This is a genomic window from Parabacteroides distasonis, assembly GCF_004793765.1.
GTDB classification, from domain to species: domain Bacteria; phylum Bacteroidota; class Bacteroidia; order Bacteroidales; family Tannerellaceae; genus Parabacteroides; species Parabacteroides distasonis_A.
On the sequence record NZ_SRYM01000002.1, the window covers coordinates 57,672 to 115,342 of the forward strand.

At 45.2% G+C, this 57,671-nt stretch carries 50 protein-coding genes and 1 pseudogene (2 of these 51 cut by a window edge); 27 read left to right on the plus strand and 24 right to left on the minus strand.

Going from position 1 to position 57,671, the window contains the following annotated elements; translation table 11 throughout:
- The 8 genes from E5342_RS01150 to bioD form a co-directional block, all read left to right on the plus strand.
- Positions 1–360, plus strand: the 3' end of a protein-coding gene (locus E5342_RS01150; protein WP_135958628.1) for a peptide MFS transporter. 1,296 nt of this gene lie to the left of the window's left edge; 360 of the gene's 1,656 nt are visible here — the last part of the coding sequence; its start codon lies off the left edge, out of view; it ends in the stop codon at positions 358–360.
- A gap of 17 nt (positions 361–377) precedes the next feature.
- The gene (locus E5342_RS01155) at positions 378–722 is read left to right on the plus strand and encodes a hypothetical protein (protein ID WP_236651404.1); all 345 of its coding nucleotides are present in this window, start codon (positions 378–380) and stop codon (positions 720–722) included.
- A gap of 104 nt (positions 723–826) precedes the next feature.
- Complete coding sequence (gene bioB / locus E5342_RS01160; protein ID WP_121735539.1) at positions 827–1,810, plus strand: biotin synthase BioB; 984 nt, start codon at positions 827–829, stop codon at positions 1,808–1,810.
- Complete coding sequence (gene bioA, locus E5342_RS01165) at positions 1,807–3,087, plus strand: adenosylmethionine--8-amino-7-oxononanoate transaminase (protein WP_121735538.1); 1,281 nt, start codon at positions 1,807–1,809, stop codon at positions 3,085–3,087. The genes bioB and bioA overlap by 4 nt, the downstream gene beginning before the upstream one ends.
- 30 nt (positions 3,088–3,117) lie before the next feature.
- Positions 3,118–4,272 (plus strand): 8-amino-7-oxononanoate synthase, encoded by a 1,155-nt coding sequence (locus tag E5342_RS01170; protein ID WP_121735537.1) that lies wholly within the window; start codon positions 3,118–3,120, stop codon positions 4,270–4,272.
- A gap of 38 nt (positions 4,273–4,310) precedes the next feature.
- The gene (locus E5342_RS01175) at positions 4,311–4,976 is read left to right on the plus strand and encodes a DUF452 family protein (protein ID WP_121735536.1); all 666 of its coding nucleotides are present in this window, start codon (positions 4,311–4,313) and stop codon (positions 4,974–4,976) included.
- Complete coding sequence (gene bioC, locus E5342_RS01180; RefSeq protein ID WP_121735535.1) at positions 4,967–5,734, plus strand: malonyl-ACP O-methyltransferase BioC; 768 nt, start codon at positions 4,967–4,969, stop codon at positions 5,732–5,734. Before E5342_RS01175 ends, bioC begins: the two co-directional genes overlap by 10 nt.
- A 213-nt stretch (positions 5,735–5,947) precedes the next feature.
- Positions 5,948–6,628: a dethiobiotin synthase gene (bioD, locus tag E5342_RS01185; RefSeq protein ID WP_121735534.1), complete on the plus strand. Its 681-nt coding sequence runs from the start codon at positions 5,948–5,950 to the stop codon at positions 6,626–6,628.
- A gap of 7 nt (positions 6,629–6,635) precedes the next feature.
- Here the strand turns inward: bioD and E5342_RS01190 are convergent, their stop codons facing one another.
- The 9 genes from E5342_RS01190 to E5342_RS01230 form a co-directional block, all read right to left on the minus strand.
- Entirely contained in the window at positions 6,636–7,028 is a 393-nt protein-coding gene (locus E5342_RS01190) for a YkvA family protein (RefSeq protein ID WP_121735533.1), read from the minus strand.
- Between the two features lie 218 nt (positions 7,029–7,246).
- Positions 7,247–8,197 carry a transporter gene (locus E5342_RS01195; protein WP_135958629.1) on the minus strand — a complete coding sequence of 317 codons (951 nt, stop codon included), beginning with the start codon at positions 8,195–8,197 and terminating at the stop codon, positions 7,247–7,249.
- Between the two features lie 185 nt (positions 8,198–8,382).
- Complete coding sequence (locus E5342_RS01200; RefSeq protein ID WP_121735531.1) at positions 8,383–10,368, minus strand: glucosamine-6-phosphate deaminase; 1,986 nt, start codon at positions 10,366–10,368, stop codon at positions 8,383–8,385.
- Between the two features lie 177 nt (positions 10,369–10,545).
- Positions 10,546–11,712 (minus strand): N-acetylglucosamine-6-phosphate deacetylase, encoded by a 1,167-nt coding sequence (gene nagA, locus E5342_RS01205; protein ID WP_135958630.1) that lies wholly within the window; start codon positions 11,710–11,712, stop codon positions 10,546–10,548.
- A 12-nt stretch (positions 11,713–11,724) separates the two neighbouring features.
- Positions 11,725–12,891, minus strand: coding sequence for an N-acetylglucosamine-6-phosphate deacetylase (nagA, locus tag E5342_RS01210; RefSeq protein ID WP_121735529.1), 1,167 nt, complete (start codon positions 12,889–12,891; stop codon positions 11,725–11,727).
- A gap of 518 nt (positions 12,892–13,409) precedes the next feature.
- On the minus strand, positions 13,410–15,356 hold the full coding sequence (locus tag E5342_RS01215; RefSeq protein ID WP_121735528.1) for an ABC-F family ATP-binding cassette domain-containing protein: 1,947 nt from the start codon (positions 15,354–15,356) through the stop codon (positions 13,410–13,412).
- A gap of 37 nt (positions 15,357–15,393) precedes the next feature.
- Positions 15,394–16,359: an alpha/beta hydrolase family protein gene (locus tag E5342_RS01220; protein ID WP_121735527.1), complete on the minus strand. Its 966-nt coding sequence runs from the start codon at positions 16,357–16,359 to the stop codon at positions 15,394–15,396.
- A 122-nt stretch (positions 16,360–16,481) separates the two neighbouring features.
- Positions 16,482–18,089 (minus strand): RagB/SusD family nutrient uptake outer membrane protein, encoded by a 1,608-nt coding sequence (locus tag E5342_RS01225; RefSeq protein WP_135958631.1) that lies wholly within the window; start codon positions 18,087–18,089, stop codon positions 16,482–16,484.
- Between the two features lie 29 nt (positions 18,090–18,118).
- On the minus strand, positions 18,119–21,214 hold the full coding sequence (locus E5342_RS01230) for a SusC/RagA family TonB-linked outer membrane protein (RefSeq protein WP_135958632.1): 3,096 nt from the start codon (positions 21,212–21,214) through the stop codon (positions 18,119–18,121).
- Positions 21,215–21,735: 521 nt separating this feature from the next.
- Here E5342_RS01230 and E5342_RS01235 point away from each other — a divergent pair.
- Positions 21,736–22,290, plus strand: coding sequence for a DUF3332 domain-containing protein (locus tag E5342_RS01235; RefSeq protein ID WP_135958633.1), 555 nt, complete (start codon positions 21,736–21,738; stop codon positions 22,288–22,290).
- Between the two features lie 114 nt (positions 22,291–22,404).
- Positions 22,405–25,743: a glycoside hydrolase family 2 TIM barrel-domain containing protein gene (locus E5342_RS01240; RefSeq protein ID WP_135958673.1), complete on the plus strand. Its 3,339-nt coding sequence runs from the start codon at positions 22,405–22,407 to the stop codon at positions 25,741–25,743.
- 169 nt (positions 25,744–25,912) lie between these two features.
- On the opposite strand, the gene E5342_RS01245 is transcribed toward E5342_RS01240, so the two are convergent.
- Entirely contained in the window at positions 25,913–26,896 is a 984-nt protein-coding gene (locus E5342_RS01245) for a TlpA disulfide reductase family protein (protein WP_121735523.1), read from the minus strand.
- 21 nt (positions 26,897–26,917) lie between these two features.
- Positions 26,918–27,694: an EFR1 family ferrodoxin gene (locus E5342_RS01250; protein ID WP_121735590.1), complete on the minus strand. Its 777-nt coding sequence runs from the start codon at positions 27,692–27,694 to the stop codon at positions 26,918–26,920.
- Positions 27,695–28,174: 480 nt separating this feature from the next.
- On the opposite strand from E5342_RS01250, the gene E5342_RS01255 reads away from it, so the two are divergent.
- From E5342_RS01255 to E5342_RS01265, 3 genes are read left to right on the plus strand one after another with little or no spacing between them, the layout of a single operon-like run.
- Complete coding sequence (locus E5342_RS01255; RefSeq protein WP_121735522.1) at positions 28,175–30,910, plus strand: DNA gyrase/topoisomerase IV subunit A; 2,736 nt, start codon at positions 28,175–28,177, stop codon at positions 30,908–30,910.
- Between the two features lie 3 nt (positions 30,911–30,913).
- On the plus strand, positions 30,914–31,783 hold the full coding sequence (locus E5342_RS01260; RefSeq protein WP_135958634.1) for a DUF3316 domain-containing protein: 870 nt from the start codon (positions 30,914–30,916) through the stop codon (positions 31,781–31,783).
- A gap of 11 nt (positions 31,784–31,794) precedes the next feature.
- Complete coding sequence (locus E5342_RS01265) at positions 31,795–32,853, plus strand: S41 family peptidase (RefSeq protein WP_121735520.1); 1,059 nt, start codon at positions 31,795–31,797, stop codon at positions 32,851–32,853.
- Here E5342_RS01265 and E5342_RS20075 read toward each other — a convergent pair.
- From E5342_RS20075 to E5342_RS01290, 6 genes are all read right to left on the minus strand, one after another.
- Positions 32,850–32,903 (minus strand): hypothetical protein, encoded by a 54-nt coding sequence (locus E5342_RS20075; RefSeq protein ID WP_349237372.1) that lies wholly within the window; start codon positions 32,901–32,903, stop codon positions 32,850–32,852. The genes E5342_RS01265 and E5342_RS20075 overlap by 4 nt on opposite strands.
- The gene (locus tag E5342_RS01270; protein ID WP_236651401.1) at positions 32,881–33,141 is read right to left on the minus strand and encodes a hypothetical protein; all 261 of its coding nucleotides are present in this window, start codon (positions 33,139–33,141) and stop codon (positions 32,881–32,883) included. Before E5342_RS01270 ends, E5342_RS20075 begins: the two co-directional genes overlap by 23 nt.
- Before the next feature lie 136 nt (positions 33,142–33,277).
- Entirely contained in the window at positions 33,278–34,183 is a 906-nt protein-coding gene (locus tag E5342_RS01275; protein ID WP_135958635.1) for an outer membrane beta-barrel protein, read from the minus strand.
- Between the two features lie 21 nt (positions 34,184–34,204).
- Entirely contained in the window at positions 34,205–34,669 is a 465-nt protein-coding gene (locus tag E5342_RS01280; protein WP_121735518.1) for an SDH family Clp fold serine proteinase, read from the minus strand.
- Positions 34,670–34,682: 13 nt separating this feature from the next.
- Positions 34,683–35,228 carry a hypothetical protein gene (locus E5342_RS01285; RefSeq protein WP_135958636.1) on the minus strand — a complete coding sequence of 182 codons (546 nt, stop codon included), beginning with the start codon at positions 35,226–35,228 and terminating at the stop codon, positions 34,683–34,685.
- Positions 35,219–35,770 carry an RNA polymerase sigma factor gene (locus E5342_RS01290; RefSeq protein ID WP_135958637.1) on the minus strand — a complete coding sequence of 184 codons (552 nt, stop codon included), beginning with the start codon at positions 35,768–35,770 and terminating at the stop codon, positions 35,219–35,221. The genes E5342_RS01285 and E5342_RS01290 overlap by 10 nt, the downstream gene beginning before the upstream one ends.
- Positions 35,771–35,839: 69 nt before the next feature.
- Here E5342_RS01290 and E5342_RS01295 point away from each other — a divergent pair, with 69 nt between their 5' ends.
- The 5 genes from E5342_RS01295 to E5342_RS01315 all read left to right on the plus strand — a co-directional run bounded on the left by E5342_RS01295 (position 35,840) and on the right by E5342_RS01315 (position 39,727).
- A complete protein-coding gene (locus E5342_RS01295; RefSeq protein ID WP_135958638.1) occupies positions 35,840–36,292 on the plus strand; it encodes a PepSY-like domain-containing protein in 453 nt (150 codons plus the stop codon).
- 77 nt (positions 36,293–36,369) lie between these two features.
- Entirely contained in the window at positions 36,370–37,050 is a 681-nt protein-coding gene (locus E5342_RS01300; RefSeq protein ID WP_005854737.1) for a response regulator transcription factor, read from the plus strand.
- 2 nt (positions 37,051–37,052) lie between these two features.
- Positions 37,053–38,324, plus strand: coding sequence for a sensor histidine kinase (locus E5342_RS01305; protein ID WP_008780170.1), 1,272 nt, complete (start codon positions 37,053–37,055; stop codon positions 38,322–38,324).
- 67 nt (positions 38,325–38,391) lie between these two features.
- Entirely contained in the window at positions 38,392–38,835 is a 444-nt protein-coding gene (locus E5342_RS01310; RefSeq protein WP_135958639.1) for a PepSY-like domain-containing protein, read from the plus strand.
- Between the two features lie 49 nt (positions 38,836–38,884).
- A complete protein-coding gene (locus E5342_RS01315) occupies positions 38,885–39,727 on the plus strand; it encodes a PepSY-like domain-containing protein (protein ID WP_135958640.1) in 843 nt (280 codons plus the stop codon).
- Positions 39,728–39,846: 119 nt separating this feature from the next.
- Here the strand turns inward: E5342_RS01315 and E5342_RS01320 are convergent, their stop codons facing one another.
- From E5342_RS01320 to truA, 3 genes are read right to left on the minus strand one after another with little or no spacing between them, the layout of a single operon-like run.
- Entirely contained in the window at positions 39,847–40,476 is a 630-nt protein-coding gene (locus E5342_RS01320; RefSeq protein WP_135958641.1) for a DUF3256 family protein, read from the minus strand.
- A gap of 11 nt (positions 40,477–40,487) precedes the next feature.
- Complete coding sequence (locus tag E5342_RS01325; protein WP_121735512.1) at positions 40,488–41,384, minus strand: DMT family transporter; 897 nt, start codon at positions 41,382–41,384, stop codon at positions 40,488–40,490.
- 3 nt (positions 41,385–41,387) lie between these two features.
- Complete coding sequence (gene truA / locus E5342_RS01330; RefSeq protein WP_121735589.1) at positions 41,388–42,146, minus strand: tRNA pseudouridine(38-40) synthase TruA; 759 nt, start codon at positions 42,144–42,146, stop codon at positions 41,388–41,390.
- Positions 42,147–42,276: 130 nt separating this feature from the next.
- Here truA and E5342_RS01335 point away from each other — a divergent pair, with 130 nt between their 5' ends.
- From E5342_RS01335 to E5342_RS01350, 4 genes and pseudogenes are all read left to right on the plus strand, one after another.
- Positions 42,277–43,875, plus strand: a complete 1,599-nt coding sequence (locus tag E5342_RS01335) for an aspartate:alanine exchanger family transporter (protein WP_135958642.1) — start codon at positions 42,277–42,279, stop codon at positions 43,873–43,875.
- Positions 43,876–43,902: 27 nt separating this feature from the next.
- On the plus strand, positions 43,903–45,870 hold the full coding sequence (locus tag E5342_RS01340) for an alpha-L-arabinofuranosidase C-terminal domain-containing protein (protein WP_135958643.1): 1,968 nt from the start codon (positions 43,903–43,905) through the stop codon (positions 45,868–45,870).
- A 21-nt stretch (positions 45,871–45,891) separates the two neighbouring features.
- Positions 45,892–46,038 (plus strand): annotated as a pseudogene (locus tag E5342_RS19555) (MmcQ/YjbR family DNA-binding protein); the annotation flags it as partial.
- Between the two features lie 81 nt (positions 46,039–46,119).
- Positions 46,120–48,255, plus strand: coding sequence for an HRDC domain-containing protein (locus tag E5342_RS01350; protein WP_121735508.1), 2,136 nt, complete (start codon positions 46,120–46,122; stop codon positions 48,253–48,255).
- An 89-nt stretch (positions 48,256–48,344) separates the two neighbouring features.
- On the opposite strand, the gene E5342_RS01355 is transcribed toward E5342_RS01350, so the two are convergent.
- On the minus strand, positions 48,345–48,968 hold the full coding sequence (locus tag E5342_RS01355) for a DUF4923 family protein (protein ID WP_121735507.1): 624 nt from the start codon (positions 48,966–48,968) through the stop codon (positions 48,345–48,347).
- A gap of 88 nt (positions 48,969–49,056) precedes the next feature.
- On the opposite strand from E5342_RS01355, the gene E5342_RS01360 reads away from it, so the two are divergent.
- Positions 49,057–51,063, plus strand: coding sequence for a hypothetical protein (locus E5342_RS01360; RefSeq protein ID WP_135958644.1), 2,007 nt, complete (start codon positions 49,057–49,059; stop codon positions 51,061–51,063).
- Positions 51,064–51,225: 162 nt separating this feature from the next.
- Here E5342_RS01360 and lepB read toward each other — a convergent pair whose 3' ends face one another.
- The 3 genes from lepB to E5342_RS01375 are packed head-to-tail and all read right to left on the minus strand — an operon-like array spanning position 51,226 to position 52,962.
- A complete protein-coding gene (lepB, locus tag E5342_RS01365; RefSeq protein WP_121735505.1) occupies positions 51,226–52,089 on the minus strand; it encodes a signal peptidase I in 864 nt (287 codons plus the stop codon).
- A 4-nt stretch (positions 52,090–52,093) separates the two neighbouring features.
- Complete coding sequence (locus E5342_RS01370) at positions 52,094–52,540, minus strand: cysteine peptidase family C39 domain-containing protein (protein WP_135958645.1); 447 nt, start codon at positions 52,538–52,540, stop codon at positions 52,094–52,096.
- Entirely contained in the window at positions 52,537–52,962 is a 426-nt protein-coding gene (locus E5342_RS01375; RefSeq protein ID WP_135958646.1) for a glycosyltransferase, read from the minus strand. The genes E5342_RS01370 and E5342_RS01375 overlap by 4 nt, the downstream gene beginning before the upstream one ends.
- A 403-nt stretch (positions 52,963–53,365) precedes the next feature.
- Between E5342_RS01375 and E5342_RS01385 the strand changes: the two genes are divergently transcribed.
- The 4 genes in view from E5342_RS01385 to E5342_RS01400 are tightly spaced (at most 26 nt apart) and all read left to right on the plus strand, a layout consistent with a single transcriptional unit that may run on beyond the window.
- On the plus strand, positions 53,366–54,754 hold the full coding sequence (locus E5342_RS01385) for an ATP-binding protein (RefSeq protein ID WP_135958647.1): 1,389 nt from the start codon (positions 53,366–53,368) through the stop codon (positions 54,752–54,754).
- A 26-nt stretch (positions 54,755–54,780) separates the two neighbouring features.
- Entirely contained in the window at positions 54,781–55,980 is a 1,200-nt protein-coding gene (locus E5342_RS01390; RefSeq protein ID WP_084081112.1) for a hypothetical protein, read from the plus strand.
- The gene (locus tag E5342_RS01395) at positions 55,970–56,527 is read left to right on the plus strand and encodes a condensin complex protein MksE (protein WP_007665836.1); all 558 of its coding nucleotides are present in this window, start codon (positions 55,970–55,972) and stop codon (positions 56,525–56,527) included. Before E5342_RS01390 ends, E5342_RS01395 begins: the two co-directional genes overlap by 11 nt.
- Positions 56,511–57,671, plus strand: partial view of an ATP-binding protein gene (locus E5342_RS01400; RefSeq protein WP_135958648.1) — the start only. 2,490 nt of this gene lie beyond the right edge of the window; only the first 1,161 of its 3,651 coding nucleotides appear in the window; it begins with the start codon at positions 56,511–56,513; its stop codon lies off the right edge, out of view. Before E5342_RS01395 ends, E5342_RS01400 begins: the two co-directional genes overlap by 17 nt.

The window sequence follows — 57,671 nt, forward strand, 5'->3', positions numbered from 1 at the left end:
TTGGCGATCGGTTCTATGGGTTTGCCTACACCGGACGCTTTAGCGGCAGATAGCAAATTGCAGGTATTGGTTTCTCCGAACTGGTTGATCTCGACTTATCTGGTATTGACCTTCGCTGAATTATTGCTTTCTCCGATGGGTATCTCTTTCGTATCCAAAGTGGCTCCTCCTAAATACAAAGGTATGATGATGGGTGGATGGTTCGTGGCTACGGCTATCGGTAACTACCTGGTCGCTATCATCGGCTATTTGTGGGGAGGCATGCAGTTATGGATGGTATGGAGCGTATTGATCGTTCTTTGTTTACTGTCTGCATTGTTCATGTTCTCTATCATGAAGAAACTGGATAAAGTGGCTTGAGAATTGAAAATTAGAGGATGAGGAAGTTGTATACATATCGCTCGCAGGCACTCCGTTTCAGAAGATGGAGCCGGAAGGCGTATGCGGCTTTCATTAGTATACAGAGGGCTGTTACGATCGGACAATTGTCCTTTTCCGTAGCCGATCGCTTCGAGAAAAAGAATCAGTCTTTACATTCCGGAATCGGTACGTTCATGGACGGATTCTTCGAAGTGGATGAGGAAGAGAGGGAGAATACCGGGGAGGATAAATGGAGCCTTGCGACATCGTATGGACTGTGTACGGCATTACTCCCGGTATTGGCTTCTAATAAGATCGTTCATCCGGTTCATCGTGTAGCTCACTATACATTATATAATTAAATAGTAAAGGCGAGAGGTATCCGAAAGGATATTTCCCGCCTTTATTATTTCCACCCGGTTGTAGAGACGGGGTATATATACGTGAAATTATTAAATTAGAAAAAATGACAATAAAAGAAGCGAAGCTGTACATCTTAGAGGGTAGGAAGATTACAGAGGAACAAGCTTTAAGCTTGGCGAATCACCCGGACAAAGAGACGCTTTACGAGGCCGCCCACCAAGTCACCCGCCATTTTATGGGGAATAAGTTCGACACGTGTTCCATCATCAACGCCAAAAGCGGCAATTGCAGCGAGGATTGCAAATGGTGCGCACAATCGGGACATTACAAGACCCTCGTAAACTTATATCCTTTGCTTCCGGCCAAGGAGTGTGTCCGCCATGCGGTATACAACCGAAAACAAGGCATTCGGCGTTTTGCCTTGGTGACCAGTGGCAAGCGAGTATCGGACAAAGAAATGGAACAGATCGCCGATACGATCCGGCAAATCAAGCGGCAATGCGATATTAAATGCTGCGCCTCCATGGGATTACTCACCCGCTCCCAACTCCAATCGCTTTACGATAGCGGAGTGGAGAACTATCACTGCAATATCGAGACTGCCCCTTCCTATTTCCGTCAGCTCTGTTCCACGCATACAATCGAACAGAAAATGGAAACCATACATACCGCCCGGGAAATCGGTTTCCGTATCTGTTGCGGTGGTATTATCGGTATGGGCGAGACGATGAAGGAGCGAATCGAGATGGCTTGTTTCCTACGGAAAGAAGGTATCTTATCCATCCCTCTCAATTTATTACAGCCGATACCGGGAACTCCTATGGAGCATATACGGATCTTACAAGAAGAGGAATGGCTGACAACGATCGCCCTTTTCCGCCTGATCAATCCAAACGCATTTCTCCGTTTCTCCGGTGGACGGGCACAATTAAGCGAGGCCACGCAACGGAAATCCCTATATATCGGGATTAACTCCGCGATCATCGGAGACTTATTAACGACTATCGGAAGCAAGGTAGAAGAAGACAAAGTCTTATTTACCTCCGAAGGCTATTCACTCACCGCAAACACCGATTGGGAAAAATGACAACAAACGAACTTTTACAATACGACCGGGATCATCTATGGCATCCCTACACCTCGACCATCGATCCACTTCCCGTCTATCCGGTATCCAAAGCGGAGGGCGTAACGATAACCCTTGCGGACGGCAGGAAGTTAATAGACGGAATGTCTTCTTGGTGGGCGGCAGTCCACGGATACAACCATCCGGTACTTAACGCGGCGGCTAAAACCCAACTAGATAAGATGAGCCATATCATGTTCGGGGGATTCACACACGAGCCGGCCGTCGAGTTGGCCGCTAAATTACTACCGCTATTGCCCCCTTCCCTAGAAAAGATATTCCTAGCGGATAGCGGCTCGGTAGCCGTAGAGGTAGCCTTAAAGATGGCGATCCAATACTGGCAGTCCAAAGGCATAACGGGAAAACATACCTTCGCCACGATCCGTAGCGGTTATCACGGGGATACTTGGCACGCCATGTCGGTATGCGATCCGGTGACGGGTATGCATGGGATCTTCTCAGGAAGCCTACCCATCCAATACTTCATACCCCAACCTTCGGTCCGGTTCGGCGAGGAATGGAGAGAGGAGGCCATAGCCCCTTTACGGGATTTATTAGAACGACACGCCGACGAGATCGCCGCCTTGATCTTGGAACCGATCGTACAAGGAGCCGGAGGCATGTATTTCTATTCCCCCACTTTCCTCGTTCGTGCCCGGGAACTTTGCGAGCGGTATAACGTCTTATTGATATTCGACGAGATAGCGACCGGCTTCGGGCGTACCGGAAAGTTGTTCGCATGGGAACATGCGGGAGTCGAACCCGATATCATGTGTATCGGAAAGGCATTGACGGGAGGTTATCTTACGCTTTCTGCCACAATTACGACAAAGCCGATAGCCGACACGATCTGTTCCGGCGAGGCGGGATGCTTTATGCATGGACCTACGTTTATGGGAAATCCCTTGGCATGCGCTATCGCTTCGGCCTCGATCTCATTATTGACCGCCAGTCATTGGCAGGAGAAAGTGAAGCTTATAGAGGAGCAATTACGAGCGGAATTAGCGCCAGCCGCCGAGCTGCCCAAGGTCGCTGAGGTACGGGTATTGGGGGCGATCGGGGTGATCGAGATGAAGCATCCGGTAGATATGGCGGTATTGCAACGCCGCTTCGTAGAGGAAGGGATATGGGTACGTCCGTTCGGACGACTGGTTTACCTCATGCCGCCTTTCATTATCTCCACGAATGAACTATCCAAACTAACCTCCGGATTATTGAGAGTATTAACGCATAATTAACATATCTACAACCGGGTAATATATAAATAGATGAAATCATACAACGAGCAACTTACGGCTTTACGGGCCTCCGGGAATCTTAGGCACCTACCGGAAGTCGAGCATCAAGGAATATGGATATTAAAAGAGGGAATGCGTATGCTGAATCTCTCTTCCAACGATTATCTTGGATTAGCCAGCCGGCAGGATTTACAAGAGGAGTTTCAAGCATCCACACAAGACCGCTTCTATCCCTACTCCTCCTCATCATCCCGCTTGCTGACGGGTAATTTCTCCGTATATACGAAACTGGAGAAACAGATCGCCCGCTCCTTCGACCGGGAAGCCGCATTGATCTTTAACAGCGGCTATCATGCCAATACCGGAATCCTCCCGGCCTTAGCCGATAAACAGACCTTATTACTCGCCGACAAGCTGGTACACGCCAGCATCATCGATGGCATCTTATTGAGTGGCTCCCCTTTCCTCCGTTACCGCCACAACGACTATGATCAACTGGAACGCCTCGTACAAAAGAATGCCAGTCAATACGAGACGATCATCATCCTGACCGAAAGCATTTTCAGCATGGACGGGGATGTAGCGGACTTAAACCGCCTGATAGCTATCAAAAGGCAATATCCCCATATCCTATTGTACGTAGACGAGGCTCACGCCATCGGAGCCCGTGGAAAGATGGGGCTAGGTATCGCCGAGGAACAAGGCTGTATCCAAGAGATCGATCTATTGGTCGGTACTTTCGGCAAGGCGTTAGCGTCTATGGGGGCCTATTTGGTTTGTTCCCGTACGATACGAGAATATCTGGTCAACACGATGCGACCGCTCATATTCAGTACGGCCCTACCGCCGTTCCAAATCGCATGGACTTCCTTCATCTGGGAGAGACTCCCCTCGTTCACGAAGGAACGGGAGAATCTTCTAGCGTATAGCCGATTGTTAGCGGAAGCTTTAACAGGCAAAGGCGGCGAGATCAGCCAAAGCCATATCATCCCCTTCATTGTTGGAGAAAGTGAGGATTGCGTACGGAAAGCGGAAGAGCTACAACGGAAAGGTTTCTACTGTCTCCCGGTTCGCCCCCCGACAGTGCCTAAAGGCACCTCCCGTATCCGCTTCTCCCTTACGGCAAACCTCACAATAAAAAATATGCGTCAACTGATTGAGGAGGGCATTTTGACGCACCTCTAACCCCGGATAGATAATATGTATATAAATTAGATGATAGTATGTATATAGATAAAATAATAGATAAGCGATCCCCGAGTCTGATCCTCTGCCTCGCCGGCTGGTCTACCTCGCCGGCCCTTTTCCGCCATCTGGAAGTACCGGAGCGGACAGACCTATGGATTGCCTACGATTACAGGACGCTTGCGTTCGAAGAGACATTCGCCCCCTATAAAGAGGTGCATTTGGTCGCTTGGTCTTTAGGCGTATGGGTAGCCACCCATCTTTGGGCAGGCCACCGATCCTTTACCACGGCGACCGCCCTGAACGGTACCCCTTCTCCCATGCACGATACGCTAGGCATCCCGACCGCGGTCTTCGAAGGAACCCTCAATCATTTCAGCGAGGAAGGTATGCGTCGCTTTAACCGCAGGATGTGCGGAGATAAGGAGACTTTCAATCGCTATTCGGAACTCTCGTCACGTCCGCTGGAGGAAATCAAGGAGGAACTGGAATCTCTATATAATCAGATCCTCCCGGAAAAGCTCGAATCAGCCGATCCGCGGATATCCGCCTTCTGGGATCAAGCCATCCTGTCCACCGAAGACAAGATATTCCCGGCAACCAACCTCCGTAACTACTGGCAAGGCCGTTGCCCTATCCAAGAGATCAAGGCGCCTCATCTTCCTTTTTACCACTATCAATCATGGAACGAACTATGGAAGTAATCGCACAAGAACGGATCCGCCGGCGTTTCAGCCAAGCGGTAAATACATATGATGATCATGCGGAAGCCCAAAAACGGATTTGCGCCCATCTGGTACAGCTATTGACCGCATACACCTCCTCCCATTTCCGCAGAGTGCTGGAAATCGGTTGCGGAAGCGGTGGATTCACCCGTTTATTAAAACAAGAATGCCAGATCGAGGAATGGATACTCAACGATCTTTGCGAGACTTGGCAAAGTGCCATCGAGGAGTTGTTCCCTTCCGCTCCTCCTCTATTCTTGCCCGGTGATGCAGAACGACTGGCTTTTCCCGGCAAGTTCGACTTGATAGCCTCGGCTTCCACTCTGCAATGGATGAAAGACCTTCCGTGTCTCCTCCATAAGCTATCGTCTATTCTATCGCCCGGGGGCGTACTGGTTTTCAACACCTTCACGCCAAGCAACCTTCACGAGATCAAGGAGCTGACCGGAGAAGGGCTCTCCTATCCTGCCACCGGACAACTAAGGGAGTGGTTATCCGCCGATTTCCAGATCGTCCATGAAGAAGAAGACAATGTTCCCTTGACCTTCCGGCATCCGCTGGAAGTGCTGAAACATCTAAAGTACACAGGTGTCACGGCCAACACCTCTTGCGTCTGGACACGGGGAAAACAGGAACGTTTCTGCCGGGATTATCAAGAGAGATTCCCCTCGGCGGAGGGTGGAGTCACATTAACTTACCGCCCACTCTACATCTTAGTGGTCAAAAGACAAAGGTAAAGTATGTCGCCTCTTTCGAGGTATTACTCCTTTCACCTATATGGTACAATCGTATCACAGACGTGAAACGATCTTTTCACCTTGGTGATACGTTCTTTTCACAAGGGTGAAAAGATCAATAGTACGGGAGAAAAGGAATAAATAGCTTAGAGACAAGGGATAATATCCATAGATACAAAAGATAAATCAAGCAACTATTTTAACAACAGAACAATGAATAATCAAACGAAAGAAAACGTCTTATTTATCTCCGGCATAGACACGAACGTCGGAAAGACCGTAGCCACCGGTATGATCGCCAAGGCTTTGGCGAAAGCCGGAAAGAAAGTGATCACCCAGAAGATGATACAGACCGGATGCGAGAACATATCGGAGGATATCGAGGCACACCGCCAGATACAAGGGATCCCCTTTACCGACGAGGATACGCAAGGGCTGACTTGCCCTTATATCTTCACCTATCCCTGCTCTCCTCATATGGCGGCGGCGAAAGATGGAAGACGTATCGATTTAGACACGATCACCCAAGCCACCCGGCGATTGCGAGAGACCTACGAATATGTATTACTGGAAGGAGCCGGAGGACTGATGGTTCCGAACGACATGGAATCCCTTACGATCGATTATGTGAAGGAACAGGCCTATCCCTTGATACTAGTCACATCTGGCAAGCTGGGAAGTATCAATCATACTTTGCTTAGCTTGTACGCCTGCGAGCGGTACGGTATCGAGGTAAAAGCCATCGTCTACAACCAATATCCAAGCATCGACCCCTTGATCGAGACGAATACCTTGGAGTATCTAAAGACCAAATTCCCGGAGATCCCCTTAATCCTCCTTCCGGAAATGACAAAGGGAAGCGAGGGGTTTCCCGATATTCGACCGTTGCTTTAACGCCCTATCAAGCCGGATCAGGAAATAGATCCAATATTTTCTGATCCGCTTTTCTCCGGATCTCCGGCGTAATGCCATCCTTCACCATTTTCAATACGAAAGTCATCACCGCCACATCGTCCGTGAAGCCGATAATGGGTAGTACGCTCTCCGGGATCAAGTCGAAAGGTAATATAAAGTATCCTAAAGCCCCGACTATATAAGCCTTATGTTGAAGCGGCACCTTTTCATCCTGCAACATATAATACAACGTGAAGACAGGACGCAATACCGTCGCCCCCACTTTCTTCGCTACCCGCTCTATCTTCCTCCAGAAGCTCTTTTCCGAGAAATAAGTCCCATATCTTTGTATCTCATGTACTTCCTCGAAAGGAACATCCTCAATCTTTCTTGTGTCCATAAACGAATCCTATTAAATCATCTTTCACAAAGATAACAAGTGGCGCAGAAAAATCGCACATGAAATGAGGAAATATTACACAATGACCTCCATACCCGTATTCAAAGCTTTCCGTAATAATCTCATAAGATTCGTTTTGTTACTCCAACGAATACAGGCAACAAAATAGTAACAAAACAAACGTATCTATTAGACTAAACAAGGAATATAAAGGTTCACTATTTCATCTCATTTTTTCTTTTCCTCCACAATTGATAGCTATTGAATATGTTCTGCCACAGTACGTAGCTCCCGGGACCAATAGAAGATAAGGGGTTCAAATAGGTGTAAGACATCCAGATCGCCAACACGGTATTTTTTTGTCCCAAGGCTTGTCCTGCGCTAATACGGTCATCGTATCTCGTGCCGATACGTTTTCCCAAATAAAATTGGACGATACAGGTTATCAAGCCTCCTAAAGCGATCAGGATTTCTACATAAATCTCCGCCTCGCTATTGGCCAAGGACTTCACGGTCTGCCCGGTCACGATAGCCAAAGCTACGGCCCACAGGTAAAAAGCCATATCCCGAAACCCCGCAAGAAAACGATGGATAGACGGCATGAACCTGCGCAAGAATAAAGCGAGGAGAAACGGGAATAGCAGCAAAGGGAAAACTTTTCCTAATATCTTCAAGAACGCGGCAAAGAAAGTGATCTCGGCATGCGGCTCCACTAATGGGAAGACCAACGGCACGACAATCGCCGCCAATAGATTCGATAATAAGGTATAAGTAGTCAGACTAGAGGCGCTTCCCCCTAATTTCCCTGTAATCACGGCCGCCGCCGTAGCAGTCGGGCAAATCAGGCAGACCATCGCTCCCTCAAACACGTCCCGGTATTCCTCTCTCATTGGCAACCAGAGCAATAAGGCTGCAAGTACCAAACTAGAAACCGCTTGGATAAGCAATAGCCAACCGTGCCAAGGACTGGGCATTAATTCCCGCACAGAGATCTTACAGAAGGTCAGGAGCAGCTGGGCAAAAATCAAAAAGGGCGTCAGATACGCTATCAAAGTGTACATGAACGGCTTTGTAGGCGCCAGAAAAGCAACATTGGCGAAAACAAAATGCCCTATCGCACCCGCTAACATGGAAATAGGGAGTGTCCATGTCTTGAAGAATTTCAACATAACACCGATTCTTTTAATTCGGGATGCAAAATAACATCTTTACATCGAAAGAGGCAAACAAAAACATCCCTATTGCTGACACTATCACCTAAAACAGTCGAAGGCTACAAGAAAAGGGACTGGGTCGTGATTCTTTTTCACGGCTCAGTCCCCCCTCGATTATTCTATGACCAGATCGCCAGTTATTATCTCAACGGGATATATTGTACAAACGCCTCGATAGCCTCATAAGAAGCTAAACCTAATTGGCGATACAACTCAGCGGTAGCACGGTTACGGTCTTCGGCACGTTGCCAGAACAGACGCTCATCGTCACCTAGATACGGAGCACTCTCGGCCTGCGATTGATGCTTCAAGATAGCGTTACGTTTGAAGCGCAACTCCTCCGGACTGATAGGTACGGCCATCTCGATATGGTCCATTTCCCATTCTGCCCATGCGCCACGATACATCCATACACGGCAATTCTTCATCCACTCCTCGTCTTTCACCTCGTCGATAGCGGCAAGGACGGCATCCAGACAAACCTTGTGGGTTCCGTGCGGGTCGGCCAAGTCACCAGCCACAAACATCTCATCCGGCTTGATCTCCAGCAACAAAGCCTTCACGACGTCCTTATCGACCTCGCTCAGCTCATTTTTCTTCACCAAACCCGTCTCATAGAACGGAAGGTCCAAGAAATGCACATGATCGTCCTTCACGCCCGAGTAGCGGCAACCATGACGGGCTTCCTCACGACGGATCGTTCCTTTCATAAAGAGAACATCCTTTCTCTCCGGCTCGCCATTCTCCACCTTCTCGTAACGCAGGTAATTGATGATCTCGTTCGCTTTATCCTTCACGGCCGATTCTGGAGAGTATTTCTCGCATACATCACGCAAATACTCGCAATAACGGATTACCTCCTCGTCGCCTACGGCGATATTACCGGAAGTCTCGTAAGCCACATGCACATCATGATGCTGGTCGCACAGACGACGCAAGGTTCCGCCCATGGAGATCACGTCGTCATCCGGATGCGGACTGAACACGATCACCTTTTTCGGATACGGGGTGGCACGCTCCGGACGATTAGAATCGTCAGCGTTCGGCTTACCGCCCGGCCATCCTGTGATCGTATGCTGGATATCGTTGAATATTTTGATATTTACATTATACGCCGAACCATAGAGGGCCAACAACTCGCCCAATCCGTGCTCGCTATAATCCTTGTTTGTCAATTTCAAGATCGGTTTGTCCGTCAATTGACACAACCAAACGATCGCACGGCGGATCAACTTATTATCCCACTCGCAGCTAGTCACCAACCAAGGATGGCTGATTCGGGTCAAATCGTAAGCGGCGGAAAGATCGATCACGACCTTGGCGTTCGGATGATTCTGTAAATAGCTGGAAGGAACGGCATCGCTGACCTTACCCTCAACAGTCTTAGCGATAATGCTAGCCTTATCCTCTCCCCAAGCCATCAAGATCACGCTGCGGGCGTTCATCATCGTTGAGATACCCATCGTGATGATACCTGCCGGGACATTCTCCTGCGAAGGGAACGTACGGGCAGCCTCCTTACGAGAAGCGCCTTCCAACAAGACCATACGGGTACGTGAGCTAATCGTTGTTCCACTCACGTTGAACATGATATTACTGGAGTTACCGATACCTAGCAACATGCAATCGATGCCTCCCACGGATTGGATCGTCTCCTCATACTGGCGACAGAAATCCAGGATAGCGTCTTTCGGCATGCTTCCATCCGGACAATAGATATTCGCCGGATCGATATCGATCTGATCGAACAGCTCCTCTTTCAGGCGAGCCTGATTTCCGGCGCTGGGATTAGTCAAGGGGTAAAACTCATATTCCACGAAAGCGATCACGTTGCGGAAACTTAATTTCTCCTCTTTATGCATACGGATCAACTCCTTGTAAACGCTTAACGGAGAACGTCCACCGGGTAAAGCGATCACGAAGGGCTTACCAATATCTTGTTTTTTACGGATTTGTGTTGCTATCTCTTTAGCGACAGCGAAAGAACCTTCCTCGGCCGATTCGTAAATGTTTGTCGGAATCTTTTCCAAACGAGTTAAAACAGAATGCTCAAAAGCATTTTCCGGGCGATAATACCGCAACGGTATACGCGTCAGAGTAATTTGAGAACTAAGGTTCGTTTTCATGTTTAATTATTGATATTAGTATTACAATCTTACTTGAATCACAAATATAGGAAATAAGTACTGATTTTGTCATACGTTGATAGAACAAATTTATTAGCCGAAAGGCTTGATCTATATCGTCTAAAAATAAAAAAGGACTGTCCGCTGAGACAGCCCCTTCCTTTATTATTAACGAGCTTAGACCAATGTATTTGTCTCCGGGACTAAATTACCCATGCTCCATACCGCACGCACATTCAACTTACGATCCAAAATCACGATATCAGCATCCTTTCCTCTTTGCAAGGTTCCTGTGCGATCGCTTACCCCCATCAGGCGAGCCGGGGTCTCGGAAGCCATGCGGACAGCGTCGGCCAAAGGAATATCGGCCTTCTGTACCATGGTACGCACCAGTACGTCCATCGTAGCGATACTTCCCACCAAGGAGGAGTGATCCGCCAACTTGCAAACACCATCCTCGATGATAACGCGGGGATCAGATAAAGGCTTACCCTCATTGGCGGCGCAAGAAAGAGCGTCCGTAACCAAGCAAGTACGTTCCACTCCTTTCAGCTTATAGACCAACCGGAGGATCGTAGAAGGTAAATGGCACCCATCAGCGATCACCTCTACCGTCATATCGTCCATCAAGAAAACACTTTCCACCGTTCCCTCGTATTTATATTCCCGACGTTTATGGAAGCCAGGCATGGCGTTATAGAAATGAGCCGCATGCGTGAAACCGGCGTTGTAAGCGGTCTTGATATCATCAAACTCCGCTTCCGTATGCGAGATAGCGGGCAGGATTCCCCTCGACTTCAGGTATTGGGCGAACTCAAGCGTACCCGGTATCTCCGGACTGGAATCCCAACGCTTGATACAATCCGTACGTTCCAATATCTCTTTATATTCTTTCGGGTCGGCGGGATTCTCCTTATCAATAAATAAACTCGCCGCCATCTTCGGATTCAAATACGGTCCCTCGATATGCAATCCCAAGATAGGACCCTCTTTTTTCCTCATCATTTCCTCGCATACGGTTACCGCCTTATCAATCACCCCGATTTCCGGAGCCAACACGGTAGGGAATATCGTCGTGGCCCCATGCTTCAGATGGACCGCTACCGCACCATGGAAAGCCTCTTCCGTACATTCGGAGAAGTCGAAGCCCCCGCCGCCATGGATATTCATCGCCACGAAACCAGGAACTATAGACATTCCTTTCGCGTCCACCACCTTGGCACCAATCACCGCTAAATCGCTATTTGTAACCTCTAAAATCTTCCCGTCACTAATCAATATGGAACCATCCTTCATCCATCCTTGCGGCGTAAGGATATGGCCATTTATAATCTGTGTCAACATAATCGTTCTTGTTTAGAATAGTTTATTCGTACCTTCAACCAACGTCCCCATCGCCCATACGGCACGTATATTTAAGTCGCGGTCGTACAACACGATATCAGCGTCTTTGCCCCGCTGCAAGGTTCCCTTACGATCGGATACGCCCATGATACGGGCGGGAGTCTCCGAGGCCATACGCACGGCATCCTCCAAAGGGATCTCGGCCTTCTGCACCATCGTACGGATCAAGCGGTCCATCGTAGCGACACTACCCGCCAAGGCCGAACGGTCGGCCAACTTACATACACCATCCTCAATGATGACACGCGGATCGAAAGCGACTTGGCTATCACTGGCGGCGCAAGCCAAGGCATCTGTGATCAAGCAAGTACGTTCCACACCCTTTATCTTATAGACCAAACGGAGGATCGTAGGCGGCACATGAATACCATCGGCCACGACCTCAACGGTCATATCATCGAGCAGATAGATACTTTCCACCGTTCCCTCATATTTATACTCGCGGCGTTTATGGAAACCCGGCATGGCGTTATAGAAATGGGTAGCATGGGTATAACCTACCTCATAGGCGGTCAAGATATCCTCAAACTCGGCTTGGGTATGCCCTACCGAGGCGAGTACGCCTTTCGAGGTGATATATTTACCGAACTGCATCGCTCCCGGAAGTTCCGGAGCGGCGTCCCAGCGCTTGATACAATGCGTTTCCTCCAACAAAGGGATATATTCCTCGGGATCGGGATTCTTGATGTTCTCCGGGATTTGGCCGCCGGCCATTTTCATATTGAAATAATGTCCTTCCAAATGAAGCCCCAGAACCGGGCTATCTTTCTCGGCCATCAGTTTCTCGGTGGTCTCGGCGGCGGCACGGATCATCGGGATGGTAGAAGAGGATAAGGTGGGGAAGATACTGGTCGTACCGTGTTTCATATGCGTGGCTACCGCCGCACGGAAAGCGTCCTCGGTGCCCTCCATAAAATCACGGCCTCCACCTCCATGCACGTGAATTTCCACGCCACCGGGGACGATGTACATACCTTTGGCGTCTATCAAGGTTGCCCCCACTACCGCTAAGTCGCAGTTTGTTACTTCTAAAATCTTACCGTCGCTTATCAATACCGACCCGTCTTTCAGCCAGCCTTGCGGGGTAAGAATCTTTCCATTAATGATCTGAGTTAACATGATATGAGTTTTAAGCTTTCGCGTTCTTTTAAGTTCACAAAGTTAACGACTTTTCATTACAACAAACCACCTATTTATAGTTATTTTCGCCTCGAAAGGAAATAAAATCCACTAAGTCCCATCATCCTTTCACGATTCTCTCCTCAAGGCTCACTCGACATTTATCGGGAATTCACACACTTTGACGCTTACCTTAGGGGAATATACACCGACCCGCTGTCGATAGTCTTAAAGATTCGTCCGTATTCTTGCGTTATAATTATTTCATTCTCTAAAAGATAAGCATACATTCTTCGTTCAGTGCCAGCGAACGATCATTCGGCGGCACTGAACGATCATTCGCCGCCGCCGAACGATCGTTCGCTGTCGCTAAATGAAGTATATATTAGGTTACGAGGGATTTTCCATAAGGTTCAAGAAATATTTGTTTCGGTTTGTCTTGGCTTTTATCCCTATGGATTGGAAGAGAATAGCCCTTGCGGACAGTATCGGTTGAATCCATAATAGGCTACAACATACTAATTAAGAGAAGACAGCTCTTCCAACTCCATGGTACGTTCCGTCCAAAGATCCATCGCATCGGATAGCTCTTTTTTCATGGCGGAATACTCGCTATATAGGGAGACATCCGATGCACCCTCAGGCGTAGCCAACTTCGCCTCGATAGCCGCCATGAAAGCCTCAAGCTCCGAGATACGGGCCTCGGCCTCGGCTACAGCCTTCTCCGCCTTCTTAATCGCCTTGCTCTGCTCCTTTCGGGCCTCATAGGAGAGTTTATTCTGGGAAGGTTGCGCCCCCGAGATACTTGCGGCAGGGGTGTTCATCTGCGAAGAACGCTCCAATTCTCGTAAGCTATCCATCTTCTTATGTTCCAGAAAATCATAGATACCACCTAAATGCTCTATCACCCTCTGGTTTCCGAACTCATAGACCTTATCTACTAGGCCGTCGAGAAACTCACGGTCGTGAGAGACGATGATCACGGTTCCGTCGAACTCCTTCAAGGCGTCCTTCAATACATCTTTCGAGCGCATATCCAAATGGTTTGTCGGTTCATCGAGAATCAGCAGGTTGACCGGCTCCAATAACAAGCGGATCATCGCCAAACGAGTACGCTCGCCACCCGACAGGACTTTCACCTTCTTATCGGAGGCCTCGCCACCAAACATAAAGGCACCTAATATATCACGGATCTTCAAACGAATATCCCCTTGGGCTACGTAATCGATCGTATCGAAAACGGTAAGGTTCTCGTTCAATAGCTGCGCTTGGTTTTGGGCGAAGTAACCTATTTTCACATTATGACCCAACTGTAGCTTACCGGTATAATCGGTGATCTCGTTCATGATACATTTCACGAGCGTAGATTTACCCTCACCGTTCTTACCCACGAAAGCCACCTTGTCACCCCGGTTGATCGTTAATGTCACATGCTCGAAGATCACGTGATCGCCATACCTTTTCGCCACTTCCTCGCAAATAACCGGATAAGAGCCGGAACGTGGGGCAGGTGGGAACTTCAACCGTAGCATGGCGCTATCCACCTCGTCCACCTCGATGCGCTCCACCTTCTCCAATTGCTTTATGCGGGATTGTACTTGCACGGATTTCGTCGCCTTATAACGGAAACGCTCGATGAAAGCTTCCGTATCGGCCAGTTTCTTCTGTTGGTTCTCATAAGCCCGCAACTGCTGCTCACGACGTTCTTGTCGGAGCACTACGTACTCCGAGTATTTCACCTTATAATCATAGATGTTTCCCAACTCGATCTCCAGGGTACGAAACGTGGTATTGTCGATGAAAGCCCGGTCATGCGATACCAGGATCACAGCATTGGCACGAGTTGCGATAAAGTTCTCCAACCATTGGATAGACTCGATGTCCAAGTGGTTCGTCGGCTCATCCAGTAACAAGACATCCGGCTGGCGGAGCAAAAGCTTAGCTAGTTCGATACGCATACGCCATCCACCGCTAAACTCGGAAGTAGGACGATCGAAGTCCTCACGGGAGAAGCCTAGTCCGACCAACGTACGTTCCAGCTCTGCGTGATAGTTATTGCCGCCCATCATCTGAAAATGCTCGGTCAAATAAGTGACACGGTCTATCACCTTTTGATAGCCTTCCGACTCGTAATCCGTACGCTCCGCCAATTGGGTATTCAGGCGGTTGATCTCCTCCTCCATCTCATGGATATGCTCGAAAGCGCACTCCGCCTCCTCCCGTACCGTACGGGTATCGGCCAATTGCATATGCTGCGGCAAGTATCCGATAGTAATATCTTTCGGCACGCTAACGGTTCCAGAGGTGGGTGATTGCAGACCGGCGAATATCTTCAACATCGTTGATTTACCCGCTCCATTCTTGCCCACCAGGGCTATACGATCCTTCTTGTTTACTACAAATGAAATGTCATCAAAAAGCGTAAAACCGCCAAACTCAACTGTTAGTCCTTCAACCGAAATCATGCTATCTCTTTATTTATGACCACAAAGATACAACAGTTCAAGGTTTACTCACAAACTTTTCAATTAATATCATCACATCCTTATGCAACGGAAGGGCCGGATCGGTATAGGTAGCCATCTGTTTTTGCTGGTCCATCGTATCGCAAGTCTTCATCAGATGGTTCATATTCCTGATCAAATAGTAATCGGCCGAAGGCTGGGCTTGCCTCAATAGTTCGGCGTCTTTTACTGATACTTGTATATCCTTATCCCCTTGCAAGATCAACACCGGTTTTTTTAGTTTCTTGATGATTTCCTGCGGATTATACGTATACCATGAGATCATATAAGGCTGTACCGACGAACGGAACAAGGCTTGTAAGCCGATCGGCACGTCCGGCACGAGCTTCCCTTCCTTCAAGGATGTGTTTATAGACTTTACCATGTCCCGGATCACTTCCGGCTGACCTGCCATTTGCTCCTCCACGATCTCATAGGCCGGACGACCCGCACCCGCCACCGAAATGTATCCTTTCACTTTCGAATTATCGACAGAAGTTACCATACCGACCAACGCTCCCTCGCTATGTCCCAACACATAAATACCGGAGATCCGTTTATCATTGCTTAAATAATCGATCCAGCCTTGCGCATCCTTAATCCCATCCTCGAAACGCATGGAATACTCATCCTTTCCCGCCGAGGCGCTGGAAGCGATACCCCGTTTGTCATACCGCAAGGAAGCGATACCTTTTCCCGCTAGCCCTTCCGCCAAGTATTTAAGGGAGTTATTCTTACCCGGCAAGACCTCAGAGTTCCCGTCCATATCCGTAGGACCGGAACCAGCTATCATCAATACGACCGGATAACCGGACTCTTGATTGGGAGTTACCAACTTTCCTTTTAATGTCCCGGTAGACGTATTCAGCGCAACCGGACGCTCGTTCAACCGTACAGGCAATTGCGGCAAACAATACAAGGGCACAAGAAGAAAGCAAGCAAAAGCTATCAATCTCTTTTTCATAACGGAATCAATTTATACTTTAAGCACGTGAGATATTCCATTTCAACATCCGCCAAATATAACTAAAAAAGGGGAAAACCTCTCGGCCTTCCCCCCTTCTTTATCTAACATCTTATAGGAATTTAATACCCCGGATTCTGTTCCAAGTTCGGATTCTTGTCGATACTTCCTTGAGGTATCGGCAAATAACGGTTACGAGAAGTGAAAGAACGATTCTCAATCACCGCCGTACTGGTTACCGTGGCACGTGTACCCGGATCAACTTCTGCCTCATCGACAGTACCCTCTATACGAAGCAAATTTCCGTTCATCACCTTCTCCGCCAACATCTTTCCATTTTCTTTCCAACGGATGATATCCGCACGGCGCAAGCCCTCGCCAGCCAACTCAACTGTACGCTCGCGGTGGATCAACTCTCTAAGCTTATCTTTCGTAGCATACTTAGCTCTATCCACGGCCGGCATCCCCGCACGTTGACGAACCTGATTCAAATAGCCGTAAATATCATCAGAAGGACCATTCAATTCATTGGCAGCTTCCGCATACGATAACAAGACCTCCGCATAACGGAAAACGATCGGGCACGCACCAGAGCTCCATATGTTCCCATATTGCTCCATCGGATCCAAATACTTCGCCCATGACAAAGCGGTCTTTGAGGCATTATCCGTATAAGTCGGGAAATTCTTGTTCTCACTTCCATCTGCCAAAATCTTATCCAAGGTATTAATGACAGATCCCCTAAAATCACGTCCTGGATATAATATGGTCATAGCCATACGCGGGTCGCGGTTAGCGAACGGATGTTTCGCATCGTACAGGCTCGACTCCTCTTTCGTCAAGCCATCGGACATCTCGTACATATCAACCAGATTCTGGGTCGGCACAATAGAAGACCATCCTCCTTCGGCATTGTTATACATCTGTCCGATCGTACCCAACCCATGCGTATTCTCTATATGTTGGTCTGCCAAGATAATCTCTTTGGAATCCACGCCCGATAGCTTAAACAAGTTCGTATAATCAGCATCCAACTCATATTGCTTTAAGTCGATGATCGCCTTTGCCGCATCTTTAGCCTTCTGCCAATCTCCGTAATACAAGGCCTCACGCATCTGGAGTGCCAAAACCGCCCCCTTAGCCATGAATCCGCGAGCGGCCGGTACGTCAGCGATACCCGCCAACGCCTCATTCAAATCTTTCGCTATATACTCGCGGACTTCTTGCTCGCTATTCCGTTTCACTTTCGCCTCATCCGCACTCGTATAGGAATCAATGATAGGAACACCTCCATAATTCCAGTTCATGACAAAATAACGATAAGCACGTATAGCCTTAGCCTGCGCTACATAATCATTTTTGACGGCCTCGTTCGAAAACGTCACTTGATCGACATTCTCCAAAAAAGTATTCGCCCGGCGAATCGAAGTATAGCTATAAAAACTAGCCCCCGTGTTAGAACTGGACAATGAGCCATCCCCCCAAGGGCGATATCCCTCCCAAGGGAAGTTGTTGTAACCTATGTCTGACCCACAATCCAAATAAAGCAAGGCATTACCATCCAACAAACCCCGATAACAAGCAACGATAAAACCACGTGCGTCCGACTCTGTCTGCCAAGCGGTAGAATGTGCCAATTGATCCTTAGGCACCGTATCCAAAAAATCGGAACAGGAGGAAGACATGACAGCCATACCCGCTGCCAATAAATATATTGATAATCGTTTCATAAAATCCTTATAATTTTTGCATGAATAACTTAGAATGTCACATTTACACCAAATGAATTCGTCATAATCAACGGATAACTAGATAAACGAGAACTTACGGTCTCCGGATCCACATTTAACGGCATGGAATCGATCGTGAACAGGTTCTCCGCGGAATAATAGATACGCACGTTCGACAAGCCAATCGCACTTAAGACATTCTTCGGAAGCGTATACCCCAATTGCAAAGTCTTTAAGCGAAGGTAGCTCGTATTGATCACCCAGAAATCAGACATCACGGTAGAAGCCTCGCTTGGAGACTTACGAGACTCCGCTACACGCGGCATGCTAGCATTCGGGTTGGAAGGAGTCCAGCTATCCAACCAAGCAGTGGAAGGATGTCCCGCACTACCCGAAAACTCACCGAACGCCTCTTTCGTAAAGGCACGGCCCACATTACCTGCTCCCGCAAAGTTCAAGGTAAGGTCAAATGCTTTATAGCCCACATTCACGTTCAAACCAAAAGTGACAATCGGGTTAACAGTTTTAGACAAGACTCGATCGTCGGCTGTGATCTTGCCATCGCCATTCGTATCCTCATACCGCAAGTCTCCTGCCTGGAATTTCTGTCCGAACGGATAACCATCCTGTCCGGCATACTTATCCATCCATTGCTGCGCTTCCTCATTCGATTGGAAGAAGCCGTTCGCCTTATATACATAATAAGAATCGATCGGTTTCCCTACGAAACGCCACAAATCGCCATCGTCCGGATTCGTCATACGATCCACGCCGCCTAAATCCTCGATCTTATTCTTGTTATAGGCCATGTTACCGATCACGCTCAACGACCAATCATCCCATTTATTGTTATAGCCTAACTGCACCTCAACACCTCTGTTTCGCATAGAACCTACATTATCAAAATAAGGATCCAAGCCGAACTCTGTCGGAACAGGTACCTCCATGATAATATCCGTTGTCTTGCGGTCATAATAATCGAACGAGAAAGTCACATGCTTAATCACAGCATCCAGACCCCATCCCCAAGTAGTAGATTTCTCCCACGAAAGATCCTCGATCCGATAGGCTTTCTGATAATAACCCGTAGCCAAGCTACCACCGATAGGATAACTTCCATCCAAATTATAAGTCTGCATCCAAGGATAATACTGGTTTTCCCATGGATTGCTCTTATTCAACGCATCTTGGTTACCCAACATACCCCAAGAAGCACGAAGTTTCAAACTGCTCAACCAATCACGCGAATTTTCCATAAACGCCTCCTCGCTAATACGCCAAGCACCCGAGAAAGACGGGAAATATCCCCAACGGTGTCCTGGAGCGAAACGAGAGGATGCATCCGCACGGAAATTCGCTTCCAACAAATATTTACCCGCATAATCATAATTGATACGTCCGAAATAAGAGAGCATAGCCAACTCACGGCTCACTCCATTATTCGTCTGTGTAGAAGCTGCGCCTGCGTCCATATCCCCCAGGCTATTGCTTGGTAAATTATTACGACGCATCTGATTCTTGCTAACCTCGTATTTCTCGGCATGATAACCAACCATCGCTTTCAAGCCATGATTTCCGAAGCTCTTGCTATAATTCAGCAACGCATCAAAATTATAACGCTTCCAATTCACGAAACGCTCATCCAGATAAGTCGTACGAGAAGCGGATGCCGGATCATCGGGGATGCTCAGCACACGCTCGGTCTTCCGTTGGTCCTCATTCACATAAGCCCCCGTCACGGTCGCCTTCAAGCCCTCGATAATCTCATAGTCTACAGCCAAAGATCCGGTAAAATTCTGATTGTAGTTATCCACGGTCTGTCCGGAATCCAACCAAGCGATCGGGTTACCATCATTCGTCGCCCCATATTTGCCGTCCGCATCCTTGATAGGGATCATCGGGCTCAGGATATTCAACTGACGGATAATCTGGTCGGAAGATCCACCATAATAACTTGCGTTCGGGTCTTTATAGTCATTCTTAATGAAAGACATATTCATACGAACGCCCAATTTCTCAGTCAACTTCATATCCAAGTTCGTACGTCCGTTAAATTGCTTACGCTCAGAATTCGGAAGGATACCCGTCTGGCCTAGATAACCAGCCGAAGCCATGTATTTCACGTTCTCCGAACCACCGGCCACGTTCACATTATGCTTATGCAACAAACCTGTACGGAAAGCAGCGTCGTTCCAATCCGTATTAGCATAAGTGCCATCCTCGTATTTACGAATTTCCTCATCGCTATAACGTCCTTGCGACAAGCCATTGTTCAAATCTATTTGATTATACAAACGGGCATAATCAGCGGAACTAACCCGTTCGATTCCGGAAGTCGGGCTAGACACGCCCACATATCCGTTATAAGAAATACGAGGAGCACCGGATTTACCGCGCTTTGTCGTGATCAAGATAACACCGTTGGAAGCCTTCGAACCGTAAATAGCGGCGGAAGAAGCGTCTTTCAATACAGAAATACTCTCGATATCATTCGGGTCGATATCATTCATGGAGCCACTCTCGATACCATCGATCAGGATATACGGGCTGGCAGAGTTCAACGTACCGACACCACGGATACGGATCGTACTGCCATCCTGCCCCGGACGTCCTTGACCGGAGGTTACCGTAACACCCGGCATCATACCCTGCAAACCTTGAGACACGTTGGAGATCGGACGGTTTGTCAACTCCTTGCTATCCAATTGAGCTACCGCTCCCGACAAGTTCGCCTTCTGTTGCGTACCATAACCAACAACGACTACCTCATCCAATTTCTGGGTATCCTCTTGCAAGGAAACTTGAATAGAAGCCTCTCCATTATACTTAATCTCTTGAGTTAAATAACCAATAAAGGATACTTGAATTATATCCCCTTTCTTCACATCCAACACAAAATTACCATTCATGTCGGTTACAGTACCATTCGTAGTACCTTTTACAACTATTGACGCTCCAGCCACAGGGCCAAAACTGTCACTAACCGTTCCCTTCAAACTACCTTCTTGCTGGGAAATACCTACCCTCGGAGTTATCGCCGCACGATCAGAAGCATGAACCACACCCCCGGAACACAACGCCGCAGACAATAGAACAAAACTGACAGGTCTTACAATTTTCAACATAAGAATCGTTTTTTGTTTATTAAATAGCCGTTACTATTATAAGACTTAAGGCATACTATTTTAGATCTCGTTTCTTATAATATTCACTCTTCTAAATCATTAAATGTATAATTATAAATCCTCTGCTAACTATCATGAAAGCGATTCTTCATCGTTCTGGCGGAACTTATAATCATTAGACGGAGCAAATATAGCACTATTTTTAATTATAAAACAAAAAAGACTATTTTTTTGCATGCAATTCTAAAAAAACGCCACTAGGTTTATTAAAATATTTAACAAACATTCTTTATCAACCATAATCTTTTTTAGTATGAAGCTATGAACCTCAAAAGGTATATAGTTTGAAATTCAAGCATGAAGTTATTGTATATAAGTAACAAACAGAGTTCCGCCAGAACTACGTACTTATAGAAGCCTAATTAATATTAAGGCACTTATTCCATTTATTCCTTTATAAACCATTATTTATCATGAAAAAGTTGTTATCTTCGTCCCTTGTAATAACAAATTTTTAAATCATGAAAAAGAAAAGCTTAACTTTATTACTAGCGACTACGGTGGCAAGTAGTATCCTATTTTCATCCTGTATAGGATCTTTTAGTTTAACAAACAAACTTCTAACGTGGAATAGAAGCATCGACAGCAAGTTTGTTAATGAGCTAGTGTTCATTGCTTTCTGGATTGTCCCAGTTTACGAGATTTCCGCTTTGGCTGATGTCCTTGTGATCAACTCTATCGAATTTTGGAGCGGAAGCAATCCTGTAGCGGATGTAGGTAGCGTTAAAACAATCGATGGCAAAGATGGCGTTTATACTGTAGAAACAAAAGCCGACGGATATCATATCCAGAAAGAAGGCGACGAGAAAGCGGTTGATTTAGTCTTCAACGAAGCAGATCAAAGCTGGAATGTACAGGCTGACGGTGAAAGCACAAAATTGTTAAAATTCAATGGTAATGACGAAGTTGTCATGTACCTACCGGACGGTAAAGAAATGAATGTCGAGTTAAGCCAATCTGGAGTTTTAGCATTCCAGCAAGTAGCTAACGGATATTCTTACTATGCTGCTAAATAATTGAGAATTGAAAATTGAAAGTTGAGAGTTATAAAGAAGAGCCATTCTCAATTTTTAATTCCCAACTTTCAGTTTCCAATTATTCAATGCTAATCTAAATAAAATACAATGAATATGAACTTTATCAAGAAAATGATGCTTTCCGGAGCATTAGGTTGCCTTATTTCCGGAATAGCTTACGCGGACGGTTCTTCACCCCAGCCCGTAAAACCTTATTGGCAAGACATTCAAGTCGTAGGCGTAAACAAGGAAAAACCTAGAAGCTCCTTCATGAGTTATGCGGACCGAGAAACCGCTCTCACCTCTCGATTTGAGAAAAGCCCGTACTATTCCTTATTAAACGGTACTTGGAAATTTTTCTTTGTCGACTCTTACAAAGACCTTCCTCAAAACATCACAGATCCTTCCGTTAATACCTCTTCATGGGATGATATAACCGTTCCCGGAAACTGGGAAATACAAGGACATGGCATAGCCATTTATACGAATCACGGATATGAATTTAAGCCAAGGAATCCTCAACCTCCGTCATTGCCGGAAGCGAATCCGGTTGGCGTATATCGCAGAGACATCGAGATCCCCGCAGGATGGGACAACCGGGATATTTATTTACACATCGGCGGAGCTAAATCCGGCCTTTACGTATATTTAAACGGAAAAGAAGTGGGTTATAGCGAGGATTCCAAAAATCCCGCCGAGTTCTTGATCAATAAATACCTGCAACCCGGAAAGAACGTGCTTACATTAAAGATATTCCGTTGGAGCACTGGCTCTTATTTGGAATGTCAGGATTTTTGGAGAATGAGCGGTATCGAACGTGACGTATTCCTCTGGTCTCAACCCAAAGCCAGTATTCAAGATTTCCGTGTCATCTCAACCTTGGACGATACGTATACGAACGGAATCTTCAAACTGACGGTAGACTTAAAGAATCATACGCAAGAAACGAAAAACTTAAATGTCGGATATGAGCTTTTGGATGCGAAAGGTAATCTTGTGACCTCCGAGGCTAATGACATATGGGTAAGTCCCGTAGGCCCTCAAACAGCTTCTTTCGAGCATGATTTAAAGAACGTGGCCCCTTGGAGCGCCGAGCATCCGAATCTATACAAACTATTGATGACGATAAAAGAAGATGGTAAGGTAATCGAGGTAGTTCCATTCAACGTTGGTTTCCGCCGGTTCGAGATGAAGCAAATCGACCAAGTAGCGGAAAACGGAAAACCTTATACAGTCTTATTATTCAATGGACAACCGGTGAAGTTCAAGGGTGTCAATATCCATGAGCATAACCCGGAAACCGGACATTACGTAACCGAGGATATCATGCGCAAAGATTTCGAGCTGATGAAGCAAAACAATATCAACGCTGTCCGCCTATGCCACTACCCGCAAGACCGTAAATTCTATGAACTCTGCGACGAATACGGATTGTATGTTTACGATGAGGCGAATATCGAGTCTCACGGTATGTATTACAGCCTGAAAAAAGGCGGCACTTTGGGTAATAATCCGGAATGGCAGATCCCACATATGGACCGTACCATGAATATGTACGAACGAAACAAGAACTACCCGAGCGTTACTTTCTGGTCACTCGGAAACGAGGCTGGAAACGGATACAACTTCTATCAAACCTATTTATATCTGAAAGATAAGGAAATAAATGGCATGAATCGTCCGGTGAACTACGAACGTGCCCTTTGGGAATGGAATACAGATATGTATGTACCTCAATACCCGAGCGCCGAATGGTTAGAAGAAATCGGACGTAAAGGTAGCGATCGTCCGGTAGCTCCTTCGGAGTATTCACACGCGATGGGTAACTCTTCCGGTAACTTATGGGATCAATGGAAAGCGATCTATAAATACCCGAACCTGCAAGGTGGCTTCATCTGGGACTGGGTAGACCAAGGTATCTTGGAAAGAGATGATAACGGACGCGAATATTACACCTATGGTGGCGACTATGGTGTAAATGCCCCCAGTGACGGGAACTTCCTTTGCAACGGCCTGGTAAACCCGGATCGTACCCCGCATCCCGCTATGGCGGAGGTTAAATACGCCCATCAAAATATAGGGTTCGAGGCAATCGATTTAGCGAACGGTTTATTCCGCATCACGAACCGTTTCCATTTCACGAACCTAAAGAAATATATGATCCACTATAGCGTAACAGCCAATAATAAAGTTGTACGCTCCGGTAAAGTCTCTTTGGATATAGAACCCCAAGCTTCTAAGGAATTTACGGTTCCCGTAGGCAACTTAAAGCCACAAGCCGGTACGGAATATTTCGTAAACTTCAACGTAACGACCGTAGAAAAAGAACCGTTAATCCCTATCGGACACGAAATCGCTTACGATCAATTCCGCTTACCGATCGAAGGCCCCAAGAAGGCGCTTAAGACCAGCGGCCCTGAATTAACGGTTTCAACAAATGGAGATAACTTATCGGCCTCCTCCTCAAAGGTAAACTTCGTGTTCAATAAGAAGACAGGAATCGTTACCTCTTATAAAGTGGATGGTACGGAATATTTCAGCGAAGGCTTCGGTATCCAACCGAACTTCTGGCGTGCGCCGACCGATAACGACTACGGAAACGGTATGCCGAAACGCTTGCAAATATGGAAGGAGAGCAGCAAGAACTTCAACGTAACAGACGCTACCGTCACGATGGATGGCAATAACGCCGTGGTGAACGTGAACTATTTATTGCCGGCGGGAAATCTATACATTGTTAATTATACGATTTATCCTAACGGAGCTGTAAATGTCGCCGCCCATTTTACTTCCACGGATATGGACGCCGCCCAAACCGAGGTATCGGAAGCTACTCGTACGGCAACCTTCACACCGGGACGTGACGCCGCCCGTAAAGAGGCTTCCAAACTAAACGTCCCTCGTATCGGTGTTCGCTTCCGCTTGCCGGCTAGCATGAATCAAGTGGAATATTTCGGACGGGGACCTGCGGAGAACTATTGGGATAGAAACGCCGGTAGTATGATCGGCTTATATAAATCTACAGTCGATGAATTATATTTCCCATATGTACGCCCACAGGAAAACGGCCATCATACCGACACACGTTGGGTATCCATTAGCTCTGGAAAGAAAGGCTTGTTAATCCAAGCGGATAATACGATTGGATTTAACGCTTTGCGGAATTCCATTGAGGATTTCGATGATGAGGAAGCGACCGGCCTGCCCCGTCAATGGAGTAATTTCACACCGGAGCAAGTAGCGAATCATGATGAAGCTACGGCAAAGAACGTACTACGTCGCCAGCATCATATCAACGATATCACGCCTCGCGACTTCGTTGAGGTTTGCGTTGACTTGAAGCAACAAGGCGTGGCAGGTTACGATAGCTGGGGTTCACGCCCGGAACCAGCTTATACATTACCCGCAAACCGGGAATACAAGTGGGGCTTTACCCTTATTCCGCTTAAATAAAGAAAAGTCACAACTTATCCATAGTAAAGGGAGTGTATTAGGCTTAATCCAATACACTCCCTTTGTTTGTACTACTGCAACAGCTTTGCAGTAGTACTGCAACCCGCCTTGCAGTAGTGCTGCAACCCTCGTGCAGTAATACTGCAAAACGGATTGCAGTAACGTATCCTTATTTAATCACTTCCTTCAAGGTATTCTGTAAATCTTCTCCAGTGATATTCTTGGCGACGATCACCCCGTTCGGATCCAATAACACATTTGCCGGAATTCCCCGTACCCCATAAAGAGCAGGGATCTCAGAATCCCAATATTTCAAGTCGGAAACGTGAGTCCAAGTCAACTGATCGTCAGCGATCGCTTTCTGCCATTTAGCCTTGTCCTTGTCCAAGGATATGCCTACTATCGTAAAGTTCTTATCCTTATGTTGCTGGAAGGCATTTACGACGTTAGGATTCTCCTTACGACACGGAGGACACCAAGAGGCCCAGAAATCCAATAACACATACTTTCCCCTGAAGTCCGACAAAGACACGGAAACACCAGCAGTATCCGGCAAGGAGAACTCTGGAGCGACTTGTCCGATCTGCACGTGTTCTAATTGCTTGATAATACCGTCCAAGTCCTTCACATAAGGACTATTGGCCAATGCCGGGGAAATCTTCGCACGGGTCGCCTTCAAATCATCCAAAGATAATTGATAGGTAAAATAACGATATAGATAGAACGCAGCCCCCGGAGAATCCGGATACTTCGAAATCAAACTGTCAATATCATACCCTTCCTCAAATACCTTCTCCACATTTTCTTGAAAGACATTATTCACCGGTGAATTCTCTACGGTAATGGTCTCCCCGTCATTCCCGATCTTGACATTCATATTCGTATTCTCCAAGAAAAGTTGAACAGGATAGTTCATGCTCTCGGTTGCCAAACCGAATAGTAAAGGCTGATCTACCTCACCCTTAAAGGTGAATTTCCCGTCTTTGACCTCTGCCGTATCCACGTCAAAGAACATTTTATTACGGAATGACTTCAAGTAAATTTTACCGTCGGGCATATTCTCTACCTCTCCATTGATAACATATCCTTTTGGAGATTCTTGGCAACCAACCATCAAAAGGCCGGCAAGCGCCATCATACAAAATTGTTTCATTTCTCTATTCTATTTTATTGATCACTTAAACTCAGGGTGATGATAACGCCCCTTTTTCAACGAGATCTTACCATATTCTATCGCACGCACCGGACAACGATGAATGCAAGCAACGCACTGGACACAAGTATCAGCCCATTCCGGTTTTCCATCACCCGACAGGGAAATCGTACCGGTCGGACAAACCTTCGCACAGAGACCGCAGGAGATACAAGTATCCGTAACATAAAATCGGTTGCCGCCTATCGCAAAGTGAGTAAACAACGGATAGACTATATAACTCTTTAAAAGAGGGACACTTCCCGCATAATACAAAGAGGGACTTTTCTTCAGCCGGATCGCCTCCACGATCTCGTCTACACGTTCCGGCGCTTTTTTCAGTTTCTCAGTCTCGACCTCCTTACTATCCACGTCGAAGCCGGGCATTAAGATATAATTGTTCGGCATTTGTATAGAGAATCCTCCGGTTAAGGTAATTCCCCGCCTCGCCAAGATGTTCCGCATGATCCGATCCGTATATCCACAATCATCACCACAGGTACAGACGAAATAAACCTCTTGCCCTTTATATCCAGGCAGGGTCAACCGGGAAATAAAACGAGGCACCAATACAGCCGGCCCCCAAGAATGGACAGGGAACACAAAAAACACTTTCTCCCTCTCCCCCAATGGATAAGTATTCTCATCCTTACCCTCATTCAACGCATCGGCAATAGAAACCAATGGTTCATCGAAAGCCGTTCCTAACGCTTCCGCAACCCAACGTGAGTTTCCTGTTCCTGTAATGTAGAATATCATACGCTTATTTTTATGTTGCAAAAATACATAATATCCAAACACATACGCTATCTTTAAAGCGCATCTGACTTTCAAAAGCCGCCTCGGATATGAACCATTCAAGAAAATCATTAGGATACTAAGCTGATTATCAAATCCATAAAAAGAGGCCTCTTATGAAAAGAGATCTCTTATAAGATCTCACGAATCATAGCCAAGAGACTTCGGTTCGCAAAATCTTCACGTAAAAAATCCAGTCGTCAAGGTTCTTTTTTCATTGTTAAGACTTTTGTACCCGCAAGGTCACTTTCATTCCCCAATCACACAACTTTTTTTTGAAATATTTTAATAATTTATGCCACAAAACATATCTTAATAGAAAATTTGGTGCGGTTGCCTTGGTATCAAATAAAATTATCAACGAAATAGAATAGAATTTGCTATATTTACACCCTGTTAGCAATTTGTCGTAATAGCGTTGTGTAGAAAGAACTGGATTTTATGAGACCGGAAGATAAAGAAGACGATTATATCGAGGATAAGGAAAACGAGGAAATTGAGAATGTAAATAGTGATACCCAAGATAACGAGACTACGGGGGAAGAGGCGAACACCCATTCCGACTATAAAGTCCCGGGAAAAGGGGATGCACGTGTTACGACCTATCATTTGTCTGGGATGTACCAGAACTGGTTCCTAGACTATGCTTCCTATGTGATCTTGGAACGGGCCGTTCCGCATATCAACGATGGACTGAAACCCGTACAACGGCGTATCCTGCACTCTATGAGAAGGCTGGATGACGGACGGTATAACAAGGTAGCAAATATCGTAGGTCATACAATGCAGTTCCACCCTCACGGAGACGCCTCTATCGGAGATGCCTTGGTGCAATTGGGACAAAAGGATCTATTGATCGATTGCCAAGGAAACTGGGGTAATATCTTGACGGGAGACGGAGCCGCCGCTCCCCGTTATATAGAGGCTCGCCTTTCCAAGTTTGCCTTGGAGACCGTATTCAATCCCAAGACAACCCTTTGGCAGCTTTCTTACGACGGACGTAATAAGGAACCAGTTACCTTACCAGTAAAATTCCCTTTATTGCTGGCACAGGGCGTGGAAGGTATCGCCGTAGGTCTGTCTTCCAAGATACTTCCTCATAATTTCAACGAGTTATTAGACGCTTCCATCGCCTACCTACGGGGAGAGGAATTCGCATTATACCCGGATTTCCAGACAGGTGGCTCTATCGACATAGCCAAATATAATGACGGCGAACGGGGCGGATCGGTAAAAGTCCGTGCGAAAATCAGCAAGCTCGATAATAAGACATTGGTGATCTCGGAGATCCCGTATGGAAAAACGACCTCTACCGTGATCGAGTCCATCCTGAAAGCGAACGATAAGGGAAAGATCAAGATCAAGAAGGTAGACGATAATACCGCCAAGGATGTGGAGATCTTGGTGCATCTCGCTCCGGGAGTCTCTTCAGACAAGACCATCGATGCCTTATACGCCTTTACGGATTGTGAGATCAGTATCTCCCCGAACTGCTGCGTGATCAAGGAGGATAAGCCGCATTTCCTTACGGTCAGCGATGTGCTTCGCCACTGTACGGATCGTACGCTGGAGCTTTTACGGGAAGAACTCAAGATCCAGAAACAAGAGCAAGAGGAGGCCCTGTTCTTCGCCTCCCTTGAAAAGATATTTATCGAGGAACGTATTTATAAAGACCCGGAATTCGAGAACGCCAAGAACATGGACGAGGCGATATCTCATATCGACCTTCGTTTAGAGCCGTTCAAACCCCGATTTATCCGTGAGGTTACCCGGGACGATATCCTGAAGCTCATGGAGATCAAGATGGGACGTATCCTAAAGTTCAACTCCGACAAGAGTAACGAGTTCATCGCCCAGACCTTGGAACAAATCGCCAAGATCAACGATAAACTGGAACATATCATCGACTATACCATCGATTGGTTTACTATGCTGAAAGAGAAATACGGCAAGGCTTACCCCCGCCATACCGTAATACGCAATTTCGACACGATCGAGGCGACCAAGGTCGTAGAGGCAAACGAGAAATTGTATATCAACCGTCAAGAAGGTTTCATCGGCATGGGACTGAAAAAGGACGAGTTCATATGCAACTGCTCGGATATAGACGATGTCATCATCTTCTATCGCAACGGTACGTATAAGATCGTCAAGGTAGCGGATAAGATCTTTATCGGTAAGGATATTCTATATGTCAACGTATTTAAGCGCAATGACAACCGCACCATTTACAACGTCATATACAGAGACGGTAAGTTTGGATATAATTACATCAAACGCTTCGCCGTCACAGGCGCTACCCGTGATCGGGAATACGACCTGACCAAAGGTACGGAAAACTCCCGTGTCCTTTACTTCAGCGCAAACCCGAACGGAGAGGCGGAGACCGTCAAGGTAATCCTGAAACCCAAACCCCGGCAGAAACTACTCGTATTTGAGAAGAACTTCAGCGAAATAGCCATTAAGGGACGGGGCTCTCAAGGTAATATCCTGACGAAAGCGGAGGTGCATAAGATCAGCCTCAAGCAGAAAGGCTCTTCCACCTTAGGAGGCCGGGAAGTATGGTTCGACTGGGACGTACTCCGGTTAAATTACGATGGACGGGGAGAAGAGCTAGGCGAGTTCCATAGCAACGATCAGATATTAGTGATCCTGCCGAACGGCGATTTCTACGCCACGAATTTCGACCTTAGCAATCACTACGAGTCCAATATCATGGTCATCGAGAAATACCAGCCGAGCAAGACGTGGACTGCCGTATTATACGATGCGGATCAGAAATATTATTACATCAAACGATTCTTGCTGGAAGTAAACACCCGGAAACAGAATTTCCTAGGAGAGAATCCAAAGAACCGTTTGATGCTGCTTACGGATGAGGTTTACCCTCGTATCGAGGTGATCTTCGGAGGCCATGACGCCTTCCGGGAAGCTCTCGTCCTTGATGCTGACGAATTTATTGCGGTGAAAGGCTTCAAAGCCAAAGGTAAACGAATCTCTACATTTGAGGTTGAGACTATCAATGAACTGGAACCGAATCGCTTCGTCCCTTCCGAAAACGCATCAGAATCAGACGATGCCGAAGGCAATGAAGCCGGCAGCGACACCGATGACGGGCAGAGTAACACGGATATTATCGATGAAATTACGGGACAGATGAAATTGTTTGACAAATAACTTATGAGAGCCATTACCTGTTTGATCTGTTTGCTCCTGCTGTTTATTACATTAACAGCCAAGGCTCAGTCCAATGAAGACAAGATCCCTTGGTCTATCAACAGCGGGACCATGGTCGGTATAGGAAGCTACAACCTAATGGACACCTATTTATCTCCCAGCATGGAAGATAAGAAATATACAGGCCCTGGATTACGGGTAATGAATGAACGGATGAAGAGGGTACGACTGGCAAATTATCAAGTGTCCAGACAGCAAATCATAAGTGTCGATCTGGCTAGCACAGATAATGCTGCCTCTACCGCGACGGATTTCGCAGGCTTTATCGATTATACGCTGGGGTACCATTATCATTTACCCACGGTATTGCCGGATTTAAAGCTTCTGGCGGGTGGTGCCGTACATGGCATGGGTGGTTTTATTTACAATACCCGTAACGGAAATAACCCGGCCTCGGCGAAAGCGGATATCGATTTGAACATCTCTGCTATGGCGATCTATAAGTTACGCGTCAAAGAATATCCCATGACGCTACGCTACCAGTTCACGATCCCCTTCGCCGGTGTTTTATTTTCCCCCCATTACGGGCAATCGTATTATGAGATATTCAATCTGGGGAATGCCTCGGGAGTGGTGCAATTCAACTCCTTCCATAACAAATTCTCAATGAAGAACTTTTTCACGGTCGATTTCCCGGTTGGTAACTTTACGATACGGGCGGGTTACCTAAACAGCTCTTACCGTACGGATGTCAATGGGATACAGTCTCATATAATCTCTCACTCTTTTATGATCGGCCTCGTGAAAGAATTCATCTCTTTCGGAGGAAAACGCCCAAAAAATATCCAACGATTCAAAAGCGCTTATTATTAAAAGGAAATAAAATGAAACGACACCTTATATATATATGTATATCTCTCGGATACCTGTTTACCGGATGTGAGAAATCAGACGAATACGTGGCCTCCCCTCAAGAGAACTTTGAGGCACTTTGGAAAATATTGGATGAGAATTACTGCTTCTTCAAATACAAAGATATTGATTGGGACGAGGTTCACGACCGCTATAAAACACAGATAAGCGATACGATGAACCAATACGTCCTATTCGACATATTAGGCGATATGCTAAACGAGCTAAAAGACGGGCATACCAATTTGACATCCACCTTCAATATGTCCCGCTATTGGGATTGGTATCTAGATTATCCGGATAACTTCGATGCGGACATACAAGAGAATTACCTCGGAAGAGACTACTCGATCGCCGGAGGACTTAAATACACGACATTGAGTGATGGGCAGATCGGATATATTTACTACGGTAGCTTTTCCAGTTCGGCCGGCGAAAGCGGCTTGGATCATATATTCTATCAATTTAAGGATTGCAAAGGCTTGATCTTCGATATCCGAGATAATGGCGGTGGTATGTTATCAAACGCCGATCGCATCGCCTCCCGCTTCTTGGAGGAAAAGATACTGACCGGTTATATCCAACATAAGACGGGTAAAGGGCACGATGACTTTTCCGAACCTTATCCCCTTTATCTCTCACCTTCTCAACATATCCGCTGGTTGCGCCCTGTCGTGGTCTTAACGAACCGCCATTGCTACAGCGCCGCCAATGATTTCGTACAGAAAGTACGCATGATGCCTTATGTAACGACGATGGGAGATCGCACTGGAGGCGGCAGTGGTTTCCCCTTCAACTCTGAGTTGCCCAACGGCTGGGGTGTACGTTTCTCTGCATCTCCCATGCTAGACGTAAACAAACAGCACACAGAATTCGGTATCGACCCCAAATACAAGGTATCTATGACCCAAGAAGATATCGAGAAAGGTAAAGATACGATTATCGAGGCGGCGATCACCCGGCTCTTGTCTGAAACAGAGAAGGAACAAAAGTTTGATAGATTATTCAACATACAAAATCTTGTCAATTAAATAAAACCCTCATACTCTTTGCTGATCTCATCCAAGATAAGAGACATCATCTTGCAAGGGCCACACCAAGTCGCATAGAATAACTACAGGTTTATCACTCTCGAATTTCCATGCGTTCGGGTTTGTCTCAAAGTCATACACTTTATTTACGAAATCTTCTTGTGTTAATTCTATTACTTTTATTTTATTTCCTGTATAATTGTTATTATTCTTATTTTCATTACTTGCGTTCGCCACTCCTACCCAAAGACTTGCGAACAATACGACACTGATCTTAATAATGGCCATATCTCCGGATAAGTTTGCAATACTTCCCGATTCCCATCAAAAAAGTATAAAATAAGTTTTTTCAAGATAAATGCCGAACCTTGCTAACAAGATCCGGCATACCGCACATTCTTTACCCCACAAAACCTCAATGAGGTTACAAATGCAATTGCAAACCGATAGAAACCGGATGTACCTTCGGTCCTTTGCCATTTTCAAAGAGGTCTATCGGTGAGTACTTGGCGTAAAGGCCGATCCAATCCCAACCGGCTTGAAACAATAAATCCATCGTTACCGGACGGATATTTATACCAGAGTCCATTTTCTCCTTATGCTTCTTACCGGAAGCATCATTATAAATGATCTTCGAGGACGAACAAGTCTTGATCACACCGACTACACCCACAGACAAAAAGAATTCACTCAAACACTTTTTAGGTTGCCATTCCAATAACAACGGAATGGTCAGACTCGTGATATTCAACTTACTCGCTTTCAACGTAACACCCTCAGGAGCCGGACGCAAAGCCGTAACACCGTCTATCTCCTTGAAATACTCATTCGTATCTATACGGTAACGGCTCCAACGCATACCGGCACCGATCACCACCGCCCAACGATACCGAGAGAACGGGAACGCTTTTTCCAATACATTCAAATTATATTCCAATGAGTTTCCACTACGAAGGGAAACTCCGTCTACATCATTTACATGTAAACTCCCATCCGCGAAGTTCGCAAAGCCCATTCCAAAACCGGCCCAATGCGGATTGAAGTCTTTATCCCAAGTAGGCACGGGGATATGAATAGACTTCACGTGTTTACGGCGTTCATAGCTTTGTCCGTCCCGGTAATGTCCCTCGAAAATCAACTCGTCATCCACGGAATCTCCGTCCTCATCTACCTCATACACCCTGACTTTCATGCGATCGCCATTATCTTTCACCTCAATACGCTTTCTCTCAAGGGTGATAATCGTATCCCCAGTCAAAGACTCAATTTCAGCAGCCATCAACCCGATTACAGGGAAGCAAGCCATTAAGACTAAAAGTATTCTTTTCATCTTCCTATCTGTTTTGTTTGTTTATAAATCTTTCTTCGTAAACAATAGCGTGATCAAATCATCACTATCCAAATCTCCCTCGATGTACACCAAGGTTATTACCCCCCTTTTGCTGACCTTAAAAAGGACAAAACGGTTGATATCAGCTTCCACGCCCTTCAACTGGTAATAAGCGGAGACTACCCCTCCATCGTCTGTCACCTCCTTGATCTTTCGAGCCCCTTTTTGGTCCGCTTCCAGACATTGCCGGATAAACCGCAGGGCTTCCGAATCATCCTTGATCGTAATACTCTTATAACGAGTCATGCCATACGTCTCCAACATCTCGTTAGACAACTCCACCATCGTGACATTACGTTTCTTGCCATATCGTTGAAAGACCTCCTGAATCTTCAAGTCTTTCTGCGTCTCGGCAGCCGAGACACCACAAGGTGTTAGGCAAAATACCGCCACCAGCAACCATAACATGTATTTGAACCATCCCATATTTACAGTATTTTTATTCATTATCATCAAATAAAGAACGAAGCTCGTCCAATTGGTTATCTATAATCACACGATCGGCCTCATCACGATCCGCTTCCGGGAAGTACTCGTCCGCAGGAGTGGCCACCTCCTGCAAAGCTTCCATCGCCATGGAGCGAACTTTATGAATATCCGTATAACAACGACCGTTTATAACAACATAATTATCCGAGCAAAAACAAGGATCTACCGGATTCAACAGCTGATTAAGTCCCAAAAGCAGCAAGCAACTGGCGGCGATACCGGGCACCAGATACAACACGGATCGTAAAGTAAATGTCTTCTTCTCCTCCACTTTTTCCACATCCAGCATAGAAAGGATATCCTCATCAATCGGAATCAATGCCTCATCCGGCTCTCGCTCCTTCCGACTCTCCTCCTCCAAATAGGCAAACATAGGCGTATAGGCCGCTAACCTGTCCGGAACATTCCCGGAAGTAAAGAAGGCTCGAAGTTCCCGCTCTTCTTCCGAAGAGGTTTCTCCTTCAAAATATCGGTTTAATAACTCGTCTATGTCCATTTCTCTTGTTCATTTAATTGTAAAAACTGTTCCCTTATCTTTTTCCGAGCCCTTGAGAGATTCACCCGGACATTCTCGACCGGTGTAGCCGTGATCTCCGCGATCTCGGCTAACTCATAGCCCTCTACATCCTTCATTCGGATGATGGTTTGCTGCAAAGTGGGTAACTGGGCGATCAAGCGCCGTATGCACTCGGCGGCATCCCTTTGCTCCAGTTGTTCGTCCAGGCTTACCGCATCCGATACCAATGTAAGGCTCTCCAGCTCCGATCCCTGTGGCTTTCGCAACTTGACCTTATCCAATGAGAGATTTTTCGTAACCTGCATAGCCAGTGCCTCCACGCTATGGTAGGCATCCAGTTTTTCCCGGATATACCAAAGCTTTATGAATGCCTCTTGCACCACATCCTCAGCATCGGCTGTGTCCTCAACCAGTCTCCGGGAGAAATTCAACATCTTCTGCCGGAGAGGTAGTACGGTTATTTTAAACGTCTCAAGTTCCATTTCTATAATCAAGACGACAAAGGAAGAAAAACATATCATGGAAAATTAACTTATTTGGAAAAAACTTTGCCTGTCACCCGTTTGTTTGTAATAGAAAACTTAAACGTTATGAAACTAAAAGTATCATTTACAGCCATTTTATTCATGAACTGCTGCTTATTCCTCACCGTAGGTTGCCAACAAAAGAAACAAGGTTCCGATGACAAATCGGTCCCTCAAGCGATTCAAAAGGTGATCCAGATAAAATATCCGGGGGCGACCATTACCGATTACGATAAAGATGCCGCAGGTGTAGAAGTCGACATCAAGGATAAAGGCGTTAAGAAAGAGGTTCTGCTCGGCAAAAATAACGAGTGGCTAAGTACGAAATTCGATATCCATGCCGAAGATGTTCCCGTAGACATCATGGATAACCTAACAAATTCGGCTTATCATGAATATAAGATAGATGAGGTGACACAAATAGACAAGCCTTCGGGAACATTTTACGTATTCAAACTAGAGCATGAGAACAATGAGGTTCGCCTCACGTTTAACTCAAAGGCCCAATTATTGAAGTAGAACGATACTGAATCTTTTCTTATTCCAGATTTTTATCAGAATATTTCAGTAGCTTTGTGTGATTAACAAGCTAGCCTATGAAAATTCTGGTAGTCGAAGATGAAAACGCACTGAGAGAAGTTATCGTTCGTTCTCTTGAGAAAGAACGATATGTGGTAGAGAGCGCTTCCTCTTTCCGGGAAGCTTCTCTTAAAATAAATGATTATGATTACGATTGTATCGTATTGGACATCATGCTTCCGGGAGGTAGCGGCCTTACCCTTTTGAAGGAATTAAGGGCCTTACGCAAGAAAGACAGTATCATCATTATCTCCGCGAAAGACTCTATCGAGGATAAAGTTACAGGATTAGATCTTGGGGCCGATGATTATCTGACCAAGCCTTTCCATCTGGCGGAATTGAACGCCCGCATCAAGAGCGTTATCCGCCGCAAGCAACAAGATGGGGAATTGCAACTGTCTTTAGCGAACCTAACGATATATCCCGATAAACATTCCGTCTATATAAACGGGAAAGAGATCGTATTGAACCGTAAGGAGTTCGATCTGCTCTACTATTTCATATCCAACCCCAACCGTTTGATCAGCAAAGCTACTTTAGCCGAGTCCGTCTGGGGAGATTATATAGACCAAGCCGATAATTTCGACTTCATCTATAGCCAAGTAAAAAACTTGCGAAAGAAATTAAAAGCCGCCGGAGCCATCCCCGAAATAAAGGCGGTCTATGGCTTCGGTTACAAAATGACCGACGAGGAATAAATATGAAGCTAATCCATTACACCCTCCGCAATTTATTTGTCCCCATATTGGTCATTTTCGCCGCTTGGGGATGTGTTTTCTGCCTTATGATTCTACATGAGGTAGAAGACGAGACGAATGACAGCCTTGAGAACTACAAAGAGATTATCATCCGCTCCGCCTTAGCGGACAGCACATTGCTGAAAGATCATGTGGATATCATGACCCGGTACTACATTCGTGAGGTTCCGGAAAGCGAAGCGAAACTAGATAAGGACGAGTTCTACGATACTACGGTATACATAGAGATAGAGCAAGAATACGAACCGGTTCGTGCCTTACGCACTTATTTCATGACAAAAGATCGTAAATTCTACGAACTGACGCTGGAGTTATCCACCTTAGAACAAGAAGATATGATCGAGACGATTATCTGGAGCATGGCCGTCTTATATATCGCATTGATAAGTTGCATCTTATTCGTGATCCATCGAGGATTCAAAAGAAGCTTTAAGCCTTTATATAAGCTATTAAGCTGGCTGAAAAGTTTTCAAGTAGGCAAATATAATCCTCCATTAAACAACCCTACACCCATCGAGGAATTTAAGATATTAAACGAGACCGTTCAAGAAAGCGTCAACCAGAGCGACAAGCTATACAACAAACAAAGACATTTCGTAGAGAATGCCGCCCACGAGTTACAAACTCCATTGGCCGTATGCATGAACAAATTAGAATTATTAAGCGAACATCCAGATTGCACAGAAGATCAACTGAAAGAGATCGCTGGCTTGCATCAAGCGTTGAACGGCATCATCCGGTTGAATAAATCCCTCCTATTACTTTCTCGGATAGATAACAAACAATTCCCCGAGACCCGGGATATTTGCCTAAATCATCTTATCCATAAGATATTAGAAGGAATTAATGACATATACGAAAGAAAAGCTCTCCACTTACGAGTTTCAGAAAAAGAGAGTTTGGTATGCACCATGAATGAATCGCTGGCCACTACGTTAATCACCAATCTCATTAAAAACGCCTATGTCCATAATTACGAGAAAGGGGATATAGGAATCACGATCTCTCGTCGTATGCTTACAATCGCAAATACGGGAATCGACAAAACCCTTGATAAGGAATTATTATTTGCCCGTTTTGCCAGCCAAAGCAAACAACAAGAATCGACGGGCCTTGGGTTGGCCATTGTCAAATCAATAGTCGATCTATATTCGATCCGGATAGATTACCAATACGCAAATGGCATGCATACATTCACATTATTATTCTATTAACGGCCGAAATTCCCAATTTTTTCCAAAATGCATCCTTTTCTTTGCGGTATAATAAAAAACAAGGCATATGAAAAGGATCAATTATTTACTGATAGTCTTATCATTATTATCTGTCATGGCTTGTGCCGGCAATGATAAGATCACGAGTGACACCAACATATTGCCGGTTTCCAGCCGCCAATTCATATCGGATCATTTTAAAGACATCCCAGTATCGCATATCCAAATAGAGAAAAATCTGATCCGGATTAGCAGTTACGACGTGATCCTCACGGACGGGACCAATGTTGAGTTTAACCATAAAGGAGAATGGAAAGAGATTAAACGGCATGGGCTCCCTATCCCGCCAGTGATCATTCCGGAGGTAATACAAGACCTTATCAAGAAAAACTATTCATCGAATAAGGTTGTTAAAATAGAAAAAGAGATACGGGATTATGAGATAAAGCTAGATAACGGTCTTGAGATGACATTCGACTTAAAAGGGAACTTGATTGATATCGATGACTAATAGACACTCTAAGATAAGTATTAATATATTTTTAATTAAAATCAATCGTATGAAAACAAAAGCATTCATAATGGCAACTTTGGTTTGCAGCTCATTCGTATTCATGTCATGTGATGACGATGATGACAAATTCACACCTGAGAGTATTGTAACAAAAGCCTTTGACACAAAATATCCGGATGCGCAACGTGTCAGTTGGGAGAACGAGGCAGGCTATGTCAAAGCAGAATTTTACACCGGTTCATATGAGGCTGAAGCGTGGTTTGATCCGCAAGGCAACTGGATGCTGACAGAGACCGATCTTCCTTACAACGCTTTGCCCCAAACCGTAAAAAACAGTTTCGAGGCAAGCCTATACGCTAAATGGAAGATAGACGATGTAGATATGCTAGAACGTCCGGACGCTGGTACCATTTACGTTCTCGACGTTGAAAATGGCGAGCAAGATGTAGACCTACATTATACGGAAGGCGGTATTCTCATCAAGGAAGTAACCGATGGTAACGGCGACAACGAGCATCGTCCCTCCGTTACCCCCAGCGCTATTAAGGAACTCATTTCAGAGATGTATCCGGGAGCGACAATCCTTGAGATAGATACGGAGGCAAAAGGTACCGAGTTGGATATCCTTCATGAGAATATCCATAAGGAAGTTTGGCTGGATACCCAGAACAAATGGTTATATACGGAGTGGGAAATACGCTCTTCCCAAGTACCCGATATCGTGATGACCGCATTCAAGGCCTCCGCATATGCCTCTTATCAAATCGATGATATCCATGTCATTCAAAAAGCGGAAGGACTCTCTTATGAGTTCGAGCTGGAGCAAGGAGACCGAGATATAACAATTCTTTTTAATGAAGAAGGGATCTTAGTCCCTCCTACCCATTAAAAAAAGACTCTTTATCGCAGTACTACTGCAACCCACGTGCAGTATTGCCGCAACCGCCGTGCAGTAGTACCGCAAAAAAACCTCTTGAACTATATCGGAGTGGATGGATAAGGAAAGAATTACTGAAAATGATATTTCTGCCACGTATAGACTTTCGGTTCAATGAGATACGGCTCTATTTTCTCACGAGCCTCTTGGCTCAGATATTGAGGAGTCGTATAAATGGCAGTCAAAGTCTGATCATCCGGACTCAATCGATATTGAATTAAATCCATATCCAAATGTGAGGCGGCCTCTTGATAGGCTTCGTCTTTCTTATCTATTCCCTGCTTGATATACCAATCGGAAGTTGGCTGCGTGAATAAATCGGATGTTGCCAAAGGCTCCCAATTGGTCGTGAAAAACTCGATACGGCTATCCGGAACCGGGCCGTTTACCGTAGAGACCATACAAACCACGTAGGTATTGTTTACCAAGGGAAGTAATTTCATCTCTACCGTGCTGCGCTCCGTAGTCTGTAGCAAAAGGTAATCGTTCGTTAGCTTTTGCAAGGTAGAGAAGCCATTCATCGTATTTTTCAGCCGGGATTCTTTCCCGGAAGTATAAAGATCCACTAAATCCTTTCGCCAAGCGTGCTCCAATTGAGGGATGTATTGATCCGGCATCGCCGTGAACACATTTGCCATATCTTGCGCGTTCATTCCCAACGCAAAGACACAGATCAACAACGTAACTATAACTTGTCTCATGCTCTAATTTTCTATTTTGTCCCCAAATATAAGAATATCATTCCTAACAACACAAGGAATAAGTCGATCGCCTTGTTCTTTAAGTTTTTTTCATGGAAGAAGATGGCTCCTGCCAAGAATGTCACCAATACGTTACTTCGGCGTACCATCGATACGATCGAGATCATGGAGTCCGGAAATGTCAAAGCATAAAAGTACACCCAATCCGCCACGCATAAGAATACGGAGATAAAAATAATATTCCATCGCCATTGAAAAGGCGTGCTCTTTTTCCGGTTCGGATACCATAAAAACAACAGGATAAATGACATGATAACACATTGATAGACATTAAACCAGACTTGTACCGTCATCACATCCATGCTACGCATCAAATGCTTATCATACAATCCGCTCATCGCCCCGGTCAAGATAGATAAGACCGTGAAGAAGATCCATTTATTATGGGCGAAATGAATTCCCTCTTTCTTTCCCGAAGAGGAAAGGAGATAAAAGGAAGCGATAGAGAGCAAGACTCCGATCCATTGATACAAATTCAGCCGCTCCCCAAACAGAAGCATCGCGCCCAGTAGCGTAAGCACGGGTTGGCTGGCCTTGATCGGCCCGGTTATCGTCAGCGGCAAATGCTTTAAGGCAAAATACCCCGATATCCAAGAGGAGAGGACGATCACCGCCTTTATCAATACTTTCACGTGATCCTCCAGAGAAGCACGGGGTACATACACCATCGTCCCGTCCAAGCAATCCGTATAAAAAGAGAACAAGATGAACGGGACGAAAATCAAACTGCTTATAAGCGTATTGAAGAATAAAACGGGGATAACAGCATTCCCGTTTAACGACATTTTCTTATTAACCTCGTAACAACCTAACAAGAAGGCGGAGAGGAAGGCTAGAGCTAACCACATAGTTTAGCCCTCCACAGGAAAGAGTTCTTCCGGGTACGTAACATCTACCAAGAACAGGGCGTGTCCCGGCACGGAGGTTCCGGCCTTGCAACGATCCTTAGCCTCGATCACATTTCGGAAGCCGTCTATCGTTAAACGTCCTCTTCCTACCTCCAGCAAAGTACCTACGATCGCACGCACCATATTACGAAGGAAACGGTCGGCACGGATCGTAAATACCCAGGCATCCCCTTCTTGCGTCCACTCCGCATACTGGATATGACAATTATTAGTCTTTACATCCGTGTGCAATTTGCTGAAACTCGTAAAATCGATATAATCGAATAAAACCTTACAAGCCTCGTTCATAGCCTCGAAATCCAAACGACCGGGAAGCTTATAAACCAGCTCATAATTAAACGGGTCTTTCTTTGTCGTAATATAATATTTATAGGTTCGTGAAGTAGCGTCGAAGCGGGCATGCGCCTCCGGTACGACCGGCACGATCTTATAAACGGCGATATCTTTGGGCAGGAGCCTATTCAATTTTTCCGCAAGGAATACCAAATCCCCGATCGGTTCCTCCCAATCAAAATGGGCGATCATCAAGCGGGCATGTACGCCGGCATCGGTACGGCCGGCCCCCACAATAGGTACGGGCTTACGCATTAAGGTGGCCAAGGCCTCCTCTATAGATTGCTGCACCGTCATACCATTCGGCTGGATCTGCCAGCCCCGAAAATTCTTTCCGTTATATCCCAGATATATAAAATATCGTCTCACGCTTATGCTCTTTACTTTATCTTTTCTAAAATGTGGCACAAAGGTACAGAAATCCAGCAAAGCCATTGCCTGAATGGACTAAAAAGTTTAATTTTGCATCATTAATAGCTTCATTTCAAAACAATCTGACATGTTTGAAACATTACTTCAGTCTTCTTATTTTGCCCTGTTCCTGATCATAGCGCTTGGATTCATGCTAGGACGGATACAGATCAAAGGTCTTTCGCTAGACGTATCGGCAGTTATTTTCATCGCCTTGCTATTCGGTCATTTCGGGGTTATCATACCTAAGGAATTAGGGAATATGGGGCTGGTATTATTTATCTTTACCATTGGTATCCAAGCGGGCCCCGGATTTTTCGACTCCTTCCGTTCCAAAGGCAAGACGCTCATTATCCTGACGTTATTAATTGTCGGTTCGGCATGCCTGACAGGAATCTTATTCAAGTATATCTTGGATATCGATACCCCGAGTATCGTCGGTCTGATCGCCGGGGCATTGACGAGTACGCCCGGTTTAGCAGTAGCGATCGACTCCACGCAATCATCCGCCGCATCCATCGCCTATGGTATCGCTTATCCGTTCGGCGTAATCGGTGTGATCCTTTTCGTGAAACTATTACCCAAAATACTTCGCAAGGATTTGATAGCCGAGGCTAAAACGCTGGAAACCCAACGGAAAAGCCAATATCCTACGTTACATACCGCCGCATTTAAAGTCACGAATAAAAATATCTGCGGAAAGAGTTTGGCACAATTGCAGGTACGGGCCATGACCGGAGCGGTAGTTTCCCGTATAAAACACGACAATGTCATATCTATGCCAACTCCCCATACCACGCTTAACGAGGGAGATTTACTGAAGGCCGTAGGTAACGACAAAGCCTTGGAGCAACTGACATTATTGTTGGGAGAACGTATCGAGGGAGATCTGCCGTTAAGTGGCGGACAGACCTTGCAATCCCTGTTACTGACCAATAAGAGCATTATCAATAAATCGCTAGGGCATTTAAATTTACAAGGCACTTTCGGCTGTACGGTAACCCGTGTGCGTCGAAGCGGAATCGACCTTTCCCCGGAACCTAATTTAGTGTTGAAGTTTGGAGATAAGTTGATGGTCGCCGGCGAGAAAGAAAGCGTAAACGAACTCGCCCAATTCATCGGCAATGATGAGAAACGTCTTTCGGATACGGACTTTTTCCCGATCGCTATGGGTATCGTATTGGGCGTATTGTTTGGAAAATTAAATATATCCTTCTCGGATTCTTTCTCATTCTCTCCGGGACTGACCGGCGGTATCCTTATGGTTGCCTTGGTATTAAGCGCCATCGGAAAAACAGGCCCGATCATTTGGTCTATGTCCGGCTCCGCTAATAACCTGCTTCGCCAATTGGGATTATTACTATTCCTCTCCGAAGTAGGGACATCTGCCGGTGTAAACCTAGTTTCCACTTTCCAATCAAGCGGTTTAACGTTATTCGGAGTCGGTATCGCTATAACAATGATCCCTATGATCGTAGCTGTATTAGCCGGATATTATTTCTTTAAGATCAACATTCTCGATTTAGTCGGAACAATCGCCGGCGGTATGACCAGTACCCCGGGGCTTGCCGCCGCGGATTCCATGACAGACAGCCCAGCCCCAAGCGTGGCTTATGCGACAGTTTATCCGATAGCGATGGTATTCCTGATCTTGTTTATACAGATGATAGCGAATTTGATTGTCTAAATCTTTATTTATTGAAAAACACAGAATATGAGAAGAAAGAACATGAAAAGAACCGCGGCTTTATTCCTCTTAAGTGTCGGTATAAACTGCATGACCGCACAAGACATCGTGCCTGTGTATGAGTTTGACATCGATGTACAGAATGTAGGTGCGCCTATCCAATCAACTATGTATGGAATCTTCTTCGAGGATATCAATTTCGGGGCAGATGGAGGATTGTATGCGGAACTAATCAAGAACCGCTCCTTCGAGTTTGAGAATCCATGGGGAGGTTGGGAACCTTTCGGTGATGTAAGCATAGCTGAAAAGAATCCCTGTTTCGACAAAAACCCCCATTACGCACACCTGACTTATGCCGGACAAATCACCGGAACCGGTCTGGAGAACGAAGGCTTCAAAGGTATCGGTATAAAAGCTAATGAAAATTACGACTTTTCCTTATATGCCCGTACCAAGACCAATAACCCGATCAAACTACGTATCGAATTGGTAAATAGAGATAACGATATTTATGAGACACAATACCTAGAGATAAAAGGAAAAGACTGGAAGAAATATTCCGTTATCTTGTCTCCCAAAGCGACCGAGGCTAAATCACGCCTACGCATCACGATGGAAACGGCAGGCTCCTTGGATCTGGAACATATCTCCCTTTTTCCGCAAAAGACATTCAACAATCGCACGAACGGCCTACGCCGCGATCTAGCACAAGCGTTGAAAGATCTAAAGCCGGGAATCTTTCGTTTCCCGGGTGGATGTATCGTTGAGGGTACAACCATCGCCACACGCTACCAATGGAAAAATACGGTAGGCCCCGTAGAGAACCGGCCTATCAATATCAACCGGTGGAATTATACATTTCCTCACAAGAAATTCCCGGATTATTATCAATCTTACGGTTTGGGATTCTTTGAGTATTTCCAATTAAGCGAAGATATCGGAGCCGAGCCCTTGCCTGTGTTGAATTGCGGGCTGTCATGCCAGTTTGAGAATGAGGACATGGACCAGCATGTGCCAGTAGATAAATTACAACCTTATATAGACGATGCCTTGGACTTAATCGAATTCGCCAATGGCCCGGTTACCTCCCAATGGGGCAAAATACGTGCAGAGATGGGGCATCCGGCTTCTTTTAATCTGAAATTTATCGCTATCGGTAACGAGCAATGGGGACCGTTATATCCCGAACGCCTCGAGCCGTTCGTGAAAGCCATCCGAGCTAAATATCCGGAGATCAAAATCATTGGTAGTTCCGGTCCTAATTCGGAAGGAAAAGATTTCGAATATCTATGGCCGGAGATGAAACGCTTAAAAGTAGATCTGGTGGATGAACATTTCTATCGCTCACCTGAATGGTTCCTAAATAGTGCCAAACGATATGATTCGTATGATCGGCAAGGTCCCAAAGTGTTCGCTGGTGAATATGCTTGCCATCCGACTAACCGGGAGAATAGCTTCCTGACCGCATTATGCGAGGCCGCGTTTATGACCGGCCTTGAACGGAATGCCGACGTGGTCGAATTATGCACATACGCCCCTTTATTCGCACATGTCGATGCGTGGCAATGGCGCCCGGACTTAATCTGGTTCGACAACCTAAACATCGTGAAAACTCCTAACTACTATGTACAACAATTATACGGACACAATGCTGGAACAAACGTATTGCCCCTGACGATGAACAAAGAAGCCATTACCGGGCAAAGCGAGCTATTCGCCACAGCCGCTTTCGACAAACGCACAAATGAGCTCATCATCAAAATCGTCAATACCAGTATTCTGAGCAAAAAGATCAAATTAAGCCTAAACGGAATTTCACCCGGCAAGCATAAAGGAAAGTTGACGATCTTACATGCCTCAGACTTAGAAGCGAAGAATACATTAAGTAAACCGGAAACAGTTATACCCATCGAATCTGCGGTGGAACTAGAGGCCCCCGTTACTGAAGTCTCCATTCAACCATTAAGTTTCTTAGTCTATAGGATATCGCTATAATCTATCATACATACGAAAGTTATGAATATTGAAGAGTTTAGGGAATATTACCTTTCGTTGAAAGGTGTTTATGAAAAAATGCCTTTCACGAATGTCCCAGATAAATACAATCAGGGTGAATTACAAGTCCGATGCTCAGGAATAACACCCGGTTGGCATATGAATAAAGTTACTCCGTTTATTTCCCATTTGAGAAGGACGTTTGAAAGATTATACGTACATTTGTGAATTCACCTAAACAGCATAAATATGATGCAGACGAATTTACAATTGGACCTAGCCTTCAACTATCTGGAAAATACCGGGACCAACATCTTCCTTACCGGAAAAGCGGGAACAGGAAAGACCACATTCTTGAAGAAACTTAAAGAGACTTCCCCCAAGCGGATGATTGTGGTAGCGCCTACCGGAGTAGCGGCGATTAACGCAGGAGGTATAACGATTCACTCCTTCTTTCAGCTGCCTTTCGGACCGTATGTACCGGGTAGCGAAATGGCATCCGGACAAAACAAATCCTATTCACATAAATTCAATCAAGATAAGATCAATATCATCCGTAGTATGGACTTACTCGTAATCGACGAGGTCAGTATGGTACGTGCTGATTTGCTGGATGCTATCAGTGATATGCTACGTCGTTACCGGGATAGGGATAAACCTTTTGGTGGTGTTCAATTATTATTGATCGGAGACTTGCAACAACTAGCCCCCGTAGTGAAGGAGGACGAATGGAATTTGCTGAGAGAACATTATACCTCTCCCTTCTTTTTTGACAGTAAGGCTCTTTCCAAGAGTGATTATCTTTGCATCGAATTAACTCAAGTATATCGCCAAGCGGACGATACGTTCGTCCGCCTATTAAACAATATCCGTGAAAACCGCTTCGACGAGAATACACTACACACCTTAAACCAACGTTATATTCCCCATTTTAAACCAGAAGACAAAGCGGATTATATCACGCTGACAACCCATAATTATCAAGCCCAGCTAATCAATAACCGCAAGTTGCAAGAACTACCCGATCCGGCTTATACGTTCAAGGCCGAGATCAAGGATGATTTCCCGGCTTACTCCTACCCGACCGACGAGGTATTGGAGCTAAAGCTAGACGCTCAAGTCATGTTCGTAAAAAACGATTCTTCCGGCGAAAGGCGATATTACAACGGAAAGATCGGACGAGTTGTCTTCATCAGCCCGAACAAGATTATCGTATCTGACAAATCGGGCAATGATATCACCGTAGACCGGGAGACATGGACAAACGTGAAATATACGATCGACAAGAACACGAAGGAAATCACGGAAACGATCGCCGGCTCTTTCAGCCAATACCCACTGAAAACCGCTTGGGCGATCACCATACATAAAAGCCAAGGTTTGACTTTCGAGCATGCCATCATCGACGCATCCGCCGCCTTCTCACACGGACAAGTCTACGTAGCCTTGAGCCGTTGCAAGACGTTGGAAGGAATGGTATTAAGTAGCCCGATCACTCAAAATGCCATGATTCGCGATGAGAAGATATCAAATTATACCTCTTCCCTCTCGGAGCGTCAACCATGTGAGGACCAATTACGGCAAGCCCAACAACAGTACTATTTGAGACTAGCAACCGAGCTATTCGACTTCAATCCCGTACAACAAAAGTTGCAATATACATCTTATGTGGCATACACCCATCTGCAAAAACTATACCCGGAATTAAGCAATCAATATCCCCGGATCCGGGATTATTTCCGTTCGGATATAGTAGAAGTAGGCGAACGTTTCTGCCAGCAACTCACCCGTATGATCTCCAGCACCAGTCTCTATGATACGGACGAACATATACAAGACCGTATCCGAAAAGGCTGCGCTTACTTTCTGGAAAAGATCGAGACCTATTGCCAACCCTTGATAGAGGCTTCTGACGTGGAGATCGATAATAAAGAAGCTCGCAAAACTTTCACGTCCGCCTTAAAAGCTTTCAGCGACGAGCTCTCCATCAAGGTCGCCACACTAAAAGCCAGCCAAGAGGGTTTTCGCCTCATCGACTATCTATCCGCCAAGGCTAAGGCAAGCATAGAAGAAGCACCTATGGCCAGCAAGCGGAAGGCTTCCCGGAAAACATCCGAGTCCGAGAAGATCGCTGTCTCTACCGACATTTTGCATCCCGAATTATATGTCCGCCTAAAACAATGGAGATACAATCTATCCGTAAAAAAAGGATTACCCCCTTATACGATCTTGCAACAGAAAGCATTGATAGGTGTTTGCAATACCTTACCTACGCACCCAAAAGATTTATTAAAGATACCCGGCATCGGCAAAAAAGTAATCGAGAATTACGGAGAAGCATTATTAGAAATCGTCTCTTCTTTCTCTCCTTCCAAAGTATGTTAACTTCATCCGCAAATGAAGTTAACATACTTGGACATTTAAACTAAGATACTTGAACGTTTCAACTAAGATACTTTGGCGTTTTAATTAAGTTACTTTTTCAAATCGAAACCCAACATCATGCCATCATATTCACTTGCCACCTTATTGATGGCTTTCAAGGTCGTATTGCTGGATATAGAAGAAACCGTGCTCAAGAACTTCAGTAATTTATCCGCGTTAAAAAGCAATGTCAACTCATTACCGGAAAGGACGACATGGGCGGTAAGCGTAGAAACGGCCAGCTTCTTATTACCTACCGTATACCGTAACGTCACCGTTTTATCTCCCGGATTCAACGAGTAAGTACCTTTCAGGCTTCCCCTTTTCAATGCGCTCGTAAACGTACTATCCGAATTAAAGACATAATTAAACACACCTTCCACGATACCTACTTTCGCGCAATATTCCTTCATTTTCTTCTCTGCCTCGGTAGCCGCCAAGCTTCCCGCTACATTCTTCAAGGCATTATCACCTTCCAGTCGCAAGGCAGGATTCACATACATCCAAGTTCCCTGTAAATTCTCGAAAGTCACGGCTTTCCCTCCGGTGACAGAAGTCACGGCGTTCTTTACGGCAGATGAATTTAAGATATCTTTCAAGGACTGTCCCTTCATGTTTCCGGGAATCAACAAAAGACCGCATACGGCCATCCACACACATAGTAACTTTTTCATCTTTTTGTTTTTTACTCAATTAAAAAATCTGTCAAAGATACAAATATTATTGCTATATTTGTTTTAAATAACTTTATACAAACATACCATGAGAAAACAAGTCGTACGTATTTGTATGTTACTGGCCTGCGCTTTTGGCTTTATGCAAGGGCAAGCCAGTATCCAGCCTTCTATCGTAAAAGCTACGATAAACGATCTAATAGCCAAGGACACTAAGAATCAAGCAGGAATCGCAAAGGGCGTCGAGCAAGTAGCCCGCCTCTGGCAAACCTCCGATGGGGATGAGCAAGCGTTTCAAACCTTCTGCCGGGAGAATTATCTATCCGATCCCGCCGAAAAGGACCAAGTATTCCTCAAGATCAGCGAGTATCTTGAAGGTATCAATGGCAATTTCAACGAGATGGTACTCTGTCTGCAACGCAATTTGAACCTAGATACCGGACCTCTACACGCCATCGATGAGAAATTCGGATCCTACAGCCCCAGTTCCCACCTAATGGACGATCTATACGCCAACAAGATCGGCTTCATCATCGCCCTCAACTTTCCCCAACTTACTCTCAAGGAGAAAGAGGCGTTAGGGAATGACCGTAAAGCATGGGCCTACGCCCGTCTGGGCGATATGTTTACGGAACGGATACCGGCGGAAGTAAAGCAAGCCGCCGCAGATACGGAAAGTGACGCGGATATTTACATAGCGGATTATAATATCTATATGGGGCATTTACTAACTCCTAAAGGAAAAACCATTTTCCCCTCCGACATGCGCTTACTTTGCCATTGGAACCTTCGCGACGAGATCAAGGCCAATTATAACAAAGGAAAAGAGGGATTGGAAAAACAACGGATGGTATATGAGGTCATGAAGCGAATCATCTCGCAAGAAATTCCGAAAGAGGTGATCAACTCGAATCATTACGAATGGAACCCGTACGCCAATACGTTATCCCAAGCTGGAAATAAAATAAAAGGTACCCCTGAAAGCCCGGCCCGCTATCAGAAAATGTTGAATAACTTCAACGCCATGCAGCGTATAGACAAATATACGGGGAACACGTATATAGACCGTAAGTTCACGGAAGATATGGAGATAGACGTCAACGATGTAGAAGCCTTGTTCGATCAGTACCTTTCCGCCCCAGAACTAAAGGAAGTGGGAAAAATCATCTCCAAACGCCTCGGACGCAAACTGGAAGCCTACGATATATGGTACGATGGCTTCAAGGCCCGTAGCAATCTGGACGAGAACAAGCTAAACGAACAAACCCGTACCCTGTATCCCGATGCGGTAACGATGGAAAAGAAGCTACCGGAAATCTTGCAGAAACTAGGATTCAGCCCCGATCGTGCCCAATATCTGGCGGATAAGATCGCTGTCGATCCTGCCCGTGGTTCCGGTCATGCGTGGGGAGCCTCCATGAAAGGCCAGCGTTCCCGTTTACGTACCCGTATCCCTTCAGAAGGGATGGATTATAAAGGATATAATATCGCCATCCATGAGTTTGGGCACAACGTAGAGCAAACGATCTCATTATATGATGTCGATTATTATATGCTCAACGGAGTTCCCAATACGGCTTTCACCGAAGCGCTGGCCTTTGTCTTCCAGAAAAGAGACCTTGAGTTACTGGGCATAAAAGACGAGAATCCGGAAAAAGAGAAGATGGATATCTTGGATAAGATATGGAGCATGTATGAGATTTGCGGTGTTTCCATGCTGGATATCTCCGTATGGAAATGGATGTACGCACATCCTAACGCTACCGCCGGGGAATTGCAGGAGGCCGTGATCCGTCTTTCCAAGGATATCTGGAATAAGTATTACGCTCCGGTATTCGGTGTAAAAGACGAGACCGTTCTAGCGATTTACTCCCATATGATCGGTTATCCGCTCTACCTTTCCGCCTACGCTTTCGGACAGATTATCGAGTTCCAACTTGAGAACTACCTCAACGGCAAGGATTTCGCGAATGAGGTTAGCCGGATATTCAAGCAAGGCCGCCTCACCCCGAATGTATGGATCAAGCAAGCTACCGGCAACGATCTTACCGTAGATCCGATGTTGGAAGCACTCCGTAAAGTATTAAAAGACTAAAACTCTTAGGCCTCATATACTTGGCTCTTACAACCAGAACAAACCGATTCAGATGTGTGTGTCAAAAGGAATGATCAAGTCTGTATGGACACGACAATATTTTGGCACACACCTATACAATAAAATGAAGACTTTTCCGCAATTTGATTATTATTCGTCAAGTTATTCTATACGGCTACAAATACGATCCCATCGTATCTCCCTTGTTTGTGGATTCATGGATCTCCATATAAAGGTGGCCTTTCCCACGATAAACTCCTCCGGCAACAAGCCCCAATAACGAGAGTCTTGCGAGTCCTCGATCCGATCTCCTGCCACGAAATAGTAATTCTTTTGGAAGGTGTAGCTCACGATCCGGGGATCAAGCTTTTGACCGGTTTCCCATTCTATCAGCTTACGATAGATACTGATGTTCTCACGATTCATATCAATCACATCCCCTTTCCTTGGGAGATATAGCGGGCCGAAGTTTTTCACGTTCCAACTTATCAGGCTGTCTTTCGGAAAACTCCAATATAACCCGGCATCTTTCAGCATTTTGTTACTCTGGACGGAAAATAGTTCTTGTCCCTCGATATTCCCTACGGGTTCAAATATGCCATTGACTCTATAATAACCATTTACGATAGATAGACTATCACCCGGCAACCCCAGACAACGCTTAATGTAATATTTCATCATATGCATCTCTATCCTGTCCAAATTGTTGGGGTATGGATAATTAAACACGACCACGTCATTTCTCCTTATCTCTCTTAGACCCGGTAGACGAACGATCTGAACCTGCTCGCCACGCAAAGAAGCGAAGACGTTGAACAAACGGGCTCCAGGAATCAGCTTGTTCACCAGCACATAGTCTCCCGCTATCAGTCCGGGTTCCATGGAATTGCTCGGGATCTTAAAGGACGAGAAAAGGAATATTTGCATAACCACGAATAAGGCCACGACCATACATCCCCAAAATAGCGTATCGACCACATATCGGCAAAGCTTGTAAACAAGATCTATTTTCTCATTTTTCTTCATCTTACTAGAACGATTTCCTTTTAAAAGCACCCGTAGGTTCCAAATACAGTAGCACACGAGATTCCCATAACACCTCCATCTCCATTTCCCTAAATTCCATCAATCCCCAATTAGGCACGCCCACCAAAAAGAATCTTCCATAAAAGCCATAACACACAGCGAAGTCATACGCTCCCCAATCATTCCTTATATGTAAGATGACCGGATGGGGGAATTTTTTCAAGTTCGACAAGGTAGACGCTCCGGTTTGCGTACGTAATCCTACCGTTTCCGCCACGTTCGCCAAATCGGATAGAAAAGTTCTTCCGTCTGTTGACTGGCAGGCTGGCAATAAACGGGCGGAATCTACAGCTCCTTTATGGTATCTTATGATTGATAGCAGACACATCACCCCGGAAGATGGAATATCCCGATACACAAATGTCTTTCGTATAAAGCGGAGTGATTTCATATTACCTCTGTATTTATAGCCGTACTTTCCGCCAAGATCTTTGTTCGCATCATGGAAAGATTTCGTTTGAAAGTAGCATAATTCTCAAACAGTTGGACGATTCTCTTCTCGATTGTTCGTGAAGAGTCCAACTTTATACGTGCCCTCAACCCCAAACCGTGATAGACCACCCGCGCCGAGTTTCCTAATTGATCCGATTTTAATGATAAAGGGCATACAAGCATGGGTACCTCCTTTTCGATACATTCTGCAATACTATTCATCCCGCCAGACGTGATCATCAAGTCGCAGTATGAAAGCAAGTGCAACTGGGGTACCTGTTGGAACACATATAGATTGGACGGACAAGGGAGTAAATAAGAGGTATTATGATACTTCCCTACAGATAGTATGAAAACGAATTGAGGATTTCGATGCAGCATATTTACCTCACTGATTATCAGTGACCATTCATTTTAATCGGTACAACCTCTGTTTTGACAAGTACACAGAATGTAGGGACAAGTGCAAACCGTTGTATTTCATCGTTTTGCATATACGTGTTGTACCGCCTCTTTTCAGCCCTTTTGTGGAATGTCCGCTATCAGATACAAGGTGTTGAATGATAGGGTATTTCCACGGGTATGTTACAGAACGCTTGTTGTATGCAAAGGTAGTGGTTTTCTTGGAATTTCTGTGGGTTGCAGCAGATTTTTGCACGAAAAAATGTGATTGGCTTGAAAAAATGTATCTATATGTGACTTATTCGTTTTAAAAAGTGTGCTAACTTGAATGTTATTCGCTGGAAAAAGTGTAACTTTGCCAGTGGAAGAATATGATTGCGCTATGCTTAAAAGGAAAATAGAAACATATTTAGCTAAATGGAAAGGGTCTGAGGACAGAAAGCCCCTTGTGATAAAAGGTATCCGCCAATGTGGAAAGACATACATTGTCCAGAAGTTCGCAAGAGAGAATTATGAGAGTGTGGTCTATATGAACTTCATACTTGAACCGGATAAGAAGTCTGCCTTTACGGGTAATATAGATGTCGATACCATTATTCTCAACCTCTCTGCTTTGATTCAAGGTAGTCGTTTCATTGAGGGGAAAACCTGTATTATTCTTGATGAGATTCAGGAATGCAAGGAGGCAAGGACAGCCTTGAAGTCATTCCATATAGACGGACGTTTCGATGTTATTGCTACGGGTTCTCTTTTGGGAGTGAAAGGCTACGGCAAAAGCAGAAAGAAAAACGAAGAGGAAGGACAAGATTCGGTTCCAGTCGGATATGAAACCGTGATAGATATGTATCCGTTGGACTTTGAGGAATTTCTATGGGCAAATGGAATCGGTGAGGCGGTCATTGATTCTGTCAAATTATGCTTTGAGAGCGAAAAGGTTGTTCCCGATGGAATTCACAAGGCAATGATGGAGTTGCTGTATAGATATGTCGTTGTCGGAGGTCTGCCGGAGGTGGTGAACTGTTTCCTTGAAACCAAGAATATCGAACTTATCTATAAGGCGCAACGCAATCTTATTGCCGAATACGAAGAGGATATGGTTAAATATGCGGATGATGCGGACAAGCCTAACATTCGTGAATGTTTTGAATCCATTCCGAAACAATTAGCCAAAGAGAACAAGAAATTTCAATATTCCATCGTCAAGAAGGGTGGAAGGGCTTCGCAATACATCGGTAGCATCCAATGGTTGGAGGATGCCGAGATAGTCCGTAGATGCTATAACACGCAGATTACAGAACTGCCTTTAGAAGGCAATTCCGTCAAAGAGTGTTTCAAGGTATATACCACTGACATAGGTGTTTTAATGGCAATGCTCGATTATGGAACACAGGCAGATATTTTGAAGGGTAATCTTCTTGGATACAAGGGGGCTATTTTTGAGAATCTGATGGCTGATTTCTTATGCAAGTCCGGGCAAAAACTATACTACTTCCATAAGGATAGCGGGCTTGAACTGGACTTCTTGGTGAGATTCAAAGGAGAATGCGTTATTCTTGAAGTCAAGGCAAAGTCGGGAAAGGCAAAAAGTATGACTACGGTTCTGAAGAACAAGGATGTGTATCATGTCAAGAATGCAATCAAGTTGGGGCAATATAATGTAGGACGTGAGGGAGATATACTTACCATTCCGTTGTATATGGGATTCCTTGTTGAAGATAAGCTTACGGATGTTATCATTCCCGATGTTGATTTGAGTTTATTGACAGTTTGATGGCATTAATTATAGAATTTTGAAATATGGATATTCTGACACATTTCAGAAGCATAGAAGAACTGACCAAAACACTCTCGCGTGAGCAAGGTTTGCTGAGTGAGATGTTTGAGAAACGTAAACTAATAAAGTTTCCGTTGGGACTTGCTATAGATCTTGTCGGAGGGAATGAAACCAGATTGAGAAAGTTGGTTGACTATGGCGTATTGGTGGAGACAGGCAATACGCTTGAAATTGAAAGTGACTATCTGAACTTCTTCGAGGAGGTGCTGAATGTAAACGAGGAGATTAGCGTATTGAGTGTGCAGGAATGTATCAACACTTTAAAAGAACATATTGGATATTTTCTGCAAGAGACTAATGTCAATCGCAAAGCCGGATATCAAGACAATGTACGGCAACTTTTAAAGAAGACTGGATTCAGAACGTTGAAGAATGTGGTGGATTTGAAACGTAACATGGATAATGCTTATAAGCAGGAACCCAACTATATTATCAAGAAGAAAAAACTACAGAATCTGGATGAGAAGAGCCATAGCATCCGTGTCATGATACGTGAATGTGAAAAGTTGATGGACAACGAGCATGCTTTCTTCATTATGGCCAATGATCCGCACATGGCCAAGACCTGTAGCGATGTGAAACATGATTTTGTGGAAGCTTATCATGCACTCATGGAGATTGACCGACAGATTATTTTCTACATCAACCAGATAGACCAGCAGAATCAACTTTATAAAAAGATACGAAAGTTGAAATATCTGCAAGATCAGTTACTTATTAAGACGGATACGAACCTTATGCAGGTATTGGAAGAGAGAAGTCCTCTTTGGACGGAATCCCGCCAATACAACAAGACACGTTTGTCTTTGGAGATGCTACGGGAAAATGAGCAGGTCGTAAAGTTATTGAGACGAATGGCTGAACGCAACGGAATACAGAAAACAACAAGAGCAGAAGCCGAACCTTTGACAGAGGAAGATTTACAAGAGCATATCCAACAACTGGAGGAGGTGGATTCCACGGAAGTATGGAATGCGTTCTTAGCCTCAAGCTATGATCTGTTTAAGTTCATTTTGAGGTATGACTATAAAGTAAAATGTACGATGGAAGACCTAGTAACTCTCTTTTGCCAATTGGTTATCCTACATTCTGACGAATGCAGGATGACAGGAGAATATGCAATTTATCAAGACATCGAATATCCCATAATTTATGCGAAATAATACTCAAAGAATATACGAACGGTTGAGCCGAGGAGAGTTTCTTTCGGTGGACAGCACAGATACCTCCATCCGCCATTTGTATGAAGATATCGAGGAGAATATGGAGGATTATACTGATTACTTCAAGGAAATTGGTCTGCAATTGGAATGCGGCAATGGTTTCTTCTATTTTTCGCGAAAAGGAGAAAGTAAGCAAACCATAGAACAGAAATTGGAAAGCTTTTCAAAATGGCTTGACTATCTGGACTTTTTGAAATGCTATAACCAATCATTTACAGCCGGATATCAGTTCCGTAAAAGTCATTTGATAGAACAGATTAGTCTGGATATAGAACTAAAAGAAAAGGCTAATCATCTATTCAAGAAGTACGGTGCAGGGTCTAATATTGAGATTGTAAACAAACTGCTTCAAGAGATGCAGAATATGGGTTTTGCCGAGTGTATTAGCGAACAAGACGAGACTTATAAGATTACTTCGGCATTTCGCTATGTTGAAGAATTAGTGGAAATCATTCAAATAGTTAATGAAGATGAAGTACCTGAATAAGATTATTTTTATTAATAGTGCTAATATCCCTTATGCTGAGATTTCCGTGGATGGCAATGTACATTTTACAGGAACACAAGGTGTGGGCAAAAGTACTGTGTTGAGGGCATTGCTGTTTTTCTATAATGCCGACAAACACCGTTTAGGTATTCAACAGGGACAGAAGTCGTTTGATGAATTCTATTTTCGCCAGTCAAATTCGTATATACTTTATGAGGTGATGCGTGATAATGGCGCATATACCATATTGGTCAGCAGATACCAAGGACGTGCTTCATGGCGATTTATAGATGCACCCTATCAACGTGAATGGTTCATTACCGAAGACAAGCAGGTGTTGAGTGATTGGGTGAAGATTCGTGAACGTATAGACAAGAATGTAGGGGTTTCTGCAAGAATAGAATCCGGTGTGATGTTCAAAGATATTATCTTCGGCAATACACATGACCATAAATACGCACGTTATTCTTTAGTTCAGAGTTCGCATTATCAGAATATCCCGCGAAGCATTCAAAACGTATTTCTGAATACCAAACTGGATGCAGACTTTGTAAAGAACACGATCATACAATCCATGACAGATGAAGATTTGCCCATTGATTTACAAACCTACAGACGACTTGTTTCAAACTTTGAACGAGAGTATGATGAAATTGATTGCTGGTTCCGTCAAACACGTGACGGCAATTATCCGGTGCGCCAACAGGCATTGAATATTGCCGAACAAGGTCGCAAAATTGTCGCGCTCGACCAACAATTGTCGGATGTATGGCATATGATGAATCATGCGGTAGCATATAGCGAGCAACGGATACCACTATTGGAAGTGGAAGCGGAAGAAGTTAAAACGGCCATAGAAAAGGAACATAGTCGTAAGAAAGAACTTACAACTGACTATGATAAAGAAAAAGACTCGCTCAATCAAGAACTTGGCGCCAAGAAAAGCAAACTGAAAGAAATAGCACAGGCAAGGAAGGATTTCGATGCTCTTGGCATTGAAGACAAACTCTCTCTTTCCGACCGGGAGTCTGCGATCAAGCAAGAAGCGATTAATAAACAAACTCTATTGGATGATTTATTGAAAACGCATGCTTCAATAGAGGAAAAGTACAACATTGCAAAGGCTAAACTGGAGAATGCGCGT

Coding starts and splice junctions, on each gene's coding strand:
- E5342_RS01270 (WP_236651401.1), bottom strand. CDS start 33,141: ATGGCCATTATTAAGATCAGTGTCGTATTGTTCGCAAGTCTTTGGGTA.
- E5342_RS01325 (WP_121735512.1), bottom strand. CDS start 41,384: ATGTGGTTAGCTCTAGCCTTCCTCTCCGCCTTCTTGTTAGGTTGTTAC.
- E5342_RS01350 (WP_121735508.1), top strand. CDS start 46,120: ATGATGCAGACGAATTTACAATTGGACCTAGCCTTCAACTATCTGGAA.
- E5342_RS01260 (WP_135958634.1), top strand. CDS start 30,914: ATGAGAGCCATTACCTGTTTGATCTGTTTGCTCCTGCTGTTTATTACA.
- E5342_RS01275 (WP_135958635.1), bottom strand. CDS start 34,183: ATGAAAAGAATACTTTTAGTCTTAATGGCTTGCTTCCCTGTAATCGGG.
- E5342_RS01375 (WP_135958646.1), bottom strand. CDS start 52,962: ATGCTGCATCGAAATCCTCAATTCGTTTTCATACTATCTGTAGGGAAG.
- E5342_RS01200 (WP_121735531.1), bottom strand. CDS start 10,368: ATGAAAACGAACCTTAGTTCTCAAATTACTCTGACGCGTATACCGTTG.
- E5342_RS01305 (WP_008780170.1), top strand. CDS start 37,053: ATGAAGCTAATCCATTACACCCTCCGCAATTTATTTGTCCCCATATTG.
- E5342_RS01175 (WP_121735536.1), top strand. CDS start 4,311: ATGTATATAGATAAAATAATAGATAAGCGATCCCCGAGTCTGATCCTC.
- E5342_RS01190 (WP_121735533.1), bottom strand. CDS start 7,028: ATGGACACAAGAAAGATTGAGGATGTTCCTTTCGAGGAAGTACATGAG.
- E5342_RS01195 (WP_135958629.1), bottom strand. CDS start 8,197: ATGTTGAAATTCTTCAAGACATGGACACTCCCTATTTCCATGTTAGCG.
- E5342_RS01250 (WP_121735590.1), bottom strand. CDS start 27,694: ATGATATTCTACATTACAGGAACAGGAAACTCACGTTGGGTTGCGGAA.
- E5342_RS01335 (WP_135958642.1), top strand. CDS start 42,277: ATGTTTGAAACATTACTTCAGTCTTCTTATTTTGCCCTGTTCCTGATC.
- E5342_RS01340 (WP_135958643.1), top strand. CDS start 43,903: ATGAGAAGAAAGAACATGAAAAGAACCGCGGCTTTATTCCTCTTAAGT.
- E5342_RS01245 (WP_121735523.1), bottom strand. CDS start 26,896: ATGAAACAATTTTGTATGATGGCGCTTGCCGGCCTTTTGATGGTTGGT.
- E5342_RS01280 (WP_121735518.1), bottom strand. CDS start 34,669: ATGGGATGGTTCAAATACATGTTATGGTTGCTGGTGGCGGTATTTTGC.
- E5342_RS01220 (WP_121735527.1), bottom strand. CDS start 16,359: ATGAAAAAGAGATTGATAGCTTTTGCTTGCTTTCTTCTTGTGCCCTTG.
- E5342_RS01230 (WP_135958632.1), bottom strand. CDS start 21,214: ATGTTGAAAATTGTAAGACCTGTCAGTTTTGTTCTATTGTCTGCGGCG.
- E5342_RS01170 (WP_121735537.1), top strand. CDS start 3,118: ATGAAATCATACAACGAGCAACTTACGGCTTTACGGGCCTCCGGGAAT.
- bioD (WP_121735534.1), top strand. CDS start 5,948: ATGAATAATCAAACGAAAGAAAACGTCTTATTTATCTCCGGCATAGAC.
- E5342_RS01390 (WP_084081112.1), top strand. CDS start 54,781: ATGGATATTCTGACACATTTCAGAAGCATAGAAGAACTGACCAAAACA.
- E5342_RS01235 (WP_135958633.1), top strand. CDS start 21,736: ATGAAAAAGAAAAGCTTAACTTTATTACTAGCGACTACGGTGGCAAGT.
- E5342_RS01155 (WP_236651404.1), top strand. CDS start 378: ATGAGGAAGTTGTATACATATCGCTCGCAGGCACTCCGTTTCAGAAGA.
- E5342_RS01290 (WP_135958637.1), bottom strand. CDS start 35,770: ATGATATGTTTTTCTTCCTTTGTCGTCTTGATTATAGAAATGGAACTT.
- E5342_RS01355 (WP_121735507.1), bottom strand. CDS start 48,968: ATGAAAAAGTTACTATGTGTGTGGATGGCCGTATGCGGTCTTTTGTTG.
- E5342_RS01315 (WP_135958640.1), top strand. CDS start 38,885: ATGAAAACAAAAGCATTCATAATGGCAACTTTGGTTTGCAGCTCATTC.
- nagA (WP_135958630.1), bottom strand. CDS start 11,712: ATGTTGACACAGATTATAAATGGCCATATCCTTACGCCGCAAGGATGG.
- E5342_RS01215 (WP_121735528.1), bottom strand. CDS start 15,356: ATGATTTCGGTTGAAGGACTAACAGTTGAGTTTGGCGGTTTTACGCTT.
- E5342_RS01395 (WP_007665836.1), top strand. CDS start 55,970: ATGCGAAATAATACTCAAAGAATATACGAACGGTTGAGCCGAGGAGAG.
- E5342_RS01300 (WP_005854737.1), top strand. CDS start 36,370: ATGAAAATTCTGGTAGTCGAAGATGAAAACGCACTGAGAGAAGTTATC.
- nagA (WP_121735529.1), bottom strand. CDS start 12,891: ATGTTAACTCAGATCATTAATGGAAAGATTCTTACCCCGCAAGGCTGG.
- bioC (WP_121735535.1), top strand. CDS start 4,967: ATGGAAGTAATCGCACAAGAACGGATCCGCCGGCGTTTCAGCCAAGCG.
- E5342_RS01360 (WP_135958644.1), top strand. CDS start 49,057: ATGAGAAAACAAGTCGTACGTATTTGTATGTTACTGGCCTGCGCTTTT.
- E5342_RS01240 (WP_135958673.1), top strand. CDS start 22,405: ATGAACTTTATCAAGAAAATGATGCTTTCCGGAGCATTAGGTTGCCTT.
- bioB (WP_121735539.1), top strand. CDS start 827: ATGACAATAAAAGAAGCGAAGCTGTACATCTTAGAGGGTAGGAAGATT.
- E5342_RS01255 (WP_121735522.1), top strand. CDS start 28,175: ATGAGACCGGAAGATAAAGAAGACGATTATATCGAGGATAAGGAAAAC.
- E5342_RS01265 (WP_121735520.1), top strand. CDS start 31,795: ATGAAACGACACCTTATATATATATGTATATCTCTCGGATACCTGTTT.
- E5342_RS01370 (WP_135958645.1), bottom strand. CDS start 52,540: ATGAAATCACTCCGCTTTATACGAAAGACATTTGTGTATCGGGATATT.
- E5342_RS01310 (WP_135958639.1), top strand. CDS start 38,392: ATGAAAAGGATCAATTATTTACTGATAGTCTTATCATTATTATCTGTC.
- E5342_RS01320 (WP_135958641.1), bottom strand. CDS start 40,476: ATGAGACAAGTTATAGTTACGTTGTTGATCTGTGTCTTTGCGTTGGGA.
- lepB (WP_121735505.1), bottom strand. CDS start 52,089: ATGAAGAAAAATGAGAAAATAGATCTTGTTTACAAGCTTTGCCGATAT.
- E5342_RS01385 (WP_135958647.1), top strand. CDS start 53,366: ATGCTTAAAAGGAAAATAGAAACATATTTAGCTAAATGGAAAGGGTCT.
- E5342_RS01285 (WP_135958636.1), bottom strand. CDS start 35,228: ATGGACATAGACGAGTTATTAAACCGATATTTTGAAGGAGAAACCTCT.
- E5342_RS01295 (WP_135958638.1), top strand. CDS start 35,840: ATGAAACTAAAAGTATCATTTACAGCCATTTTATTCATGAACTGCTGC.
- bioA (WP_121735538.1), top strand. CDS start 1,807: ATGACAACAAACGAACTTTTACAATACGACCGGGATCATCTATGGCAT.
- E5342_RS01225 (WP_135958631.1), bottom strand. CDS start 18,089: ATGAAACGATTATCAATATATTTATTGGCAGCGGGTATGGCTGTCATG.